37 protein-coding genes are annotated in these 55,255 nt (G+C 45.0%); 15 read left to right on the top strand and 22 right to left on the bottom strand.

Going from position 1 to position 55,255, the window contains the following annotated elements; translation table 11 throughout:
* Window positions 1-124: 124 nt before the first annotated feature.
* The 5 genes from QUB08_RS20350 to QUB08_RS20370 all read right to left on the bottom strand — a co-directional run bounded on the left by QUB08_RS20350 (window position 125) and on the right by QUB08_RS20370 (window position 6,200).
* On the bottom strand, window positions 125-568 hold the full coding sequence (locus QUB08_RS20350) for a DUF4079 domain-containing protein (protein WP_333067855.1): 444 nt from the start codon (window positions 566-568) through the stop codon (window positions 125-127).
* Window positions 569-762: 194 nt separating this feature from the next.
* Window positions 763-1,557, bottom strand: a complete 795-nt coding sequence (locus QUB08_RS20355; protein WP_333226536.1) for a WecB/TagA/CpsF family glycosyltransferase — start codon at window positions 1,555-1,557, stop codon at window positions 763-765.
* A gap of 440 nt (window positions 1,558-1,997) precedes the next feature.
* Window positions 1,998-3,368, bottom strand: coding sequence for an O-antigen ligase domain-containing protein (locus tag QUB08_RS20360; RefSeq protein WP_333226538.1), 1,371 nt, complete (start codon window positions 3,366-3,368; stop codon window positions 1,998-2,000).
* Window positions 3,369-3,473: 105 nt separating this feature from the next.
* Complete coding sequence (locus QUB08_RS20365) at window positions 3,474-4,595, bottom strand: glycosyltransferase family 4 protein (protein WP_333226540.1); 1,122 nt, start codon at window positions 4,593-4,595, stop codon at window positions 3,474-3,476.
* A 447-nt stretch (window positions 4,596-5,042) separates the two neighbouring features.
* On the bottom strand, window positions 5,043-6,200 hold the full coding sequence (locus QUB08_RS20370) for a glycosyltransferase family 4 protein (RefSeq protein ID WP_333226543.1): 1,158 nt from the start codon (window positions 6,198-6,200) through the stop codon (window positions 5,043-5,045).
* Between the two features lie 1,300 nt (window positions 6,201-7,500).
* Between QUB08_RS20370 and QUB08_RS20375 the strand changes: the two genes are divergently transcribed.
* Window positions 7,501-7,782 (top strand): ATP-binding protein, encoded by a 282-nt coding sequence (locus tag QUB08_RS20375; protein ID WP_333226545.1) that lies wholly within the window; start codon window positions 7,501-7,503, stop codon window positions 7,780-7,782.
* Between the two features lie 28 nt (window positions 7,783-7,810).
* On the opposite strand, the gene QUB08_RS20380 is transcribed toward QUB08_RS20375, so the two are convergent.
* The 3 genes from QUB08_RS20380 to QUB08_RS20390 all read right to left on the bottom strand — a co-directional run bounded on the left by QUB08_RS20380 (window position 7,811) and on the right by QUB08_RS20390 (window position 10,644).
* A complete protein-coding gene (locus QUB08_RS20380) occupies window positions 7,811-8,536 on the bottom strand; it encodes a type II CAAX endopeptidase family protein (RefSeq protein WP_333226546.1) in 726 nt (241 codons plus the stop codon).
* Window positions 8,537-8,771: 235 nt separating this feature from the next.
* Window positions 8,772-9,317, bottom strand: a complete 546-nt coding sequence (locus QUB08_RS20385; RefSeq protein ID WP_333226548.1) for a hypothetical protein — start codon at window positions 9,315-9,317, stop codon at window positions 8,772-8,774.
* Window position 9,318: 1 nt separating this feature from the next.
* On the bottom strand, window positions 9,319-10,644 hold the full coding sequence (locus QUB08_RS20390; RefSeq protein ID WP_333226550.1) for an AAA family ATPase: 1,326 nt from the start codon (window positions 10,642-10,644) through the stop codon (window positions 9,319-9,321).
* A 74-nt stretch (window positions 10,645-10,718) separates the two neighbouring features.
* Here QUB08_RS20390 and QUB08_RS20395 point away from each other — a divergent pair, with 74 nt between their 5' ends.
* Window positions 10,719-12,308 (top strand): Hsp70 family protein, encoded by a 1,590-nt coding sequence (locus QUB08_RS20395; RefSeq protein WP_333226551.1) that lies wholly within the window; start codon window positions 10,719-10,721, stop codon window positions 12,306-12,308.
* Window positions 12,309-12,381: 73 nt separating this feature from the next.
* Window positions 12,382-13,209 (top strand): DUF1963 domain-containing protein, encoded by an 828-nt coding sequence (locus QUB08_RS20400; protein WP_333226553.1) that lies wholly within the window; start codon window positions 12,382-12,384, stop codon window positions 13,207-13,209.
* A gap of 130 nt (window positions 13,210-13,339) precedes the next feature.
* On the opposite strand, the gene QUB08_RS20405 is transcribed toward QUB08_RS20400, so the two are convergent.
* The 3 genes from QUB08_RS20405 to ftsH3 all read right to left on the bottom strand — a co-directional run bounded on the left by QUB08_RS20405 (window position 13,340) and on the right by ftsH3 (window position 17,404).
* Window positions 13,340-13,861, bottom strand: a complete 522-nt coding sequence (locus QUB08_RS20405) for a L,D-transpeptidase (protein ID WP_333226555.1) — start codon at window positions 13,859-13,861, stop codon at window positions 13,340-13,342.
* A 94-nt stretch (window positions 13,862-13,955) separates the two neighbouring features.
* The gene (locus QUB08_RS20410) at window positions 13,956-14,594 is read right to left on the bottom strand and encodes a bifunctional 4-hydroxy-2-oxoglutarate aldolase/2-dehydro-3-deoxy-phosphogluconate aldolase (protein WP_333226557.1); all 639 of its coding nucleotides are present in this window, start codon (window positions 14,592-14,594) and stop codon (window positions 13,956-13,958) included.
* Window positions 14,595-15,565: 971 nt separating this feature from the next.
* Window positions 15,566-17,404: an ATP-dependent zinc metalloprotease FtsH3 gene (gene ftsH3 / locus QUB08_RS20415; protein ID WP_006633639.1), complete on the bottom strand. Its 1,839-nt coding sequence runs from the start codon at window positions 17,402-17,404 to the stop codon at window positions 15,566-15,568.
* 291 nt (window positions 17,405-17,695) lie between these two features.
* On the opposite strand from ftsH3, the gene QUB08_RS20420 reads away from it, so the two are divergent.
* The 4 genes from QUB08_RS20420 (at window position 17,696) to QUB08_RS20435 (ending at window position 28,621) form a co-directional block, all read left to right on the top strand.
* Window positions 17,696-17,989 carry a hypothetical protein gene (locus tag QUB08_RS20420; protein WP_333152570.1) on the top strand — a complete coding sequence of 98 codons (294 nt, stop codon included), beginning with the start codon at window positions 17,696-17,698 and terminating at the stop codon, window positions 17,987-17,989.
* Between the two features lie 184 nt (window positions 17,990-18,173).
* Window positions 18,174-18,815 carry an IS607 family transposase gene (locus tag QUB08_RS20425; protein WP_333226559.1) on the top strand — a complete coding sequence of 214 codons (642 nt, stop codon included), beginning with the start codon at window positions 18,174-18,176 and terminating at the stop codon, window positions 18,813-18,815.
* A complete protein-coding gene (locus QUB08_RS20430; protein WP_333226561.1) occupies window positions 18,778-20,007 on the top strand; it encodes a transposase in 1,230 nt (409 codons plus the stop codon). The genes QUB08_RS20425 and QUB08_RS20430 overlap by 38 nt, the downstream gene beginning before the upstream one ends.
* A 196-nt stretch (window positions 20,008-20,203) precedes the next feature.
* A complete protein-coding gene (locus tag QUB08_RS20435; protein ID WP_333226563.1) occupies window positions 20,204-28,621 on the top strand; it encodes a glycosyltransferase in 8,418 nt (2,805 codons plus the stop codon).
* 47 nt (window positions 28,622-28,668) lie between these two features.
* Here QUB08_RS20435 and QUB08_RS20440 read toward each other — a convergent pair whose 3' ends face one another.
* The 4 genes from QUB08_RS20440 to QUB08_RS20455 form a co-directional block, all read right to left on the bottom strand.
* Window positions 28,669-29,289 (bottom strand): hypothetical protein, encoded by a 621-nt coding sequence (locus QUB08_RS20440; protein WP_333226565.1) that lies wholly within the window; start codon window positions 29,287-29,289, stop codon window positions 28,669-28,671.
* Window positions 29,290-29,443: 154 nt separating this feature from the next.
* Window positions 29,444-29,641: a hypothetical protein gene (locus QUB08_RS20445; RefSeq protein WP_333226567.1), complete on the bottom strand. Its 198-nt coding sequence runs from the start codon at window positions 29,639-29,641 to the stop codon at window positions 29,444-29,446.
* A 118-nt stretch (window positions 29,642-29,759) separates the two neighbouring features.
* Window positions 29,760-30,653, bottom strand: a complete 894-nt coding sequence (locus QUB08_RS20450; RefSeq protein WP_333226569.1) for a CNNM domain-containing protein — start codon at window positions 30,651-30,653, stop codon at window positions 29,760-29,762.
* A 396-nt stretch (window positions 30,654-31,049) separates the two neighbouring features.
* Window positions 31,050-32,135: a hypothetical protein gene (locus QUB08_RS20455; RefSeq protein WP_333226571.1), complete on the bottom strand. Its 1,086-nt coding sequence runs from the start codon at window positions 32,133-32,135 to the stop codon at window positions 31,050-31,052.
* A 114-nt stretch (window positions 32,136-32,249) separates the two neighbouring features.
* On the opposite strand from QUB08_RS20455, the gene QUB08_RS20460 reads away from it, so the two are divergent.
* From QUB08_RS20460 to QUB08_RS20470, 3 genes are all read left to right on the top strand, one after another.
* Entirely contained in the window at window positions 32,250-33,167 is a 918-nt protein-coding gene (locus QUB08_RS20460; RefSeq protein WP_333226573.1) for a YihY/virulence factor BrkB family protein, read from the top strand.
* A gap of 576 nt (window positions 33,168-33,743) precedes the next feature.
* A complete protein-coding gene (locus QUB08_RS20465) occupies window positions 33,744-35,009 on the top strand; it encodes a glycosyltransferase family 1 protein (protein ID WP_333226575.1) in 1,266 nt (421 codons plus the stop codon).
* A gap of 102 nt (window positions 35,010-35,111) precedes the next feature.
* Window positions 35,112-36,167, top strand: a complete 1,056-nt coding sequence (locus QUB08_RS20470) for a glycoside hydrolase family 104 protein (RefSeq protein WP_333226577.1) — start codon at window positions 35,112-35,114, stop codon at window positions 36,165-36,167.
* Between the two features lie 116 nt (window positions 36,168-36,283).
* On the opposite strand, the gene QUB08_RS20475 is transcribed toward QUB08_RS20470, so the two are convergent.
* The 3 genes from QUB08_RS20475 to QUB08_RS20485 form a co-directional block, all read right to left on the bottom strand.
* Window positions 36,284-37,000 (bottom strand): DevA family ABC transporter ATP-binding protein, encoded by a 717-nt coding sequence (locus QUB08_RS20475; protein WP_333226578.1) that lies wholly within the window; start codon window positions 36,998-37,000, stop codon window positions 36,284-36,286.
* A 326-nt stretch (window positions 37,001-37,326) separates the two neighbouring features.
* Complete coding sequence (gene devC / locus QUB08_RS20480) at window positions 37,327-38,511, bottom strand: ABC transporter permease DevC (RefSeq protein WP_333226580.1); 1,185 nt, start codon at window positions 38,509-38,511, stop codon at window positions 37,327-37,329.
* Between the two features lie 64 nt (window positions 38,512-38,575).
* A complete protein-coding gene (locus QUB08_RS20485) occupies window positions 38,576-40,003 on the bottom strand; it encodes an HlyD family efflux transporter periplasmic adaptor subunit (RefSeq protein WP_333226582.1) in 1,428 nt (475 codons plus the stop codon).
* Window positions 40,004-40,118: 115 nt separating this feature from the next.
* On the opposite strand from QUB08_RS20485, the gene QUB08_RS20490 reads away from it, so the two are divergent.
* Window positions 40,119-40,727 (top strand): TetR/AcrR family transcriptional regulator, encoded by a 609-nt coding sequence (locus tag QUB08_RS20490; protein WP_333226584.1) that lies wholly within the window; start codon window positions 40,119-40,121, stop codon window positions 40,725-40,727.
* A gap of 88 nt (window positions 40,728-40,815) precedes the next feature.
* Here QUB08_RS20490 and QUB08_RS20495 read toward each other — a convergent pair whose 3' ends face one another.
* Genes QUB08_RS20495 through QUB08_RS20505 form a run of 3 tightly spaced genes read right to left on the bottom strand, consistent with a single transcriptional unit; the run spans window position 40,816 to window position 43,462 of the window.
* Window positions 40,816-41,595: a hypothetical protein gene (locus tag QUB08_RS20495; RefSeq protein ID WP_333226587.1), complete on the bottom strand. Its 780-nt coding sequence runs from the start codon at window positions 41,593-41,595 to the stop codon at window positions 40,816-40,818.
* A gap of 45 nt (window positions 41,596-41,640) precedes the next feature.
* Window positions 41,641-41,940 (bottom strand): hypothetical protein, encoded by a 300-nt coding sequence (locus tag QUB08_RS20500; RefSeq protein WP_333226589.1) that lies wholly within the window; start codon window positions 41,938-41,940, stop codon window positions 41,641-41,643.
* Between the two features lie 10 nt (window positions 41,941-41,950).
* Window positions 41,951-43,462, bottom strand: a complete 1,512-nt coding sequence (locus tag QUB08_RS20505; protein ID WP_333226591.1) for a mechanosensitive ion channel domain-containing protein — start codon at window positions 43,460-43,462, stop codon at window positions 41,951-41,953.
* A gap of 1,089 nt (window positions 43,463-44,551) precedes the next feature.
* On the opposite strand from QUB08_RS20505, the gene QUB08_RS20510 reads away from it, so the two are divergent.
* Complete coding sequence (locus tag QUB08_RS20510) at window positions 44,552-49,423, top strand: PAS domain S-box protein (RefSeq protein ID WP_333226593.1); 4,872 nt, start codon at window positions 44,552-44,554, stop codon at window positions 49,421-49,423.
* A 5-nt stretch (window positions 49,424-49,428) separates the two neighbouring features.
* Window positions 49,429-50,757, top strand: a complete 1,329-nt coding sequence (locus QUB08_RS20515) for a response regulator (protein WP_333226595.1) — start codon at window positions 49,429-49,431, stop codon at window positions 50,755-50,757.
* A 244-nt stretch (window positions 50,758-51,001) separates the two neighbouring features.
* Here QUB08_RS20515 and hpsU read toward each other — a convergent pair whose 3' ends face one another.
* Window positions 51,002-51,679, bottom strand: a complete 678-nt coding sequence (gene hpsU / locus QUB08_RS20520; protein ID WP_333226596.1) for a hormogonium polysaccharide biosynthesis acetyltransferase HpsU — start codon at window positions 51,677-51,679, stop codon at window positions 51,002-51,004.
* Between the two features lie 55 nt (window positions 51,680-51,734).
* Between hpsU and QUB08_RS20525 the strand changes: the two genes are divergently transcribed.
* The gene (locus QUB08_RS20525) at window positions 51,735-52,601 is read left to right on the top strand and encodes a cation diffusion facilitator family transporter (protein WP_333226598.1); all 867 of its coding nucleotides are present in this window, start codon (window positions 51,735-51,737) and stop codon (window positions 52,599-52,601) included.
* Window positions 52,602-53,799: 1,198 nt separating this feature from the next.
* On the top strand, window positions 53,800-55,255 hold a 1,456-nt coding region (locus tag QUB08_RS20530), incomplete at its 3' end, for a DUF4347 domain-containing protein (RefSeq protein WP_333226600.1).

Raw genomic sequence — 55,255 nt, forward strand, 5'->3', positions numbered from 1 at the left:
ATTAATCCGAAACATCTCAAAAACTGGTTTACTAATTGCTGCTACTGTACCTCATAACATCCGGAAGTGCTGTATATGTTTTCCCTGGCACATTTGGTATAGTTTGAGGTCAAATAGACAGGTTTCAAACTTTCGGCAAATACTTTTGTACGATCGTCCATCCTGTGAGCAACACAGTCACAAATCCCCCAAACAAAGCTAAATTAGTGCCGATGTGGAGGGGACGCGCCCAAGGATGTTTAGGGCCAATTTGCAGCCCGCTTCCAACAGAAACCAACACCAAAGCCACAACAGCTAACCCCGCCGGTAAATGAGCCGAGTGACCCAAATTGCCGTAGTATCCTAGCGTACCGACTACACCAATTCCCAGCAGTAAAATTACCAAAGTCGCCATCCCCGCACCAGTGGCTAAATGAAAGGGACGCAGCCATTTTGGGCGCGGTTGTTTCGTACTCCTAGCGGCAAACATCCACGTTCCAGTAACGGCTAGCAACAGGTAAGCCAACAGCGAAACACCCATTGACCAAGCCGCTATTTTCCACAACCACAAGAAAGAAGGCAGATTCATCGGTTGCATCCCTAATTAGGATTTTCCACAAAAGGTTTCTTTCCGATTTTACCTGGACTTGAAAGCAAAAAGGAATTATTTTGAGAGAAAGTGCGATCGGACTCTCCAGAGATTGCATCAGTCTTACCTTGAAGTCAAACCCACTTTCTCCGATACTCAGCTTAATTTACGCTAGAGATTTGTGGCTCACCATTTTAGGAGCCACCTTTCCATTCGAGCTGGCTGGTTTTGCTCTCCATGAAAGGCATTTTATAAAACCCTAATTTTTGTTCTAAGATTAATCGGAAAAAAGGCAGACCTTCAATCAAATATCTTTTCCACAACCTTCTCGGTTCACTTAACAGTCTGTACGCCCATTCTATGCCGACTTCGCTCATCCATTTGGGAGCTCTGGCTTTGCAACCAGCTTCAAAATCAATGGTTGCACCTACGGCTAAGAAAATTTTGACGTGTGTTAATTTGCTCCTGTATTTAACCAGCCACTTCTCTTGCTTGGGCGCTCCCACTCCGATAGCCAGAACAGTCGCTCCTGATTTATTGATCGCGTCAATTATTGTTTCACATTCTTCCTCATTTTTTTCAAAGCCAAAAGAAGGAGAAAGTGCTTCAACCACTATTTCTCTACCAATTTTTTGGTTAATTTTTTCCTGAGCTTTCCTAGCAATACCTTCAGCAGCTCCTAGCAAAAATATTTTAATCTTCTCGTTATCTTTGTGATACATATAAAATGCCGGAAACAAATCCGAACCAGAAATCTTTTCTTTGAGAGGAGTACCCAAAAAGTTGGAGGCATACATCAATATTTGACTGTCGCAGACTCTATAAGTAGATGTATTGTAAGCTTCATAGAAGTCGCGGTCATACTGCAACTTAATCAAGTGGTCTACATTGGGTGTAAATACGACCCCACCTTCGCAGTCGAGTTTTTCAAACAACTCTGTTATTGACAAGTTATCTATCGATACATTCAATAAATTAACTGTTTTCATGTATTATTCCCTTCCAGCTTTATATTAAACTACAACTCAAACTATTATAACCCACAAGACAGTTTCGTGTTTTAGCTACTTGGGCGCTTCAGTGAACATACTTTTCTAAGTATATCCTTGTACACCCTACCTGTGCAGTCAGGATTTTTAAAGATTGTGTAAAGAATCAGCTCGTTTTAGCAAAAAGTGTATGAAGCCCATTTTTGCTGACAAATCGCAACACAGTTTCAATAAAAAGCCATCCCGTGCTCATACTTGTTGAAGCACGGCCAATGAAGGTAAAAAATAGTTTATGAGATTAAAATTTTAGCCGAGTGAGAAATATCTCGCAACTTCCGAACTTGATTGGATACAAAAAGGGTAGATTTTTTAGTTTTTGTATTCAGCGAATGCAAGATATTTTCAAGCTTTGAGCGAAGCCGCGATCGCATTCCTGAAAATCATCCTGATTTTTGGTGAACCAGCGACTGTCTTCTTGGTGGCGAACTGGTTTTTTTGGTCTTAAGACTTTCTGGAGCTTTTAAGACCAGACCGGATATTCCTCCAGCAATCATCGCAAAAATCGGGTTAGTCATAGCGTTCAAAACACAGTCAAACACGTACATAGTTAAGGCTACTCCCAGGGCGGCAGCGGGGGCTACTTTGGGATTAGACCAGGTTCTGGCGGGATACTTGAACACGCAAAAGACGATAACAGGAAGTAACAATGAAGAAAATAAACTAACTAAACCGACTGCACCGTTGACGCCAAATGCAATAATCCATAAGCTGTCGGTGACCGAGATATCTTTACCGTACCCGTCGTACACGCGGTTTCCGCCGGCATCCCCCCAGCCAAAAAGAAATCTTTGCCGCGCTTTTTCCCCCAATATCTCTTCCATGTCAAATCTAAACTTCAGAGATCCGGCTCGTTCTTCGCCAAATATTTGAGTGATGAACTCAACTACCTCTTTGCTCGAAAATTGGCCGGATGCAGCTATGTACAGATAAAACACTATATATCCAATTATGAATAGCAAGGGCAAAGAGGTGCGAAACCACTTGGCCGAGAATAATATGAGCAACGCTATTCCAAATAAACTGTAGGCGCCAGTAGAACGGCACAGGAAAAAAGCGATAGTTAATATAATTGCCAAAGTCTTGATGTTGCGACCCTGAAACTTTTTGAGCGTCCCAGTTTGCCAGAGCCAAACAGCAATTAAGGCTGCTGTCATCATCCACAGACCCACCATCAAACCGTGCTGCATAAATACTACCGGTCTCCACCCCCCCATACGCCTTGCTTGACCCCAGTCGTTAAAGGCATTGACGCCGTAAACGAGTTGGTGCGTCGTTGGGCCCATAACCCCTTCAAATAAAGTAAAAGGAATGTAGGCCAACCCACCCGCAAAAATCCCGATCGCCAATTGTCGCAGCCCCTCTAAATTACCCACATACAAACGTCCTAAAAAATAAGGCAGACCCCAAGTAACGATTTGGTTGACAGTCGGAGAAATCGGGCTGCCACCATTACTAACTTGTGAAACAATTGGACACAAACAGTAAATTACCATTGGCACGTCCAGCCAACCCGGCTTAAAAGAGGTGATGCGCGTAGTATCGTAGATAAGAGTCCCCAGCAAAATGCCGTAGCAAGCTGCGGAGATTTTAGTATACGCTGGCAATAAGGGGATAGGATAAGAAGCTTGCGGCAAAAACAGCCACCCTACCACAAAACTTATAATTACCGCCCGCAGAGGCGGAAACCTCAAAAACAGGTAAAAAACGACTGGAATAAAGCCGAACATAGCAAGTGGGATTAATGCAACCATAGGTATTTTTTGGCAGTAAAATTGTAGAAAGACAACTCAAATTGCCGGATCAAAATTCTCGCTTAAACGATCGCCCAATCCCAATCTTTTAAATCAACCTCAGTTTTACGTCTTGTTCGTTAATTGTGCTTGACGTTCCAAAGCAGTGTATAGTGCCGCCTCGAAGAGATTAGTTGCATCTTCCCAAGTATAATTTATCACAGTTTCCAAAGCAGTCTCGGACATGGCGCGCCATTCGGCATCAGGCAACTGACAAATCTGCTCGATCGCTTTTGCCATATCCTCTGGGTCTTCTGGCTTGACAAGTATGCCACCCCCGCCAGCAAGTAGTTCCGGAGCCGCACCAGCAGGAGTGCCGATGACTGGAGTGCCGCAAGCCATCGCTTCTAAAATTGGCAAGCCGAAGCCTTCGGAGCTGCTGGAAAACAGCCAAGCATCGCATTTGCTGTAAAATTCTTTTAGTTGGTCTTGACTAGGTTCTTTATTATACTCAGTACCCGGAGGCAGAAAATTGGGAGGAGGAGTATGGCCGGAACCAAAGGCAACTAAACGAAGGTTAGGAATTTTTTCAGCAGCTATAGAGAAAGCTTTCAGGGCCAGAACGCAGCCTTTCCAAGGAGTTGTAGTATAGTACATCCCGACTGTGGGAACTAATTGCTTGCCTCGCGGCTGCTTCGCTCGCGAGTGGGGGTCGTAAAACTGTTTGGTGTCCACCGTAGGAGGGACGAGAGATACAGACAAATCGCCGTATTCATTCCGAGCTATGTCGGCCAGCCACTGGGCCACAGCGATTTTGTGCATCGGCAGCCGCCAAGTTGCCTCTACTCGACCTTTTGGTATGTAGTCAAAAGCCTCGTAGTGTTGGAGAAAATATACTTTCGTTCCTTTGCTGGGAGAGAATTTTGCCACCCACTCGGCAGTTTCCCACCAAGTAGCCATGACAATATCGGCATCAGGTACGTCCAGGTCGGTAATTGGACGGTTGGTTTCGAGAACTCGACTTTCGACCTCCACTTTATCAAAGTGAGACTTTGGTGTCTTGGGAGGGGACTCCCAACCCCTACCCCTCAGCAACGAGCGCAATTGTTGGATCAAAGCCGGTTGCCACGGGGGTTGAGAGACGATAAATATTTTGTGTCCTCGCTTTTGCAGCAGTTCTGTGTAAATAGATAACACCCTCATGCCACCTGTAAGACCAAGGGTAGGAAGGACAAAAGTAATTTTCATGAGTAGATGCTGAAGATTGATACTGGTTAAAACTCCTCCATAACAAAAACTTCGCACTTACCAGCCTCTGTTTGGCTTTTGTGGGGGGTGCGGATCTCTGCAGGAGGGATCGTAACTCGAGAGTCAAGCCGATCTTACTTTGTCGTCAGGGACTTTTCCAAATTACAAATGGGCAGATGTTTGACGACAAGACAAGTTTAACCTGTAACGGAGCCAGCCTTAAAACCTCCGTTGCCCTCTGGTTTAGATTTTGGCAGATCAATTTATAACCAGTATTCCCTCCCTCGTCGCTGCGGTCAGAACTCGTGTCGAGACTGCTGCGTAGAAAATAGGACACAGGGGATTTTAGTTGTGGCAAAAGCACCCCACCAAACGATATTGAGTTTCTCCCCAGAATCCGGCGCCGAAAACGCCCGTAGCGCCGAATTTCAAATGGCCGCGCGGCACTTAGCATCCAACCGGAATTTTTCCTTGGGTTACATCGTAGTAGGGAGAACAGGAAACTATGTTAACCTCGCGCTGCTTAGATTTGTCTACAGCAACTTTCAATGCCGCTTCAAAATGATCCGTGGCATCTTCCCAAGTATAATTGTTCACCTTGGCATAGGCGGCGTCCGACATGGCTTGCCACTTGGAATTTGGCAACTGACAGATAGACTCTATGGCTTTGGCCATTTCTTCGGGATCTTCTGGTCTTACAAGTATGCCAGTACCGCCGCTCAAAATTTCAGGAGCAGCACCTGCTGGGGTACTGATGACGGGAGTGCGGCACGCCATCGCTTCGATAATTGGCAAGCCGAAGCCTTCTGAGCGGCTCGCCAGCAGCCAAGCATCGCATTTGCTGTAATAGTCTTTGATTTTGTCTTGGTCGGGTTGAATTACATACTCGGCATTGGCCGGTAAGGGCAATTCCGAGGATGGGGCCCCTGTACCGAAGGCAACCAGACGCAGGTTGGGGATGTTTTCGGCCGCTAGGGAAAAAGCTTTGAGGGCGATGTCGGTTCCTTTCCAGTAGATTGTAGAGTACATTAGGCCAACTGTAGGAACCGATTGTTTGTTGCGAGGACAGGCGTAAAATTGCTTGGTGTCCACGGTAGGAGGAGCTAAGGAAACTTTGCTATCGCCGTATTTAGTCCGAGCTAGCTCAACTAACCACTCTGAGATCGTAATTTTGTGCAGGGGCAGCATCCAAGTTGCTTCTACTCTTCCTTGAGGTAGATAGTCAAAAACTTCGTGGTGCTGGATAAAATAAGCTTTTGCTCCTTTGCTGGGAGAGAGTTTGGCTACCCACTCGGCGGTTTCCCACCAGGTGGCAACTACTACGTCAGCGTCAGGTACATCTTTGTCTTCTACCGGGCGGTAGCGATCGGTAATTTTGTGTTCTACACCTAAGTTATCGAAAAATGAGGGTTCGTTTTCAGGTGGGGAAATCCAACCCCCTCCCCGCAACAGCGACTTGACTTGCTGGCGCATACTCGGCTGGGGACGGGGTACAGAGATAACGAACACGGAGTGTCCTCGCTTTCTCAAAAGTTCGGCGAAAATAGATATTACTCGTATTCCACCAGTCAGAGACAGAGTAGGAAGAACAAAGGTGATTTTCATTTTTAAGTCCCGCTGACGACTTTAACTCGCTTTCGGCGCTGCTACCAGCGCTGATGTTAGAGCCCAAAAGGAAAGGGGGGCGGGTGAATATTAATTACCGCTTTCCTGGTGTTTACATAGAATCCAACCGATCGACTGTTCGCAACACCCCAACATCTATCTGCCAAAACTTCACTGTCATTGCATTGATAATAACGATTGATGTGATCGCCAAACAGTTCCTATAGGGATAAGTTGCCGAGCAGCGAAATTTCCTTCTGAAGATAGATCCCTCATCAAATAGGAGCTTTGTTCGCGACAAACACCAAGCTAGACAACACCCTCTGTTAAAGATAACATCATTTACTATCCAACAGACAGGGATGTACGGGAAACCGAATATCAGCCAACTTTTAATGTGGGGAATAAAGGTAGCATTAACAACAATATGCAGTAGATTGACATCGCCTTTGGCAAAATTTTATACTCGATTCAAGAGGGGAATTCTTACCTTGAGAATGTTGATTGCCCCATTGAACTAAGAAATCTAAATACCAATCAGTGGCTGTGATTTTTTGGTAACTGTGCAGTCGGCATTGCGTGACACAATATCCTATTTTGTCAAGATTCAGAGATGGTGGTTTTCTCAGATCCCTGCAGGGGCGCGATCGCGCGAATCACCGTCGTGGACGTGCGAATGAGGGGAGAAACCCTGTTTTTCAAGCGATATCCCTCGCCCTCACTTGTCGTATGTTCCTGAAAAAACCTGCTTGAGGCGTCCACTGTTTGAAAAAATAGGTTGCCCAATCGTGCTACAGAACATAGAGTTTCACCGATATAAATTTAATTAGCTGGCTGAGTTTTAAATTTGTTAATAAAAGGCGAGCGCCTGAAAAAATTCCCAAAAGAGACTGCCACTGCGGGGCAGAGTATATGTAGCGTTCCTGCCCAATTCCTGTCTAAGTAATTACCGTAACAAAACTTGAGCAGCAAATTATCCAATGACCCTATAAAGATCAAAGGAATATTCAAGGGGGATCGGCCTATATCGTGCAAACCTTGACTCCTAAGCAGTAGCAGCAGCTTCGTGGTATGTATCAAACGATTTCGCCTACAAAAAATTTCATGTTATGAAAGCATCATTTTTCCTAAGTTTACAATTCCAGATGACAATCGGTGTGCTTTTGGGGTCCCGGCCGCCGATGCTGGTAGCGATAGGTTGGCCTGTTTTTATGCAGCTAAAATTATGCGATCGCAAGCAAAACCAAATCTAGAATTAAAAGCAGATGCCTGAACGCAAAGCATCTTCCTTTGGGAAGATATGAAGGTTAGATTATTGCACAGCATCAGTCAAGAACCCAGTTCGGATATTCCGGCTGCTGAAGAATGGATTAGTTTCACAGTCAGCGATACTGGAATTGGAATGAATACAGAGCAAATTGAGAGAGTATTTCAAGCTTTTAGGCAAGCGGACGAGTCTACTACTCGCCGATACGGCGGTACGGGTTTGGGATGGGCAATCGCCCAGAAATTCTGTCAGATGATGGGGAGAGATATTAGTCGGGAGAACGAGTTGGGAAAAGTGTCAATTTTTACTGTATAATTGCCGACGATAGTCGCTGAAAAAGCAGCTAGTTAAAGAGGATTTGCCAACCAATAATTGCCAAGGCCAAATCTGCGATCGCGTGGCTGATATAACTCGACCACAGCGAGCGGTAAGTTAGATAAGAGTGCGACCAAATTATCCCGGCTGTGAAGACAGCTAAGGAACCTAAGAGAACAGCCGGCCAGTCGCTGTAAGCTGCTATTACAAAAATGTGGTGGAGCGTGAAAAATAGCGAGCTCAGAAATATTGCTTTTGTTCCCGGTATGAGAATCTGGCACTTGTTGCACACAAACCACCGCCAAGTAAATTCTTCTATCAGTGAGTTAACTAGCACAAAATATGCTTCTACAATCAAGTAAATAGTAGGGCTGCTAATACCTAATTGATCCGATTTTTCTTTAGCAACTACAGGATCGATCCAGTGCTGGCCAAAAAGGCTATAGATACCCAGAATTACCGCAAACATGAATATTCCCCAAATAGATCCAGCCAGCAATTCTTGGGGCTTGGGCAGGGATAAACTGAGCTTTTTGCGATCGACAAAAACAGACCACGCGATCGGACAAACTAGCAACCAAACTTGACAAAAGACTGACAGTGTTTGTCCCCAGCTTCCAAGGGCAATATACAAGGCTGCTATGATACCAATACTAGCCGCAGGGACAAGTAGTGTTAGAGCCAATAGTGCTGTTTTGCGATCGCCCATATCCAGCATTTTGCACGCTTCCTTAAAAAATTGGATTGAGAGCAAAGGAAAAAGCTTGGTGGCGGCGGACAGATTATACCACTTTCAAGAAACAATGCAACTGTATGCCCAAATTCCAAACCCTTATGCCGTCAGCCATTCCCAAGTGTTTAATCTAAAATCTAAAATGGTATGAGTTTTGTGCCGCTTATAAAAGTGGCGCTTATTTGTTGCAACTAAAAATTGGTAAAATGGCGATCGCACGGGCGATCCTACTAACCCAGAATTACTCTAAATCTACTCAGTTGTGTGCTTTCTGAAATCCGAGCGATCGTTCTATTTCAGGTTCAGCACCATTTTGCAGCCAATCAAGGGTTTTTTCTCCTATTTCGGCGGGGTTTACCCATATAATATCTTTAAGCTCATCAACCTGTAATGCTGCGTTAGCAAAACATTTTCTGACTTTGTTATCGAGTGAAATTACTGTTATATCGGTAGCGATTGCAGCTTCCACTAACCGCCAATCTTTAGCCATCATATCCCGCTTTCTTTGGCTCTCGGCGGTCGCTTCAACTTGACACCACAAATCATCATCTACCGCTATATCGCAGATACATAGTTTGTTCTTTTCCACCATCCGGCGCAGCCATATACTAGCAGATTTTGATTGATGTTTGTTCCACTCGTCTTTAATATCTGGAGTCATCACAACTCGGTGAGAAATATCCAAGACAGCTTTGAGAAAATTGCGACAGTTAACCGATGTGAGATCCGTAGCATCTTCTCCACCAGCAGCACGCGCAACACAAGCATCTATTACCAGGCGTTTAGAAACTTTATCTGCCATATTAACGCTTCCACAAAGCTGCATCCAAATAGCGGTTTTCTAGATGCAAAGAAACATCGCCCAAATCTTCAGGCCAATCTCCAAAAGATCCCTTCTCGTCTAAATCGGCACTGGTGACTTCTGTAACACCATCGTCGCGCCGTTTAAACCAGTGAAGTTTTACTAAATCCGGTAATATTTTACCCTCGGCAACTAACGATTGAACTGCTAAAAGCAGCAATTCGCTGTGAGTTTCTAGAACTACTCGCACACCTCTATTTGCAGAATCCACTAAGATTTCTGCTAAAGCAACTTGAGCGCGAGGATGCAAGTGAATTTCCGGCTGTTCTAGATAAACTAATTGTCCTGGTTCTGCTACAAGCAATGCAACTAAAACAGGCAAGGTTTGCGATACTCCCAAGCCAACATCAGCAATACTAACAGTATCGCTTGCACTCCCGCTGCGGGATAAACGACCTACTAGCAGTTCAATTTGTACGTCATTAATCTGTCTGGCTTCAACTTTCCAGTTAAGTCCTAAGAACTCTAAAGCTTGACTCAATTTTATTAGTCGATCGTCTTTTTTTTCTTGCCAGTAATTAACTATACTAGCAACATAATTTTCAAAAAATCCCGGAAATTCACTGCCAACTCCTGCGGTATTGTAGGTGCGTTCTGGATTGCCTCTCAACCCCGGAACGTGGACTATGCGGCGAATATGTTTGGGGAAATTCATTGCCAAATAGGATGAATCAAACTGACTGTCGCCAAGTTGCAGGTCTAGAAAACATCGGACATTACTCACACTCCATAGTGGCGGTTTTCCCTCGATATTATCTAAGAATAAATTGTAATTTTCCGCCAAATATTCAGGAATAATTTTTACCAAATCTTGATGCTGCATTCCGGGCCGAATAGTAATAATTTCACCCCCGTCATAAGGAATACAGTAAGTCGCTCTAACAACTTTAATTCCGTGCTTTGGCTGCTTTCTAAATAAGTTGAGCAAAAAATTATCTTTATCTATATTCAGCCTGAGAGAAAACTCATCCCTGTATTTTTCGGGAGAGAGTTTAGACAATACCTGTTCTGCTGATGTAAATTTAACATTAGGCCCGTCAAGTTTCAAACCACCGGGGTCGTAAGGGGCTTCTAGCGTTTGCTTCATCAGCAATAGTGGCTGCATGATGCTAGACTTACCAGAACTGTTGGCACCGGCTAGAATTGTCAGCGATCGCACTTCAATCTGGCACTCTTCGTAAATAGACTTGTAGCCGCATACTGCAATTTCAGTAATTCCCTGTACAGGCTCTTTGTTCTCGGTTTCAAAGAAAGTGGATTGAGTCATGATATTATGTTTGTATTTGCGGCTATAAATACCATAATATAATCTAATCCCTAGTAGCTGTGTATTTTGGCTGAATGACGATCGCAATTGACTTTGGAACTAGCAACACCGTCGTCGCTCGCTGGAATCAAGTCCTCCAGCAGCCCGAAACTTTGAAATTACCGGGATTGTCGGCAATCTCGGCTCAAAATCCGCCCCTAATTCCCAGTTTACTCTACGTTGAGGACGCTGCTCAAAGTAAAGTCATACTCGGTCAGCAAGTCCGCGACAAAGGCCTGGATTTGAGTGGAGATTCTCGGTTTTTTCGCAATTTTAAGCGGGGGATTGGCACTTCTGTTCAGGGTTTTGTGCCGGAACTTGACGGGCAACTTATTACTTTTGAACAAGTAGGTGAGTGGTATTTGAGTCAAATAGTGAGTTCAATTCGCCAACTGCCCTTGCCCGTAGATTCTTTGATTTTTACTGTGCCGGTAGATAGTTTTGAAGCTTACCGCCATTGGTTGGGCAAAGTGTCACAATCTCTGCAAGTAGAACAGGTGCGGATGTTGGACGAACCTACGGCGGCTGCTTTGGGTTACGGTTTAGCCGATCGCGAAAATCTGTTAGTCATTGATTTCGGCGGCGGAACTCTCGATCTTTCTTTAGTACGTTTGGACGCTTCCTCCAACAAAAAGCCCCTCGGTTTTATTCTCAAATGGGGCGAAAAGTTATTAGCTGAATCTTCAGCGCAAAAAACAAAAGTTGCGCGGGTTTTGGCTAAAGCCGGACAAAATTTAGGCGGTTCTGATATTGATAATTGGCTGGTTGACTATTTTGTTCAAACAAAAGGGCTGGCAAAATCTCCGATAACAACGAGATTGGCAGAACGGTTAAAGATTCAGTTGTCTTTAGTCAATCAGGCGGTTGAGGTTTATTTTGATGATGAAAATTTTGAGAGTTACGAATTAGAATTAGACCGAACTCGTTTTGAATCTATCCTCGCTGAACATCAGTTTTTTGACAAACTCGACGAGTGCATGAATCAAGTATTGCAGCAAGCGCGGCGCCAAGGCTTAGAAATTGGGGATATCGACGCAGTTTTGCTAGTTGGCGGTACTGTCCAAATTCCCGCTGTCGGGCGTTGGGTGCAGCAATATTTTGAGCCGGCAAAAATTCGCTGCGACAAACCCTTTGAGGCGATCGCCCAAGGTGCTCTGCAACTGAGTCAAGGCATAGAAATCAAAGATTTTCTCTATCACAGTTACGGAATTCGCTACTGGAACCGCCGCGAAAATTGCCACAGTTGGCACAGTTTAATCAAATCCGGCCAGTCCTATCCGATGAGCGAACCGGTAGAATTAGTCTTGGGAGCTTCTTTAGAAAGTCAGCCAAGTATAGAATTAATTATCGGCGAATTGGGAGCGGAAACTGGCGGCACGGAAATATATTTTGACGGCGACAGGCTAATTACTCGCCAACTCGCAGGCCAAACATCGGTACAGCCCTTAAATGATAAAGAAGGAGCCCGCAGCATCGCGCAATTGATGCCGCCTGGGTATCCGGGGAGCGATCGCATAAAAGTTTTGTTCCGCGTTGACGAACAGCGCTTTTTGCGTATTACTGTTGAAGATTTGTTGACCAATGAAACTTTGTTAGAGGATAAACCCGTGGTGCAGCTAAGTTAAGGATAGACTTTACAGGTAAAGTGCGCTTCGGCGCACCCTACGGATTACCTTCAAAACAAATTGTTAAAAGCAGATGAATTATAAACTAGAATTTCGACTCTCTCCCGAACTAGAAAAGTATCGCGAGAGAATTGAAGCTACCATTAAACCTTACATTGAAATTCAAATCCAGAATAATGATGACGTTAATTGGTGGCAGAGTAAATTTGGGGGATTGCCCTATTTACCTAAAGGCTTTGAGTACCCAAAAGCTGCTGACGGTAAATATTTATTCTTGCTAGCACAAATCAACTTTTCTGAAGTACCCTCTTTAGATGGTTTTCCCGATCGGGGAATTTTGCAGTTTTATATAGCTGACGATGACCTATATGGTTTAAATTTGGGCAATGGGACCGAGGTAGATAATCCCACAGCCGAAGACAGATTCAAAATAATCTATTTTCCTCAGCCAGACCTCCAAGTTGAAAACATCATTACCAATTATGATTTTTTGCCGGAACCCGAATATTTTCCTGTTCAGGGCTGTTGCAGCTTGCAATTTACTAAAAAATATGCGCCGATTAGTACCATTGACTACCAATTTACCGAACTTTTAGGCTCGGAAATCCATGAGTTATTTAGGAACCCTGAAATTGAGGATGAGTACCTAGAAATATCGCATTCCTTTGGTCATAAAATAGGTGGTTATCCTTATTTTACACAAGACGACGTAAGAAAATATAGTAGTAACTCCGATCAAAAACAAAAGCCAGACCTTCTTCTATTCCAAATGGATAGCGATTGCAATGAGACAGTAAATATCATGTGGGGAGACAGTGGTGTAGGTAACTTTTTTATTGATGAATCAGCACTCAGAGAATTAGATTTTAGTAAGGTTTTATATAATTGGGATTGTTCTTGAAAACAGCAGTAAAGTAAGCACACCTAAAAAAATGTAATACGCAGATGCCCGACTTTTTTAAGAAGTCGGGCATCTAACAGATTGAATAATGTTCGACTATGCCCCAGCCCCATACCCAATTCCCAATTCCCTAAACCTGAGATTTGTGCACCACCACGGGTGTTCCCACCGAGGCCCATTCAAATAGCCATTTAGCGTGATTGACAGCTACATTTGTGCAGCCGTGAGTGACGGGATTGCCAAACAAATTGTGCCAGTAAGCGCCGTGAATTGCCATGCCTCCGTCGTAATACATTGTATAGGGAACGTCGGGCACGTCGTAGTCCGGCCCAGTCATTCTAGCAACGCGGTATTTGGTTTCAACGGCAAAGGTTCCCGTGCGGGTAGGAGTGGATGATTTGCCGCTGGAAATAATCACCGCGTAAACGGGTGTATTTCCTTCCCAAGCTATTAACCTTTGTCTTGACAAATCTATTTCAATCCAGCGTTCGCTAGATTGCTGCAACAGCATAATTTTATTGGCAATTATGTTGTGCTGTTCGCTGGCAAATGCGGTCATTGAACCGCCGCAGAATGCAGCAACTGTTAGGGCGCAGCCGGCACAGAAAGTTCCAGCGCGGCGGAAGTAAATTGAGTTGATAATGCTGTTCATTTCTCACACCTCGTACTATTTTAGATTTTAGATTTTAGATTTGCTTGTCCTATTTTAGATTGTAGATTTGAAATGTTGGATTGGGAAAGAGGGCTTAACAAGTTGTTAAGTTTTGGGTGAGAGTTCGGGCAATTTGGACGATCGCACGCCAATCGCGATTTTCCACTAAGTGTTTAGGAAATAAGTCTCCGGCTAAACCAACCGCGATCGCCCCGGCGTCAATAAATACTTTCGCATTTTCCAGCGTCACCCCGCCAGTGGGAATTAAAGGAATGTTTCCCAGGGGGCCTTGCAGGCTTTTCAGGTAGGCGGCGCCTCCCAAAGCCGATATCGGAAACACTTTAACGCAGGTAGCGCCTGCTTGCCAGGCGGTCACAATTTCCGTGGGAGAAAAAGCACCGGGGACGATCGGCACTCCGGCGTCAACTGCTGTTTTAATCATAGCTAAATCGGTGTGGGGAGTAAACAGAAACTGAGCGCCGCAGTCTATTGCTTGCTGCAACTGTTCTAAGTTTAATAAAGTGCCAGTACCAATACTAAAAGTAGGGAATTCGGAGCGGAGTTCGGCAATTAATTCAGCGGCTTTGTGGGTATTCCAAGTAATTTCAATAAACTGGATTCCTCCTGCTGCTACCGCTTTGGCCATCTGCCGAGCGAGTTCTTTTTCGGAGGAGCGGATAACTGCGATTGCACGGTGTTTTTTTAGTTGTGTCAACCAAGATTGATGATTCATACAATTTTAGATTTTAGATTTTAGATTTTAGATTTTAGACTTCGGCGTGATCAGTCGAAGGATTTTAAATTGGGAACGATCCCAAATTTGAAACTCATATCATTCTGACTCGCCTATAATTTTAATACAGCTTACTAACTTCGATATATGGCAATTTACAATATGCACGGCGTTCAATTTTTAACGGACAATCTAGGCAACAAAACCGCTGCAATTGTTGACCTCAAAAACCACAGAGATTTTTGAGCTGACGTGCTGGCTGAATGCGGCGAACCGACAGACTTTCAGTTTTTATATCAATTCCTGTTGTATCGGAATGATGAAACCGCTCTTGACACAGAGGATACAGAGAAAGGGAAGAGAGAGATGAATAATTCCGATGCCAACGGATTTGATATTAGTTGAGTCTCAAGGCTAAAAAGTCGTGGTGCTGCTTGACTTCCAGTACCCAGACGATAAGCTGTTGTGCATTTTAATTGAATGTCAAAAAATAATCTAAGCTTTGTGGGGAGTAGGGGTTGGGCGTCTCGCCCGCCCTGAATATGCAATTTAAATGCGTGACAGCTTATCTGGGAGGATGTTTACGACTGTCTGATTATTGAATCTAGAAAAGATGAACCAAGAGTTCCCTGGGAAGAAGTTAAGCGCTAGCTGCTGGAAAAAGGTATGCTGAATGTCTGATATCATGTCCGATCGATTGACCATAATATCCCGGCCGGGCGGGTTTTTGAGATTGTCAATTATTGGCTGATATTATTGGTGAACCCGCCCCTACCTGATTTCGGGCGAAGCGACCGGAAATAATATCATTCTTTAGATTAAATCTAAAATCCCAAATTTAAAATCTAAAATCGATCGCACTTAACCCACAAAAAAATCGGGGAGATTCCAGACAATCCCAGAATCACCCCAATTATTGATTTCAAATTTTAGATTTAATCTAAAATCCAAAATCTAAATTGTAAAATTGATTAGGCGATCGTCGCCATTTTCACATCGCTATTAGCTAACAAATTTTGCAATTCATCCGCATCCACAGTTTCCTTTTCAACTAGCATATCTGCCAAAGCATTAAGGACGTGGCGGTTGCCGACGAGTACATCTTTAGCGCGACGGTAAGCTTGTTCTACCAACAAACGCACTTCATCGTCGATCGTCGCTGCGGTTTCTTCAGAGAAATCCCGTTCAGCCATGATATCGCGACCCATGAACATATTGCCTTGTTGGCGACCGAGAGCTACAGGGCCTAGCCGATCGCTCATTCCAAAGCGAGTCACCATTTGCCGCGCTACTCTTGCCACTTGCTGCAAGTCGTTCGACGCGCCAGTGGTTACTTCTTCTTCGCCGAACACAATTTCTTCAGCAATGCGGCCGCCCAAAGCTACCGCCATTTGATTTTGCAAGTAAGACCGAGAATACAAGCCAGAATCCATCCGATCTTCGCTGGGTGTGAACCAAGTCAAACCGCCAGCGCGGCCGCGGGGGATAATGCTAATTTTCTGCACGGGGTCATAATCGGGCATCAGCGCGCCGACTAAAGCGTGACCGGCTTCGTGGTAAGCTACCAAAGTTTTGCGCTTTTCGCTCATCACGCGGTCTTTCTTTTCTGGGCCAGCGAGCACGCGGTCGATCGCGTCGTTGACTTCATCCATCGAGACTTCGGTCAAGTTGCGACGGGCGGCTAAAATTGCTGCTTCGTTGAGTAGGTTGGACAAATCCGCACCTGTGAAACCGGGTGTCCGGCGGGCGATTTTTTCCAGATCCACGTCTTTCGACAAAGTTTTGCCGCGGGCGTGAACGTTGAGAATTTCTAGGCGGCCTCCGAAGTCGGGGCGATCGACTACAACTTGGCGATCGAAGCGACCCGGACGCAGCAGCGCCGCATCGAGCACATCGGGGCGGTTCGTGGCAGCAATCAGAATGATGCCAGTATTGCCCTCAAAGCCGTCCATTTCGGTCAGCAACTGGTTCAGGGTTTGTTCCCGTTCGTCGTTACCACCGCCCAAACCAGCGCCCCGCTGGCGACCTACCGCGTCAATTTCATCGATAAATACGATACAAGGAGCGTTAGATTTAGCTTGTTCAAACAAGTCGCGGACGCGGGAAGCACCGACACCCACGAACATTTCCACAAATTCTGAACCGGAAATCGAGAAGAAGGGAACGCCTGCTTCTCCAGCCACTGCTTTTGCCAGCAGGGTTTTGCCAGTTCCGGGAGGGCCTACCAGCAGCACGCCTTTGGGGATTTTTGCTCCGACTGCGGTGAAGCGGTCTGCATTTTTCAGGAAGTCCACGACTTCTGCGAGCTCTAGCTTGGCTTGTTCGATGCCTGCCACGTCGCCGAAAGTCACCTGAGTTTGCGGCTCCATTTGGACTCTAGCTTTGGATTTGCCGAAGTTCATGGCTTGGTTGCCGGGCCCGTTTTGGGCGCGCCGCACCAGGAAAAACAGTCCCACCAAGAGCAAGATCGGGAAGAACAGGCTGCTGAGGGCTTTTACCCAGAAGCCTTCGTCGCTTTGGGGCAGAACTGAAATATCTACGTTATTTTTGGTCAGGATGTTGATCAGTTCGGGGTCGTTCGGCAGGTTAACGAGTACCTTGTTGCCGTCCTGGGCTGTGACCAGGGCTTTGCTGCGATCGGAACTGATATTTATTTTGTCTACTCTCTTGCCTTCGACTTCCTGAATGAATTGACTGTACTTCCAAACTTCGCGGCTTGGGGGCTGTTTGTCAAAAAAAGCCGTTGCTAAGGCAATGACTACAATAGCCAGCAGTGCGTACAGGCCAGCGTTTCTCCACCGTTTATTCACCGAGGTCGATCCTCCTAATTTTTAGTCCCTGTGATTTGGGAATTTTTATTTATGTTCATCAATCTTAACGTAATTGTAACTTGTTTTTGTGTGGTGAGGAATCCCGGCCATGCTGTGGCGGTCTGAGGTGAGGTCGTGGGAACGGAACTTGTCATCTGTCTGTGAATTTGCTGTTATCCTTACAATATTAAATGATTTTTGTCAAGACCTGGCGCCCCCTAGCCCACAAGGTTTTCGGCGATCGGCGGGCAATTTTCAGTTAATCTAGTAGAAACCAAGAAGTGAGCAGCGATGGGAATTACCTACACTACCTTAAAAATTAGAAATTTTTTGACTGACAGCGAGATAGTGGAACTGGAGGCAAAAGTAGATACAGGAGCAACGATGTTGGTTTTGCCCGAATCAACTGCTGCACAGTTTAACTTCCCTAAGATTAGGAAGCAGATAGTTAAGTATGCTAACGAGGAGACGGCCCAAAGAGATATTGTTGGTGGGGTGGAAGTGGAAGTCTGCGGTAGGAAAGGTTGGTTTGAAGGGATCTCGTCCAACCTGGGAAAAAGTATGCTTTACTCGGTGCTATTGTGATGGAGACGCTCGATTTGATTGTCGATCCCAGAGGGTTGCAAATATATCCAAATCCTCGCTCTCCGAATATGCCGATGACTGAGATAGAGTAGAGTAATCCCTAGGACGATATTTTCTTAGACATTTCCCTAATAAGTCAGATAATCGGTGTAGGAGAGAGTGGTTCACGTAAAATAAACCTAATATGGCCAAATATGTACCACCAAGAATTGCTATTCAACGACTTGGAGTATGTTCAAAAACCCTTGAGCGGTGGGAAAAAGAAGGGAAAATCAAAGCGTACAGCACACCATCAGGACAGCGACGATACGACTGTGACTCAGTTGTCAATATTCCATCTACTAAACCAACCATCCTCTACGCCAGAGTTAGCAGTCGAAGTCAAAAAGCCGACCTTCTACGACAGACTGACTTTCTTCTGTCTCGCTACCCCGGATGTGAAATTATCCAAGACATCGGGAGCGGCCTCAATTTCAAACGGAAAGGTCTTATCGCCCTACTGGAACACATTTACACAGGCGACATCGGAATGGTTGTCATTGCCTCAAAAGATAAATTGTGTCGATTCGGGTTCGATCTTATCTCATGGTTTGCGGAGCGGGGCGGATGTAAAATTCTGGTTCTCAACAATTGCACACTTAGTCCAGAAAGAGAAAGGGTTCAAGACATACTCGCAATCATCCATGTCTTCAGTTGTCGATTGTACGGACTCAGAAAGTACAAAAAGCAAATCATTGAAGACTCTGACCTACCGAGTGTACCCAAAGGGGGAAACCAAGAAAATCTGGATGTTGAGAATTCATGCCAATCGCAAAGTTTACAATAACGCAATTTATTACCTCAACCAACATCAAGGAAAGTTTACCTATTACACTGTTGACAAAAAGACTAATCAGCCAGTTTTGAAAACTTCTGGGAAGCAAGCATTTCGGAGTTTCTGTAAAACTTTGGGTTACGAGATAATCCCTGAATGGTGCAAAGAGCTAGGAATAGCTCATGGCTTAGATAACGCCCTCTTCGAGGCTTATACAGCTTGGAAGAAAACTGACAAACAACCAACTCACATAGGTAAAGGGAAAAAGGCGAAAATCAATCCTTTAGCTGGACTAAGACTAGCCAAATTCAGGTCGATTCGAGCCCAAAAACAGACCATTCAGTTTGACCCGGGTGATTATAAGAACGGTCATCTCATGGCTAACGCTAGCAATGGTTTAGAAAAACCTCTTTGGACTGGGCAAGATTTTTGCTTAATCAATTACGACAAAGCTGTAGAAGTCACTTACAATAAAGGACGTTGGTTTGTGAATATGCCTGTAGAGATGGACGTTCCAGCATCGAGAAATGGTGGCAAGACCATCGCACTCGCTCCAGGACTGCGCTGTTTTTTGACCGGGTTTGATGGCAATTATTTCACTGAATTTGGGAAACATGACTTGGGACGAATTGCTAGATTGTGTCAGCATTTAGATAAAATTCAATCCAAGCGTGACCAATTGAAAGGTTCGGTATTTTCCCGATTGCGTTACCGACTAAAGCAAGCAATGGAGAAAATAAGAACTAAAATCAAAAACTTGCGCTCAGAAGCTCACAAACAAGTAGGAAGTTACTTGGCGCGTAATTACGATGTCATTTACTTGCCACACTTTGAGACTTCTGAGATGGTGGCAAGAGGAAGTCGCCAACTTAATTCTAAGTCGGCAAGAGCAATGATGACTTGGGCTTTCTATCAGTTCTCACAAACCTTAGAGCATCTCTGTAATCGTTACGGTTCGAGATTGGTTAGAGTAACTGAGGAATATACCTCCAAAACTTGTACAAAATGTGGTCATATTCATAAAAAGTTGGGTGGCTCTAAAACTTTTAAATGCCCCAATTGTGTTCGTGAAATACCCCGTGATTTTAATGGCGCTTTAGGGATTTTCCTTAAAGCTTTGTGGGATACCACCCTACTCTCAGACGTGTCTGATGAGTGTGCTATATTTGGATTCTCTCAGGTTGTCGGAGATTGTCTGGATTAAAAGTATCAGCAATATGATATTAATTGTGCTATTTGCTGAAAAAAACTAGCTTAGGAGTAAATTCAGCTCCAAATATTTCTGTTTGGCGGCTAGCTCCGACGTATAAATCGAGTAAGCTCATTCCTCGCCTGAAGTCCAAGGGCGATATCCCATTTTTTCCAATAACTCCTTGAACCACACAGTAGAGTAACTAAGCATGGTTGACAACAAACCCCTAGTGAGCATTGGGATGCCAGTTTACAATGGCGAGCGTTACATAAGGCTTGCCCTAGATTCCCTTTTAGCACAGGATTATGAAAATTTTAAGATTATTATATCAGATAATGCCTCTACCGATAGAACCCCTCAGATTTGTCAGGAGTATGCAGCTATATATCAAAATATTCACTATTACAGAAATGCTACTAACTTAGGTTCAGCAAAGAACTTTAACCGCACCTTTCAACAGTCATTGGGCAAATACTTTATGTGGGCAGCCCACGATGATTTGTGGGAGAAAACCTATATCAGCAGGTGCGTAGCCCAGCTAGAGGATAATCCTTCCGCAGTCCTTTGTTGCAGCGAAATTACGTTCCTTAATGAAGAGGGTAGCGTCAGATATGATTGGACTCTATCGTTTCGGAATTTAGAAACTTTAGGGATGACTCTTTCAGAGCGAGTGCATCAGCTCATCTCGCGTGTTGGTTGGTTCGCAATTTACGGTGTCATTCGCTCAGAGAGTTTAAAAAAAACAAACTTATTCCTTGAAAAATATGGTACTGATGTAATTTTATTATTGGAATTATTGCTGTTGGGCGAATTTGTTAAAGTTCCCGAAAGGTTATTTTCTTACCGCATCCCAGAAAAGCCCAAGGAAGCTCAGGAATACATGAAGGATATCGATCCGCTTCAATGCGATCGAGAACCAGAACAGCCTTATACCTTTTTAGCACGGGAGCTACTAAAAGTTGTACTTGAGTCAAAGCTGGAGGAAGTAACCAAGTGTAGGATTCGGAAGGAATTTATTGAGACTTTATGTTTTAAAAACTTGGACTGGCGATCGCGCATTTTTAAAGAACATCAGTCACCACCTGAAATCCCGGCCTCGCCTCAACAACTGCGCGAGTTCATCGAAGGCGTGTTCGCGCTGGAACTCCGCAAAGAAATAGAGCCTAAAATTTACCATGAAATAACTATGATACCTACACAAGTTTCTCTGCTAAATTCAGAGTTTGATGCCTATTCTGCTCGGATTCGAGAACCGAAGAAAAGAACAGCTATATCCTATGATGTCGGGACAGAAGAGAATATTTATCAACGGCTCCGCCAGTTAGGAATTCAGTTAGAAGATTACGAGATTGATGTAGCAGAATATCAGCGATATTTTCAAGCTGCACGTTATCGAGAAGATTTCCCGCACTACTATCTTTCAAATATCCATGAAAAATCTTTAGAACACTACATAGCAGCGCAGCTATTGCAATTGAATAGCGATGACATATACATTGATATTGCTAGCCAGCGCAGCCCAGTCCCAGCAATATATAATCGACTTTTTGGAACAAAGGTGTATCGGCAAGACCTTGATTACCCACCTGGATTGAATGGAGAAACAATTGGGGGGGATGCGGCCAATATACCCGTACCCAATGAATTTGCTACAAAAATGGCCCTCCACTGCTCGTTTGAGCATTTTGAAGGCGATTCAGACATCAGCTTTGTGCAGGAAGCTGCTCGCATCCTCAAGCCAGGAGGTGCTGTTTGTATTTTGCCTCTTTATCTTGCTGAAGAGTACGCGATTCAGACCGATCCTGTGATTTCAGTACCGCAAGGAGTTAAATTTGAAGACGATGCTGTAATTTACTGTGCATCAGGCTGGCAAAATCGTCACGGTCGATTCTACGATCCCGAACATTTGATTGCGAGAATTGCTAATAATTTAAATGGTATTAGCCTCAAAATTTACAGAATTAAAAATGCTCAACAAGTCGATGAATCTTGTTATGTTCGGTTTGTAGCAATGCTCACCAAGCCCAAGAGCGATCCCAGAGAGAGGAATTTATCTCTATTGCAAGAAGTCAGTGCGGGCAACGCTGCTGAGGAAAGCAAAGATAAAAAAGCTCTGGTCTTTTTCCCGCACAATCCTTATCCTCCCCAAACAGGCGCTCACAAAAGATGTATGGAAATGCTGGAGGCGCTCAAAGAATTGGGGTACGACATTACCCTGTTGAGTTATCCCGCGTTTGCAGATAATCCTTGGGAAGCTAGCAGCATTAACGACTTGCAAAATAAATTTGGCGTGAAAGTTATGGTTGCTCCCTGCAGCCAAGCCGATCGACAATATATGGCGCAAATCAACGCTCGCAGTCGAGGTGCTTTCAACTGGGAAATTTATACTCCGCCGGGATTGCGCGACAGTTTTCGCCAGGTTTTTGCCGCTTTGTTGCCACAGGTTGTTGTAACCAATTACTCGCTTTGGGGAAAACTGGCAATTGGTGATGAGTTTAAGTCAGCAGTCACGATTATAGATACGATCGATTTGTTTACTCTCAATTTTAAAATGCGGCAAGCTGTAGGGCGCTATATTGGCAATAGTCCGATCGCTCCACACCAAATAAATCCGAAAGTATTAGAAGAGGATTTTTATTCTCAGCTACAGCTTGATGCTGATGCTGACGAGTATGCGATTTTTGACGAATATGATTGCGCGATCGCCATTGCTCCCCGCGAAGCACAGGCTATGCGAAAACACGCGCATCGAACTCAAGTTGAGTACATTCCGATGACGTTTGCGGCGGAGTCACTGAACAATAGTTATACAGGTGTTCCGCTGTTTGCAATTGGAGACAACCCTTTTAACGTGCAAGGGTACTTGTATTTTGCCGCCAAGGTGTTGCCTCTGGTGCGATCGCAACTTCCAGAATTTAGCCTACAAGTGGTAGGCACTGGTTGCAAGCGTTTGGTTGCACTGGAAGGAGTTCAGTTACTAGGCTTCGTTCCCGATCTCAAGCCATTGTATACAGAAAGCCGATTCGCCTTGTGTCCGCTGATTGGCGGTACAGGACAGCAGGTGAAAATTGTAGAAGCAATGGCGCACGGCTTACCAGTTATTGTCTTGCGAAATGTGGCGCACAGCTCTCCCATTGAACACGGCGTCAATGGCTTGATTGCTAACAATGCGGCAGAATTTGCTGAGTATACAATTCAACTATTTCGCAATCCGCAGCTCTGCCGCCAATTGGGACAGGCGGCGCGGGAGACTATTGCTAAAAATTTTTCGAGACAGGTGTTAGTGGAACGCCTGAAACAGATGATTGAAACTGCTCAGCGCCTCCCATCGGTTGTCAAACCAATTTTTATTGTAGACGGCGTATTTTTCCAGTTAAATAATACAGGAATTGCTAGCGTCTGGAAATCTGTGCTGGGAGAATGGGCTGCTAATGGTTTTGCTAAACATATCATAGTTCTCGATCGCGCTGGAACTGCTCCTAAAATTCCAGGCATTCAGTATCGAACTGTGCCGCCATACAACTACGCGAAAAGCGATGCAGAACGCCAAATGCTACAGCAAATCTGCGATGAAGAAAGGGCAGATTTGTTTATCTCCACCTATTACACTACGCCCGTATCAACGCCCTCTATTTTCATGGGATATGACATGATTCCAGAGGTAGTGGGACAGGATTTAGATAATCACCTGTGGATAGAAAAGCATACTGCCATCCGCCACGCATCGGCCTACATCACGATTTCCGAAAATACATCACGCGATTTAGTAAGGTTTTTTCCGCACATTACTCCCGCTTCCATAACGGTCGCTCACTGTGGAATTAAAAATAATTTTTCGCCTGCTAGTCCCGCAGAAATTGAGGTCTTTAAGTATGAGTTTGGTATAGCAAAGCCCTACTTTCTCTTAGTTGGGGAGCGAATTGGCTGGAAGGGCTATAAAAACGGACTATTGTTTTTTAAAGCATTTTCCCAATTTCACAGCAGCAGTGAATTTGAGATAGTTTGTACTGGGGGTGTTCCTACTTTAGAAGAGGAGTTGAAAGCGTACAGCAAAGAAACTAAGGTTCACCTCTTGAGGCTGAGCGACGAGCAGTTGAGGTGTGCTTATTCGGGCGCTGTAGCATTTGTTTATCCTTCCGCCTATGAAGGCTTTGGACTGCCCGTACTTGAGGCAATGGCCTGCGGGTGTCCAACTATTACTTGTCCAAATGCGTCTATTCCCGAAGTAGCTGGATCGGCCGCGCTATATGTCAATTACAATGACGTTGGCGGACTCGTGAAGGCTCTGGGCGAAGTCCAAAAGCCTGAAATTCGCTCAGCCTTGATTGTGGCCGGTTTAGAACGCTCCAAACAGTTTTCTTGGTCAAAAATGGCTAATACTATGGAAGCAGCCTTGATGCAAACTGCTACTGCACTCAGTTCAAAGCGATCGCCCGAAAAGAGTACCATCCCTGGTGCAGTTCAGACTCTATCCACAGGGTTTCCCGAAATTAACCCTGTCCCTACCAATATTTGCCGACCCTTTTGGTCTGTAATGATTCCGACATACAACCGGGTAAAATATTTAGAGCAAGCGTTAAAAAGCGTCTTGCAACAGGCTCCAAGTTCTGAGGAAATGCAGATTGAAGTTGTTAACGATTGCTCGAACCAATCTATCCAAGATGAAATGGAGGCAATTGTTAAAGCTGTCGGTGGTGGACGAGTTAATTTTTATCGACATCCAGAACAAGATATCGGCCAAACTGCTATCTTTAATCTCTGCATTCAACGATCGCAGGGTCAGTGGGTTCATATTTTGCACGACGACGATGTTGTATTACCTGGTTTTTACAGCCGCTTGCGAGAAGGTATAGAAAAAGAACCGAGCGTTGGTGCAGCTTTTTGCCGCCACATTTATACAGACGAAGCAGGAAATCAGCGTTGGGTATCTTGGTTAGAAAGAGAAACTCCAGGGATACTTAGTGATTGGTTAGAACAGATTATTGTTATGTGTCGGCTGCAAGCTTCTCCTATTGCAGTTAAACGCAGCGTTTACGAAAATCTGGGCGGTTTCTGCCCTCAAGCTGGTGCTGCTTCTGATTGGGAGATGTGGAAGCGAATTGCAGTGCATTATCCGATTTGGTACGAACCTGAACCGCTAGCTTGGTATCGCCAACATTCTTCGTCAGACAATACTCGCTTGCTCAAATCAGGCGGACTAATAGCTGACGTGCGAAGATCGATCGAGATTTCTCAATCCTACTTGCCAAGCGCGATCGCAGATAAGTTATCGAATCAAGCCAGAGAACATTATGCTTTGTATGCCTTAAATACAGCCAAGAAACTCCTGACAGACGGAGACTCGGAGGGTGCGATCGCTCAAATTCGAGAGGGACTAAAGTGCAGTCAATCTGCCCAACTAAAAGAGGCATTAGTTTCACTACTATTGCTTGGTGAATCTCATCAACCTTCTACCGGATTTTCAAGCTCAGTCAATCAGCAACAAAAAGACTCAAGTAACGAATCAGCTTCGGTCAACAGTCAACCTACCCGCAAACAAATTGCTGATATCTGGCTTAATTTACCAGCCGAACAAGTTGCAAGTGCCTTTGCAGGCGATGTCGGCAAACAGCACCAAGCGCTGCTGGCCAGCGACATTAGATATGAACCGCTAACGGATACAGAAGAGACTTTTGTGAGCGAATTAGTCGCAAATGTGGCGAAAGGATTTAACGAGCCAAAAGCCATCAATTACCTGCTCGCAGCCATGCTGTACCGACGCGCAGACCAATTGCCGCTCAAGTACGATCGCGCTACAGTGCCTAATTGGTTCGCCAACGAATATCTCAAATTCATGTTTACTTGTCCGAACGTATTTCAAACCAGAGGAGAAGCAGACACTTACTATCAATTCATCCAAGGCTGGATTGATTACTTACATACTAATTTGTTCAAAAATGCCGAGTCGCCACTGTGGCAGAATATTGCTTTGTTGTTCGCGCAAGTTGCGAACTTTATCCCGCTGTACTTTACCACGGCAAACCTACGCGATATTTACACCAAACGGGCGGAAATTATTGAGTTTTCGCTCAAAAATCGCGGCTGTTCAATTGATTGTATCTTCCCGTCGCGATCGCCAAATCGGACAAAAATCCGCGTCGGCATCATCAACGACCATTTCGCGCCGCAAACCGAAACCTTCGCTACCATCCCGGTTTTCGAGCATTTAAACCGCAACGAGTTCGAGATTTACCTGTACGCGCTCAACACCAGCGGCCACCGATTAGAACAATACTGCCAAAGTCGCGCCGACAAACTGGTTGCACTCCCCAAAGACTTTGCATCGCAAGTCCAAACAATCCGCGCCGACGACTTAGATATCCTGTTTTTCGGTACGAATTTAACAGCTATTAACAAACCGCTGACTTCACTAGCAATCCACCGTTTAGCGCGGGTACAAACTACATCTTTCTGTTCCCCGACTACCACGGGAATCCGGCACATGGATTACTACATCGCAGGTCAATTTACCGCGCCGGATGCTAGTTATCAAGAACAATATCGCGAACAGTTGGCTGTTCTCGAAGGCAGCGGTTTTTGTTTCACATACGCAACAGAATCGGAAGTTGCTACAGTTAAACCTACCCGCCAAAGTCTGGGGATTTCCGACAATACAACAGTTTTTATCTCCGGCGCCAACTTCTACAAAATTCTGCCGGAGTTGAGGGAGAGTTGGGTAAAGATTCTAGCTGCTGTACCCGATTCAATCTTGATTTTATATCCCTTCGGGCCGGCTTGGACTCGCACTTATCCGGCCACACCTTTTGTTAACAATCTGAACGCTGTCTGCGCTAAATACGGCGTCAATAACAACCGCTTGCGGTTCGTAAAACAACTGCCTAGTCGCGCGGATGTGAAAGAATTTTTGCAGCTAGCAGATGTTTATCTCGATTCCTATCCTTATGCTGGGGCAACATCCTTAATTGATCCTTTGCAAGTAGGATTGCCGGCGGTGGTTGTGGAAGGAAATGCTTTGCGGTTCCGCCAAGGTTCGGCGATGCTGCGGGAACTGCAAATGCCTGATTTAATTGCTTATGACGAAGCATCTTACATTCAGCTAGCCGTTACCCTCGGCACTAACCCGCAATTGCGACAGCAAAAACGGCAGGAAATTCAGCAGAAAATGCAAGGCAATCCGCGCTGTTTTGACAGTGTGGCATACTCTGGGGCGATCGGCAAATTATTCCAAGAACTCTTTGGCAAATGGCAAGCCAGCCACCTGGAAGCATCGCGCAACTTACAGGATAGCATTCCCAATCAGCCAGATTTTGACGAGATTCTCTCGAACACCGTTAACCTTTATCAGAGAAACTCATCAAACATCTCAGCAATATCCGAACTGCGTCAAATCCGCAAACAAATCGCTGATTTTTGGCTGAACCTTCCCGCCGAAAACCTCGAAACCGCCTACAAAAGCGCTTCAGGTAACAGCTATAAAATCCTGCTCAAGAGCGGTTTCCAACGTCAACCGATGATGGAAAGCGAACAAATGTTTTTGCAGCAATTAACCCAGATTAGCAAAGGATTAGTGCATCCCAAAGCTGTCAACGCCTTGCTGGCGGCGATGCTGTATTTCCCGCCGGAAACCATGCGAATTCCCGACGCTCGCAACCGTTTGCCACACTGGTTAATTGGGGATTACGAACAAGTTTTTGAAACGGAAGCCACCGTCAATTCTGAGTCAACTTCTGACTTGCTAGCTCAATACATTCAATCGCCACAATTTGCCAATCAACTGTTAGGATGCGTCAATCTTTACCGCATCGATCCGTCAGACGAATCCGTTGTTTTGGAACTTCGCCAAATCCGAAAACAAATGGCTGATTTTTGGCTGACTGTTCCTTCAGAGAAACTCGAAACTTTTTACCGAGGAGAGGTTCGCAAGGGATATCAAGCAATTCTTAACTCCGGCTTGCAAGCAGAATCGATGACGGAAGCCGAACAGCAGTTTTTGCAGAGATTGACAGAAATTAGCAAAGGGTTGGTGCAGCCTCAAGCTATCAATGCTCTGCTGGGGGCGATGCTGTATTTTGTACCCGGAAAAATGCGGGTTCCCGATGCTCGCACCCGCTTGCCGCAGTGGTTGGTTGAAGATTACGAAAAGGTGTTTGAAAGCGCATTTATGACAACAGAGCAACCACTTGTCAAACAAGATTATCTGCCGCAGTTTCTCAATCAATTAACTGCTGCAGTCAATCTTTATGAAATTGACCCGACGGCTGAATTAGTAATAGCAGATTTGCGGCCTATTCGCAAGCAAATTGCCGATTTGTGGCTGAGCGTTTCCGGCGAACAAGTAGAAGTTTTGTACCGGAGCGATTTTGGTAAGGGTTACAAAGCAATGTTGGGCAGCGGGTTTATTAACGAGCCATTGAATGAGAGCGATCGCGAGTTTTTCAACTCGTTGGTTGCTGAGTTGGGTAAAGGGTTTGGAACGCCTAAAGCTGTGAATAATTTGTTGGCGGCGATGCTGTATTGTCGCCCTGGACAGTTGCGGGTTCAGGATGCGAATACTTGTTTGCCTCCGTGGTTGTTGGCGGATTACGAGCAGTTTGTTGGGGGTGCGATCGAGCTTGCTGTGAAGTAAACGGATCTCGGTGGGCGGGCAGCGGCTCGCCCACCGAGATCGATTAGTTAGGGAATTGAATCTTGATTTGGATTAGAAAAGGCATTAGCAAGAGCTACGTATTCTTTAACAAGGTCTGCTAACTCTGTAAACGACATTGTGACTCCGCTTGCACAAATACCATTGTTGGAAATCCAAACATGGTGTAAATTTCCTTCAGGTATAGTTGACGGTTCAAGATGCTTGCTAATATTGTAAAGTCTATTAAGCTTTTCAAGAGAGCTACCGTCTCCTTTCTCAAACAAATTCGTTTCCTTTGACTCTATCTTTTTTCCTAGTTTTCTCCAAAATTCATAAGCCTGATATAAGAGGGTAACTGCTATTTCAAAATAAGAAAGCGCTTGGAAATATAAAGATGTGTTCTTTTTGCTCTCATTTAAATATGAAAGCAGTAAAGTACGACCATTTTGATACTCAACTAAAGCCATTTGTACGCGACGGATGATTCCAAAAATATAAGGTTTGTACTCGGTTTTAATAGGAGATGTGAATATAGAATTAAGGATAAAGTTATCAATCAAAGGTTCTACCTCAGCGAAGTGCTCAGCTAAATCGGGAGCATTACACTCAGACAATGCTGAAATTTCCTGAGCGAAGAACTTATCTAAGGCATAGTGTGTAAAAGGCATAATTTGTTACTCAATGACCACTTCTCAAGTCTAACGTCTGCTAAAAAGCTCAGCTTAGGGACAACCGAACCCATCGGCTAGTAAATACTACACTACTCTTACCTTAGAACTAGACCACTCTGAAAAGGGATATCTAACCAAAATTAGGTCATTTTTAGAGTAGCTGGGCATAGACATCATCCTCAGTATTATCCCAAACTGTATCTAGTGATGTTTGACTGGCTTCAAGCCAAAACTCAGCTTCTTCATCAGGTAAAACTGTTACTAATACTTTGGCCCCTTCGGGTAATTCTGATAACTCCAGCAGTTCAATTTTCCCTTGTCTAACAGTAGCCCAAAGTGTTTTTAGCATATCCACCTCATAAACTGTGCTTTATGCAATTTGCCGATTTCTGGTAGGTTGTCGCACTGAGCGACTAATTACAAGCTAACACAGATAGATCGAGGAAGTATTTAAGCCTGATTTAGGATTAATTCAATACGAGTTCTGGATGTTGCGGCTCAAACAAAGGGCGAGTTACCTGACGCACTAGCACGGTTTCTAAACTGCCTTCTACTACATTTGCTGCTTCTATTTCCAACTCGCCCCACACTAGCCGATCGCCTTGATTGGGCATTTTACCTAAATTGTGGATTACGAATCCGGCGATTGTTTGGTAAGCTTGGTTAGTCGGCAGGTTTAACCCGAGTTTTTCGTTAACTGCTGTCACTTCCCAATTGCCAGAAATTAGTGCCGAATGAGCATCTTTTTGAACTAGAGTTGCCTGGGAAGGTGGCAGCAGCGGTTGAGACTCTTTACTGGTAATCCAACCAGTCAGCAGCCGCACGGTACCGTTGAGAATTGCTAGCAGCGGCCACAGTAATTTTGAGCAGAGTTCCAGGGCCGGCATCAACAGCAAAGCGGTGCGTTCTGGGGCGTGGGTTGCTAATACTTTGGGGATTAGTTCTCCTAATACTATCTCGACGTAAGTTACTAAGATGAATGCTGCGGGAACTGCGATCGAATGAGCAGTCAGCACGGCCGACAAATGACCGATCGGCAATTTGTCGATCCACGGTTCGATCCAGTGTACAGTTGCTCCCTCACCCAACCAACCCAACAGCAAACTCCCTGCTGTTGTGCCAGTTTGAGTCACAGACAGGTAATGCGGTATGTTGTTCTGAGCTTGGTGGACGAGTTCAGCGGTTTTAGCGGTTGGGCGATCGTCCAACTGAGCAAGTTGGCGGATTTGATGGCGATCGGCTGATACTAATGCTAGTTCTGACGCCACAAAAAAGGCGATTAAAAGTGTTAAGCCCACCAACATTGCTAATCTCAGCGTTGTTTGAGCGACTTCTATTTCCAGGCAAGTAAGGTTGTTCAAGATAGATATCTAATATGATAGAGGTTTTAGGTTAATTCTTTTATTTTAGCTTGGGATTCAGCTAGCTTTATCCCCCGACATTTCGGATATCCCCAATACCCTGATTCGTAGGTGCGCCGAGGCGCACCTTACCCGTAGAACTTGTAAACTCTTTCTCTTCTCTTCCTACCCTTCGGGAACGGCTTCGCCGAACGCGCCCTTGGCGTCTTCGCGGTTCGTTTTAAGTGAGATATTGCACCATTCTCAATTAATTGTTTAGGAACAGGCAAGATGCCTGTTCCACAAGAGATGAATTTTATTGTGGAACAGGCAAGATGCCTGTTCTTGACAATGATGCAAGCAAGATGTGAGTAAAAAAAAATAATCTAATTCACAACACCGGAACTCATTGCTGTATCAACTCTCCCTTACTCCCCGGAGCGAATTAATTTCCGTAAAAGTCTGCACCGGATCGGACTTCAACCCGCCTTGAATGTAATTCAACTTCACTTCTTCCAACAAATCCGACAGCAGCGACTGCAATTCTCCGAGAGTTTTCTCATCTTGCAATTCCCGCCGCAAACTTTGATTAAATTCTTGGCTGAAATTATCGAGAATTTTTCTACCTTTATCGTCTTCATAAGTAGTAGATACCACATCAACAGCAGTTTGAGCCAAATAATTTGCTAGCTGTTCCGTCATCTCAGTAGGTAAAATGTTAATCGGAGAGAAAGTTTGCAGGATTTGATAGAAATCAGACTGTTTGATTGTTGTTTCCAAATTGTGGTGCAGCAATTCTTCCAAATCCGGTTGCACCTGGGGCAAAACTTTGTAAATTGTCAGATCCAAAATCCGCTTGGTAATTTGTTCGATCGTATTTTCCTGATTGACGTGAAGGTACGGCTGCTGCGCCAGCAACATCTGCGCCGCGTCGCCCTGTTTGATCGAACTTTTAGCTTGATTGATAAACCGCACCATCATGTATTCCGACATGGTATTGGCTAAATAAGCCACCGGTTCGTAGGTAACTTGAGCAACTACGCGATCGAGATTCACCAAACCCGACTTGTGCAGCCGCACCAATACCGGCAGAATCCGCCACCCCTGCCAAATCGGGAGCACCAGAAACACCTCATACCAGCGCCTCAGCACAAAATCAAACCAAGTTACCCCCGGTTTACGGCGGGTGTGGAACAGACTTTTAATCAAAAACTCCGCCCCAAAAAAACCGATAAAAAACGTATCAATTCGCCAAAACTGGTCAGCGCTTTTCAAATATTCGGGATTTGGCAAACTCGAATCAATGCCTTTAATCGGGTCATAAATTTTAACTAAACCCGGAAAATAGCTCTGATAAACAGGGCGCAACTGAAGGTAACTGAAATGGAAAAGCACCAGCAAGAAATTAACTAGCGCTACTAAGGCGCTCAATTTAGCCCAAGAAATTGTTTTTTTGGACGATTTTACATGGGTGCTGTTAACAGTTCTGTTGGAATCTAACATAAAAGTAATTTTCCGAATTTGCTAATCGATAAATCTATCTTCTGGCCGACGCTAAAAAACTCCTAACCTGTTAAAATCCCTTGATGGACGATAAGTATAAGGAAACCAAATGCCGTGAAATTAAAAACAGTCATATCGCTGCTCAAACAAACTTTTACTGAATGGCAAGAAGATAAAGCGCCAACCTTAGCCGCCGCCCTAGCCTATTACACAGTGTTCTCCCTCGCCCCGCTGCTAATTATCGTAATTGCGATCGCCGGTTTAGTATTTGGTGCAGACGCAGCCCAAGGTCAAATCGTCGGCCAACTCCAAAGTTTAATCGGCAAAGAAGGCGCCCAAACCGTCCAAGAACTCATCCTCAAAGCCTCCGAACCAAAGTCGGGAATGATTGCTACTTTAGTAGGTATCGCTACACTTTTGTGGGGCGCTTCCAACGTATTTACTAATCTCAAAGAAGCCCTCAATACTATTTGGAATGTTTCACCGCCCCCCGGACGAGGAATCTGGGGATTCCTGCAAGACCGCGTATTGTCTTTTGCAATGATTTTAGGCATAGGCTTTCTACTGCTAGTATCTTTAGTAATTAGTGCCATTTTAGCCGCCGTCAGCTATTGGTTGAACGGCTTGCTGCAATTACCAATCAACATTTGGCAGATTGTGGACTTTGCTATCTCCTTTGGCGTAGTTACGCTGCTTTTTGCCTTAATTTACAAACTCTTGCCCGATGTCCATCTTGCCTGGAATGATGTTTGGATCGGCGCCGCCATCACCTCAGTCCTGTTTACGATCGGCAAATCCATAATTGGAGTTTACCTCGGAGGTAGCGGTATCGCCTCTACCTACGGTGCTGCGGGCTCGTTCGTGATTATCCTGCTTTGGATTAATTATTCCGCTCAAATTCTCTTCTTAGGTGCCGAGTTTACCCAAGTTTGGACTAACCGATACGGTTCCAGAATGCCCGGTTCGCGAAACAATATCCTAAACAGTGAAAACGGGGAATCCTCCGCACGCAAACCTCGGAAGAACTCTTAACATTAGACAAACCGGAAATTTGAGGTTAAACTCGCACTCCGGGTTTGACAGAAGAAGCAACAAGGAAGAGGGAAAAAGGCAGAAGGTGCAAGGCGGAACGAAAGAAAAATTTTGAATGCAATAACTTTGCTTTTTTTTTCGCTTGCCATGTAACATTCGGTCTTCGGAACGACCGACTTCTGCTTTCTTCTGCTTTCTCGAAAGCCCGAGTTATTTATTCAGAGGGGTAATATTCTACCTTCTGCTGACCTCGCATCTCTAGCAGCAAGCTGAAAGCAGGCTCGACTTAGATATGGCTAGGAGGTGCGAGTTTGACAGCGGCCAGAATACGGAAAATTCCCTTCACCCTCGTTCATTTATATTTTGATTATCTAAAGTTTGAGCTGCTGCACGTCTCTGTCAGCAGAAGGAAGTCGTCTGTCAATTTTTCCCTGTAACTTATCCCTGAAGGATGATTGATCGATCCCCCATTTTCACTTTAATACAAATTAGCTAGAAGATTCCAGTCCCGGCGCATCAGCAAAAATTGCATTTTAAATTTTCTTCGGAATTATTTTTAAATTTTGGTAAACAATTATGATTTCATTAACTAAAAAAAGCATCGCTCTTATCTCCGTACACAGTGATCCCTATGTGGAAATTGGCAAAGAAGAAGCGGGCGGGGAAAATGTTTACGTGCGTCAAGTAGGAGAAGCTCTGGCTAAACAGGGCTGGCAAGTTGATATGTTCACCCGCTCATCCGATCGCCAACAAGCAAGAATTGTACAGCACAGTCCGAATTGCCGGACAATTCGGCTAGTAGCAGGGCCGCAAGAATTTATTCCCCGCGACGAACTCTACGGATATTTACCAATCTTTGTTCAAGAATTTCAGAAGTTTCAGTTAGAGTCAGGCTTTCAATATCCCTTAGTTCACACAAATTACTGGCTGTCTTCTTGGGTGGGAATGGAGTTGAAAAAATCGCAACCTCTGCAGCAAGTTCACACTTACCATTCTTTGGCTGCTGTTAAATACAAGTCGGTTTCGACAATTCCGATGATTGCCAAAACCAGGCTGCAAGTAGAAAAAACAGTTTTGGAAACAGCCGATCGCGTGGTGGCTACCAGCCCTCAAGAAAAAGAACACATGAGGTCTCTGGTTTCCTCAAAAGGCAATATTGACATCATTCCCTGCGGTACCGACCTTGAAAGGTTCGGCTCGATCGCCCGATCGACCGCCCGTCGCTACTTGGGCATAGCCCCCGAAACCAAAGTCGTGTTGTACGTCGGCCGTTTTGACCCCCGCAAGGGCATCGAAACCTTAGTCCGCGCAGTCAGTCTGTCGGCGGTGCCCAAAGCCGATTTAAAACTCATAATTGGCGGCGGATGGCGTGCGGGGGAAAGCGACGGCAAAGAGCGCGATCGTATCGGCAGCATCGTTGAAGAACTCGGGCTGAGCGAGATTACCAGTTTTCCTGGCGCCTTGAGCAGCGACATTCTCCCCGCTTACTACGCCGCCGCCGATGTCTGCGTGGTTCCCAGCCACTACGAACCCTTCGGTTTAGTCGCCATTGAAGCGATGGCCAGTGGCACACCCGTAGTTGCCTCCGACGTGGGAGGGCTCAAATATACTGTATTGCCACAAGAAACAGGTTTGCTCGCGTCGCCGAAAAATGAAGCAGTCTTTGCCGATGCGATCGATCGCTTGTTAGCTGACTCAGTATGGCGCCAGCAACTCGGACACACAGCCCGCAAGCGCGTCGAAACCTATTTCAGTTGGGACGGTATCGCCTCCCAACTCAGTCAACTTTACACTCAACTGCTCGAACAATCGGCCCTTGAGCTTGACCCGGTGAGCGCTTAGTAGTATCACTTAGTATGGTTGAAGCCAGTTTCCCTTGATCCCTGTTTCACTCATCCTTTCTAACTGGCAACCTTCAACTAGAAGTGATATCAGGAGGTACTCTTGTACGCGCCAGAACATCTGGGAAGCCATCTGCAACCCATTTCAGACATCGAGCTAATTCGCCTCTGGGTGGAGCGCAAATCCCCCCGCAGCAAGCGCTTTAGCTGGCAGGCTGCCAACCATTTTCGGCTGTTTGTAGAAAAACCGCTGGCAGAAGTGACTCTGACTGATGTCGAGACTTTCGCAGCAGCAATGAGAGCTCGGAAACTTGCACCCGGTTTCTACAAGCAAACCTTGCTAGCGCTGAAATCGCTGTTCGCCTTCGGCCAGCAAACGGGAATCTTGCCCGCAGCCCTCCCTCTGCACGGGTGGCCGGTGCGGCAGCGCAGGCAACTGTCCAAACGCCTCCGTTTTAAACTTTCGTGCACTTTATTAATCTGTTTGTGCTTTTTCTTAGGTCGAATGACGCCGAGACTGTGGGGGCAATCGGTCTCGGCAGAAAGCTCACCCACCCCGAAACGCCTGCCGCAAGTTGCGGCCCTCAATTCACCAGACAAAGGAGAGGATAACATTGATCGCGATCGATCGCCCGAAACTCCAACCCTGAATTCACCAGAGCCCATACAGGATAGCAGACTCGATAGCATCGCGCCCGAACTTCGAGTCAAAGCCTTTCTCGACACCATAGCCGCCGCCGAAGGAACCGCTAGCCCCGACGGCTACCGCATCCAGTACACCGGCACGAAATTTGTCAGCTTTCAAGATCATCCCAGGGAAATGAAATGCGGCCGTCGCTACGGCAAAAAACTCTGTTCCGACGCAGCGGGGCGATATCAGTTTCTCAGCACCACTTGGGACAGATTTGCCAAAAAATTTGGCGTCCGCGATTTCAGCCCAGGAAATCAAGATTTGATGGCTATAGAGTTAATCCGAGAAAAAGGTGCATTAGAAGATATAGAAGCGGGGAGATTGGAGTCAGCAGTCAGAAAACTCGCTTACATCTGGCCTTCTTTTCGCCGTTATGGCGGTTCTGTAGAATCGTCGATGCCCAAACTCGAAGCAATGTACCTGCAAAATTTGGGGATTTACCGGCAAGGATTGGTGGTTAGCAATTAGTCAAAAGTTCAACGACGAGTTTAGATTCGAGTTTGGCAATTTTGGATTAAATTTTGACATCCAAAATTGAAAATGGGGTAGTTATGGGTGATGTCTATTCTTCGGAAATTTAAAAATTAGGCTAATTTTCCATCTTCCATGTGAACGATGCGATCGGCAATATCCAAAATTCGGTTATCGTGGGTTACTAACAAAATAGTACAACCCTGCTCTTTGGCAAGTTGCTGCATCAAATTCACCACTTCGCGACCGGATTTGCTGTCCAGGGCGGCTGTTGGTTCGTCAGCTAAAACAATTTGCGGTTGACTAACCAAAGCGCGGGCGATCGCAACTCTTTGTTTCTGTCCTCCAGACAAATCATCTGGATAATAGTTAATCCGCTGTTCCAGCCCTACTAACTCTAGCATTTTTGCAGAGCGATCGCGCATTTGAGAACGCGACAAATTCCCGTGAACTTCCAAACCCATTTGCACGTTTTGCAGCGCCGTCAAACTGCGGTGCAAGTTGTGCGCCTGAAAAATATAGCCAATTTTCCGCCGCGCCTTTACCAATTGGTCTGCACTCGCTTTGCACATTTCTTGACCGATAATTTTGAGACTTCCCGATTGACCCGATCTCAGCCCGCCAATCAAAGTTAAAAGCGTAGTTTTTCCCGAACCGGAAGGCCCCGTCATCAGCACAATTTCACCTGCATTAATGTCGAGATTAATGTCAAAAAGTACCTGTTTTCGCAGTTGACCTTGACCGAAGTAGTGGTCGAGTTGGTGCGCGGAAATTATAGGTGCAGGAATCTGTAATGGGTTGGTTTTTGGAGAGAGAGTAGTAGAATTCATAACTTATTGGTTTGAGGTTTGAGGTTTAAGAATAAACAGCTTTATTCGCCGAAAATGCAGATAAAAAACCAGAGAATGATTACAAAAAATATGTGTGTAGTCAGGACTTTATACAAAATCTGGCTTTAATACCCCCTTGATTCTTTAGTCCGCTTGGAGTGGACTTCGTTTGACAAGGAGCGGTTTCAACCGCCGAATCTTCTACTATCAGGTAAGGTGCGTCGCTTTGAGATGGTCGCTCTTTTTTAGGATTTAAGGGTGGCGACGCACCCTACAGCTACTGTTGCATGACTTTTGAGAATTAGTATTATCTTATTCATTTTCCCTTAAAACATATCTGCTGGATCGGCTGCTTGCAGCTTGCGAGTAGCAATTGCTCCCGAAATAGTGCACATAATCACGTTCAAAAGTAATACTATAAATGCTCTCAGCAGCGTCATATAAAGCGGTAAATTTGTAGCTTGGCGAGTTAAAGAGTAGAGTCCGAAAGAGACTCCTACTCCGGGCAAAAAACCAAGGAGGGAAAGAATTAGAGCTTCTTCAAAAACGATGCCGAGTAAATAAACATTGCGGTAGCCCATCGCTTTAAAAGTAGCGTATTCTCCCATGTGGTCGCTGACATCGGTTGAGAGAACTTGATAAACAATAATCACCCCAACTACAAAACCCATCGCGACGCCTAAATTAAACACAAAGCCGATCGCAGTATTCTTAGCCCAATAGTTTTTCTCAAAATCGATAAATTCTTGTTTGGTTAATACCTTGACATCCGGCGGTAAGTATGCTTTCAAAACTTGTTGAACTTCCACGGGGTCAGCACCCGGTTGCAGTTGAATTAATCCGGCATTAACACTCGCGGCGTTTTGTCTCGCAAACAGGCGCAGGTAATTTTGATCGCTAGTCATCAAAATACCGTCGGCGGCAAAAGATGCTCCAACTGTGAATAAACCGCTGACGTTAATCGTGCGTCGCTCTACCTCAGCTTTAACGACTTTGCCCTCAGCGATTTGCGCGATCGTCCCTTGGTAATCTCCCCTAGAAGCTCGATCGAACAAGACGGTATCCGGCAATTTAATCGCGCTCAAATTTTGGTTGACTTCTGGAAGCGCAAACGCCGGGTGATTCGGATTGAAACCCACCACCATCAGCGACGTTTCGCGCCGAGTTTCGGGATTTTTCCAGTTAGCAATTTTCACGTAAAGCGGCTCGGCTGATTTCACCCCCGGTACGTTCATTGCTTGATACAATCTACGTCTGGGGAAGGAAGACAAATTAATCAAATTTCGCGCTTGGGGGTGAATCAAAACTAAGTCTGTTTCCAAGCTTTGGTGCAGCCGCGTATTGCTGGTGTAAAGCGCATTTTGAAAGCCTAGCTGCATGAACATCAAAACGTCAGCAAAGGCAATTCCTGCTACTGCAACGAGCATTCGCCCTTTGTCGTGACTCAGTTGCAGCCATCCGAGGGAAGTTCTGCGTCTTAACTGTTGTAAGGGTTGGATGAGTCCAAGCATATGATTTTAGATTTTAGATTGGTGATTTTGGATTGAAGAAAGCGACCCGGCGGTTTAAGTCTTCTTAATCTTTAATTTCGCCGATCGCCACTTTGACTTGCAAATTGGTGAATCCCGCTACTTTCTGGCTGGAAGCTTCATCTAAGCGCACTTTTACTTCGACAATTCGACTATCAATATTCGCCGAAGGATCGGTGTTAACAATGTTTTGCCGCTGCACTTGCAAACCAATATGTTCGACAGTTCCCCGCAATTCGCCGGTCAAAGCATCGCTAGTAATTTTGGCGGTTTGTCCGAGGCGTACTTTGTCCACATCGCTTTCGTAGATTTCCGCAACAGCTAGCATCTCGCGAGTTTGTCCCAGTTCGACAATGCCGTCGTTTCCCACTTTTTCCCCCGGATGCGTATGAATTTTCAGGACTTGCGCGTCTCTGGGAGCACGGATGTAAGCTAGATCCAGATTGGCTTTGGCGCCTTTGGCGGCTGAAGCGGCGGAACTGACTTCGGCGGCGGCTGCTGCTATGTCAACGGGACGCACTTCGGCGATGCGATCGAGATTTGCTTTGGCTTCGTCGATTTGCTGTTGTCGAGATTGCTCAACTTGGCTGAGTTTGGCTTGGGCTTCGTTAATCTGCTGTTGGCGGGATTGTTGAATTTGATTTAGTTTGGCTTGGGCTTCGTTAATTTGTTGTTGGCGGGATTGGCGAATTTGATTCAGTTTTGCTTTTCCTTCGTTGATTTGCTGTTGGGCTGTTTCGGCGGCGAGGCTTTTGCTTTCGCTAGTTGAGGCGGAAATTGCTCCCTGTTCATACAGTTGGGAGTAGCGCTGATCCTCGCTTCTGGCGTTGCGGAGTTCGGCTTGTAGACGGGCAATTGTGGCTTGTTGGGTTTGAATTTCTCCTTGTTGTTCGGCCCTCAACCGCGCAATTGTGGCTTGTTGCGCTGCTATTTCGGTGCTGCGATCGATTTCTAGACGCGCCACGATCGCCTGTTGCGCTGTGATTTCGTTGCTGCGATCGGCTCTGATGCGGGCAATAGTGGCTTTCTGGGCTTGAATTTCGCCGTTTTTGGCTCCAGCTTTGACTTTTGCTAGGTTTGCTTCGGCGACGCGCACTTGTTCTTGAGCTTGGTCGAGGGCAGCTTGCTGGCGATCGCGACTGTCCAAAATTGCGATCACCTGACCTGTTTTCACCATGTCTCCCTCTTTTACCAGGAGTCGATCGATCCGGTTTCCTTCCGCGGCACCGGAGGCTGAGACTTTAATTACTTCTCCTCTGGGTTCCAGTCGCCCCAAGGCTGTAACTGTCGTTAATTGCGATGCTGTGACGGCTGCTGCTGCGGCTACTGCGTTCGGATCAGGTATGCGCGATCGCCAGATCGTGTAGCCTGTGGTTCCCGCTGCCCCCAGGGTTGCTACTGCTGCCACAACTAGGAGTTTTTTAACTAGGGATGGAGTTGAGGATAAGCCGTCTGCTGTTGGTTGGTGTACCATGACATACCTCTTTGTGAGAAAATAAAACTAAACGGTTTAGTTACGATATCTTTTAATACTAAACCGTTCAGTATAATAATGTCAAGCTCCCAAATAAAAATTACAGAAGCAAGGTATGGCAAGGACAAAACCGATCGAACCAGACGCAGCAGGAGGTGACAAGAGCGAGCAAATCCTGCAAGGTGCGATGCAAGAATTTTTAGCCCACGGCTACGCGGGCACGAGTATGGACAAGGTAGCGAAGACGGGGGGAGTTTCCAAAGCCACGGTTTACAGCTATTTTCAAGATAAAGAAGGATTATTCGCGGCTTTGGTACAGCGGCTGGCGCGAGAAAAAGTCCATTTTACAGTTCTGGATGAAGAACCCGCCGTAGCGCTGCGATTCGCTGCCACAACTATATTGGATCAGGTGACGCAGGAACCTGAATTTCTCAATTTTGTGAGGTTAGTGATTGCGGAATCGGGGCGTTTTCCCCAGCTAGCGCAGACTTTTGTGAAAAACTTAGCTAAACCGGGTATCGAGCGGCTAGCGGAATATTTGGCATCGCATCCAGAGTTAAAATTGCCCGATGCGGAGGCAACGGCGCGGATTTTTATTGGATCGCTGGTATATTTCCAGTTAACGCAGCATATGATGCACGGTAAAGATATTATCCCAATGGAGCGCGATCGACTGATCGACGGTCTACTGCACTTGATTTTATCGCCGCAGTCCAATTCCTAAGTGCGATCGACAAAATCTAAGAATTTTCTTTGAGAATCATTTAAATGCCATAAAGAGCGAGATCCCTTTATGGCTGCGATCGCAGGTTCTATTCAGGTGTTTTCCCTAACCTCTCCCTCAATTCCTGAGCCGATAACTGTGGCAGTTGTTCTACAAACAATGTCAATTCTGCCACAGGCAATGCCAATAAATTAGTAACGGCTGTAGGCAGAATATCCCCCAATTCAGGCGATCGTATTTGCAATGCACTTTCAGCTAACAATTTAACCGCTGCTTCCCGCCCCGATTCATCGACGGTCAGCATCGATATTGCCAGCAACAGCACTGTAAATTCCGCCGCAGCCAACCTTGATATTGGAGATAGAAAAGCCGTCATTTTCGGGCTTAATTCTCCAAATCGAACTCGCAGAAAGTTTTCTAATATTAAGCGCTGTTGTTCTTGTCGGCCTCGTTCTAGTCCTTCTTCTAGTCCCTGTTCTAGTCCTTCTTCTCTAGCTTGTTGCTGTGCGGCTTGTATTTGTTGTTGAAAAAGTGGTGCAATGGCCATAATTAACTCCCGCTCTTCTGGCTCTAATTCTTGTGGCGCATCGGTTACTAAATTTGACTGTAACCGATACAGCAATTCTAGCGCGATAATCCGCAACGGATCGTCGGCAGCTAAAGCGCTTAATTGGGAAATAGCCCTTTGCTGCACTCCCCCTTTGCCCAAAATCCTCAACCACAGCGTGTCTGGAGTTTCTGGCAACTGGTGAATCGCCACAATTGCAGTCCGCAAAGATTCCCCCAAAAAATAGATTCCCTGCATCCAATTCTCTGTGTCTGGTATCGCATTAAAGCTATCTACCAATACTTTCGATGCTGTGGGCATCAAAATCTACAGTTTGGGTAACTGAGCGTCATCATAGCGAGTATTTTATCTCCTAAATTTTCGCTCCAATTCACCTCGCACGTCCAATAACTTGCCCAGACAGCTACAAATTTCGCTGACATTTGCCGGATTGCGAAACGGTTCAAAAATTGCAGTTGTGTTGGCCATTTTTCCCAACAATCCCAACGTTTCTGAGTATTCGGGAATTGCGGTGCTGGGAGTGAAGTAAACATCGATTTCTCGGACTTCTGAAGTCACATCGCGGCCGATATTAACCGTTCCGAGCGGCGACAGCAATTCCTCCAGGTATTCTTTGGCAAAGAGATCGTGAATAAATCGCGTCATAGAAATTATTTCAAACACTAAATAGATTTTTTAGCCGTTTTCTCACCCATTCTACTGGATTTTCATCCTCTTCTGCTGCATCTACCAATTCCATTTCTCGCAATAATTTCTGTCTCTCGCGGAGTTCTTCTTTGTGTTTGACTATTTCTTTAATGATCTGTTCAGATAAATCCGGTCGTTCAGTTAAAACTTTCTGGAAACCTTCTTTATTGATGGCAAACAAAATTGTTTCTTCCAAAGCTCTCACCGAAGCAGTTCTGGGGATTCCCAACATCAAAGAAAGTTCTCCGAAAAACTGACCACTACCGAGGTAATTCAGATGTTTGTCAATAGCTTCTACAAAAACTTCTACTGAACCTGAAAGAATCATGTAAAAAGCATCTCCTGGGTCGTTTTCGTGAAACAAATATTCTTGCGATCGCAGCCGTTTGCGGTATCCAACTTCAATCAATTGCCGCAATTCAAGGTCAGTCAGGTTTTCAAAGTATTCCACCTCTCGTAGCAAACAGCTAAGGGACGATGGATTTTTCAGTTTCTCGGCAAAAATTGGCGGTTTTTCCTCATTTTTCGAGTAACTGTTCGGGAGGTCAATTGCAGTTTCTTTTTTGTTGAACATTGACAACAGAACTTCGGGGTTTTGCAAATAAATTTCTCTGTCATTGAACGGAAATTCGATTTCCTGCTGGCGAAAATTGTATTCAATTGCAAAATTCAAAGAACTTTTAATTAATTCTCTTTCAGTCGGCTTGTCCGTCCAAACTAAAAGTTCAAATTTAAAACTATCATCACCAAACTCGACAAACAATACTTTCGGAGTCGGTTCGTACAAAACTCCTGCTTCCGCGTAAGCAATATTTAACAGAGTTTCTGTCACTAACAGCGGGTTACTATTCTCGGCTACTTCTACGGGAACTCGCAGACAGAGTAGGGAGTTTTCATAACTCCAGTTAACAATTTTGTTGCTAATCATTTTGCTGTTGGGAACTATGACGCTAGAGTCCTCAGTGGTTTGGATGATGGTCGATCGAATCGAGATTTTTTTGACGATTCCCATTAATCCTTCTAATTCCACAAAGTCTCCGACTTTCACAGGTCTGTCTAAAAGCAGCGTTAAGCCACTGACAAAATTAGTTGTTAAATCCTGGATTCCGAAGCCAATTCCGACTCCCAATCCCCCCGCAACTACTGCAAAAGAAGCGAGGTTGAAGCCGATGCTTTGGATGGCGACTATCACCCCCAAAGCTACTATTAAATACCCAATAATTACTGCGATAGCTTCCCGGTTGCCCTCGTCAATTCCCAGTTTGACGAGCAAGCGTTCCTTAAGAAAATTTGTAAAAGAGCGTGCTATGACAAGGATAGCCATAAACAACACTATTAGTTCCACCAGTGACTGCAAGGATACAGGATTTTCACCTATTTTAAATAGGGTAGCGGTAAATATTTGCGATATCTGTGTTAATACTTCTTCGGGTATTGTATTCACTTTAAATTCAGGCAATAAGGTTTTTTGTGTGGTCATTTTTTAATGGTAGTAGTAAAAAATAAAGTTCTCAGTGCCCAATGTAAAAATAAACTACTGAGCTCGTTATCATAAATTTTAACCTGTTTTTAGAGTAAAAAAAGTGAAGTCGTTACATAGATATGTATTTTCTGATACTAAGCTGTTCTACATTTAAACTGTGTGTCAAAAATCAATAAAACTCTTGTGGGACGGGCTTCTAGCCTGTCCCGAATTTCCAATTTAAATGCGTAACAGCTTACGCAGTTATCCTTATTGCCAATTTTTCGGATACCTGGTCTTCGCAGGCCTGCGGTTAGTGTGCCACTTTTTCGCGATAGGAGAGCCGACTCATCTATTATTAAAGTTATCACTCTAGTAACTTTAGTCAACATTAACTCGATTCTAGTTTATCATACTCTCCACTAATTTTTTTTGAAGTCCCGTTATCAACTTAATCAGGGATTATTCAATGACTCTTTAAGTGGACAAGTCAAATATCCAAGTATTACAATGACTTTAACTGGTGGGAGAGATATTGCTATTACTCTGCCAGTTGCGTCCGTTTTGTGTATATCTAAGTGAAAATTTAACCAATCTAGCTAAAATTGATAACGTTCCAAGAATACTTGGCATTCTAGCGACATGGGGGATTGGAATATAATAACTTAATTGCATTTGTCAATCCGTAATTTTACTTAAAATACTGCTTGTTTAGGAGTGGAAAATTAGCGATTTGGGGGTAGGTGGGCATAAATATGGTGCTAGAGATGATTCCTCGATCGCGCAAATCTAAGTTCTCCACCCAAAACCTGAGTAAATGCTGAGCATAATTGCTGATTGACCAATGCTTCCCGAGCTTAAGTTGTCAGCAATGTTCTACCGATAGGATGGATTAGCAATAGAATTGATGAGAAATAGAAATACTTGGCGATAGATCCGAAAAATTAACGAAAATAGTGTCGCAAGGGCTACATATATCGCAGATTAAAAGCCTAATGGTCACGCTACTGAACGTTTCTTCAGTACCAAAATTGGAGTAAACGAAAACCTTGCGATCGCGTAATTAGAAAGAAGTTCTAGAATTATAGCTGAAATGCACGAGCCAACATGACCAAATTCCCAACAGAGAAAACCCAACCGCCACAGCAAGAGAGCACAACAGCACAGGCATTGCGACAGGCTCACTTCGAGGCTTTTTTTGCAGGTGCCAACGCCGGAATGCTGATTTTTGACCGCCAACTCCGGTATGTCCAAATTAACGAAGTTCTGGCCCAGACCAATGGCGTTTGTGTGGCAGACCATATTGGTAGGTCAGTGCGTGAAGTGCTGCCAGAATTGGCTCCGACTGTGGAACCGATGCTGCAAGGCATTCTGGATACAGGCAAGCCCATTCTCGACTATGAATTAGTGGGTGAAACGCCGAAAGAACCGGGCATCCTGCGCTACTGGCAAGCATCTTACTATCCTTTGTTGGATGAAAATGGCATCGTTTTTGGTCTTGGTGGGATTGTAATTGAAATTACCGATCGCAAGCGGGCAGAACAAAAGCAGGCACGACTGACGGCAATTTTGGAAGCAACTTCCGACTTAGTAGGAGTTGTGGATGTGACTGGGCATAGTGTCTATCTCAACAAAGCCGGACAGGAAATGCTGGGGATGTCCCCAGAGGAAGCACGATCTCCGTTTAGTATAGATTCTGTATTAGCTCCCTCGGCAAAAGCAAACTTCCACAACGAAATAATTCCAACCGCCTTCCGAGATGGTAGGTGGGCTGGTGAAATCCTATTTTTGTCACGCGATGGGGAAGAAATTCCAGTCTCCCAGGTTTTGATCGTTCACAAAACCGAAGCGGGTGAAGTAGAGTTTATCTCCACTATTGTGCGGGATATTCGCGATCGCAAAAAAGCAGAGGAAGAACGGCAATTACTTGCTACCACGATCGAGAACAGCCGTGACTTTATTGGCGTTTCCTCAATGGATGGTCGCCCGATGCTACTGAATCAGGCTGGTCTGGATTTGGTGGGACTCAGTAGTTTGGACGAAGCCAGAACCAAACACATTAACGACTTCTTCATGGCAGAAGATTTGGACTTCGTACAGCAGCGTGTTCTGCCTACTCTAATGCAAGAGGGAAGTTGGCGGAGTGATTTCCGCTTCAGACATTTCGTCACAGGTCAACCCATCCTGGTAGATTACACCCTATTTCTGGTCAAACATCCAGAGACTAATGAACCTTTAGGGATTGCCACTATTACGCGGGATATTCGCGATCGCAAAACCGCAGAAGATGTCCTCAAACAAAGTGAAGAACGGTTTCGTTCTTTGATGGAAGCCAGTGCTCAAATTATTTGGAACTGCAATGCCGACGGCGAAATGGCGATCGAGCAACCTACTTGGAGTGCATTTACAGGACAGACATTTGATGATTACAAGGGAGGGGGTGGGATCAACGCTATCCATCCAGACGATCGCTCGTCTATGGCCACTGCCTGGTTAACTGCTTTTGCCAATCGATCGTTCTATGAAGTTGAATTTCGTATGCGTCGCTATGACGGCGAATATCGCTACATGAGTTGTCGTGGTGTACCAATTCTGAACGCGGATGGTTCAATTCGGGAATGGGTTGGGGCTAATACAGATATTACCGATCGCTTCCAAGCTGAAGAAGCTCTGCGTGATCGCAACGTCTTGCTGAGCTCTATTTTGGAAAGTACGCCAGACATAATTGTGGTTAAAGACCGGGAAGGCCGATATGTTGCCCTTAATTCTTTTGTGGCAAACTCCTTCTTTGACGGTAAACCCATAGAGGAGATTGTGGGTAAAGATGATTCGGAACTGATGCCCCCGGAGGCCGCCGTTCCAATAATGGCAAAAGACCGCGAGATTATGGAAGCAGGCACTACTGAAACCTACGAAGAAGAAATTTCTAATGGTGAGACCAGCAATCATTTTTTAACCACAAAAGCCACTTGGCGGGACGCTCAGGGCAATATTCTCGGTATTATCGCCATAGCACGAAACATTAACGATCGCAAACAAGCTGAAGCAGATCTGCGCCAACAGCAAGCTGCGCTGCGCGATCGCAACGTCTTGCTGAGCTCTATTTTGGAAAGTACGCCAGACATAATTGTGGTTAAAGACCGGGAAGGCCGATATGTTGCCCTTAATTCCGAGGTGGCAAAATCCTTTTACGGTAGATCCATTGAGGAAATTATCGGTAAAGATGATTCGGAACTCCTTCCCCCTGCAGCCGCCGTTGCAATAATGGCAAAAGACCGCCAGATCATGGAAGCAGGCATTACTGAAACCTACGAAGAAGAGGTTTTCAATGGAAAAGAGAATACTTCTTTTTTAACCACAAAAGCCCCTTGGCGGGACGCTCAGGGCAATATTCTCGGCCTGATCGCCATAGCACGAAACATTAACGATCGCAAACAAATGGAAGCAGAGTTGCGCGATCGTAATGCACTGCTAAACTCTATTTTGGAAAGTACACCAGACTTCATTGTCGTTAAAGATCGGGAAGGGCGTTATGTTGCCGTTAACTCCAATGTGGCAAACTTCATGGGTAAGCCCATTGAGGAAATCATCGGCAAAGATGATTGGGAATTCCTACCGCATGAGAGTGAGAGTGTCCGTGCAATTATGGCAAAAGATCGCCAAGTGATGACAACAGGAATCGCTGAGACTTACGAGGAAGAGGTCTCTCAGGGTGAGACCACCGCGACCTTTTTCACTACCAAGACTCCTTGGCGGGATGCTAAGGGCAATATCCTCGGCATTATCGCCATATCACGAGATATTAGCGATCGCAAACAAGCCGAAGATGCTATAAAACAAAGCGAAGAACGCTATCGATCGCTAATCCTGGCTACGTCCCAACTTGTCTGGATAACGGATGCTGAAGGGCGATGTCCAGATTTACCCACTTTCAGAGCTTACACCGGACAAACCGTAGACGAAGTGGTTGGTTATGGCTGGTTAGATGCAATCCACCCGGACGATCGCGAAGGAACCAATCAGGTCTGGATGGAAGCAGTGCAAACGAAAAGCCTGTATGACATGGAATATCGCATCCGAGCAGCAGATGGAAACTATCGTTATTTTCAAGCTAGAGCGGTGCCAATTCTGAATGAAGATGGCAGCATCCGGGAGTGGGTTGGCGCTTCCAGCGATATCCACGATCGAAAAATTGCCGAAGATGCAATCAAACAAAGCGAAGAACGCTATCGATCGCTAACCCTTGCCATCTCCCAAATTGTCTGGACAACCGATCCTGAAGGAAGATGCCAGGATTCACCGAGTATGAGAGCTTACACCGGACAAACGGAAGCTGAGGGGGTTGGTTTTGGCTGGTTAGATACAATCCACCCGGACGATCGCGAACGAACAGTTCAGGTGTGGATGGAAGCAGTGCAAACGAGAAGCCTGTTTGAGATGGAATATCGAATGCGCGGAACGGATGGAAACTATCGTTATTTCCAAGCTAGAGGGGTGCCAATTCTAAATGAAGATGGCAGCATCCGGGAGTGGGTTGGCACTTGCATCGATATCCAGGATCGCAAACAAACAGAAATCGTACAGGCAAAAGCCAGGGAAGCCGCAGAAGCAGCTAGTCGGGCTAAAAGTGAATTCCTTGCTAACATGAGCCACGAATTGCGGACTCCGCTTAATGGCATCATGGGATACGCGCAGATTCTTCAGCGTTCCAAAGTCTTGAATGAAGAAGAGCGATCGCGCATTGATGTTATTTATCAGTGCGGTTCGCATTTACTGACCTTAATCAATGATATTCTCGATTTGTCGAAGATTGAAGCACAGAAAGTCGAACTAATGCCCACGGATTTTCATTTTCCGGCGTTCCTGCAAGGTGTCGCAGAAATGTGTCGCATCCGAGCTGAACTCAAGGGAATTCACTTTCATTTTCCATCCAGCCCCGAACTCCCGATCGGTATTCGTGCGGATGAAAAACGCTTGCGACAAGTGTTATTTAATCTTTTGAGCAACGCTATTAAATTTACGGATGAGGGCAGTGTTACTTTTATAGTCAGTTTTGCAACAGAAGGAAAAATTCGCTTTGAAATACGCGATACAGGCACCGGCCTTGCACCCGATCAACTCCAAGCTATCTTTCAGCCATTCGAGCAGGTAGGAGATCGCAAACGGCAGACGGAAGGCACGGGATTAGGACTGGCAATTAGCCAAAGAATTGTAGAACTAATGGGCAGTACCATTCAGGTTCAAAGTGAGATGAATGTTGGCAGTATTTTCTGGTTTGATGTTAGTCTGCCTCAAGCCGATGAATGGGTGAAAATGTCTCAAATCGACCATCATGGGCAGATTATCGGCATCAAAGACCGCCAACCTAAGATTGTGGTTATTGATGACAAATGGGCTAACCGTTCGGTAATTAACAACTTGCTCAGTCCGATCGGCTTTGAGGTGTTTGAAGCCAACGATGGGCACGAAGGCTGGGAAAAAATTCTAGAGGTGCAGCCCGATTTAATCGTTACCGACTTAGTAATGCCCGAACTAGATGGCTTCGAGCTAATTAAGCGGGTTCGAGAATCGGAAAATTTCAAAGACATCATCATTATTGTCTCTTCTGCCAGCGTATTTGAAACAGATCAATACAGAAGTTTAGAGGCAGGAGGCAACGCCTTTATTCCCAAACCTGTTCAGGCAACGGAGCTCCTGCAAAAATTGCAACAGTATCTTCAGTTAGAATGGCTTTACGAAGCCAATGAAGCTCAACTGGCGATCGGCTCAGACACCAATGAGCTAATTGCACCGCCTGCTACAGAAATGGAAATCCTATACGAGCTGGCTATGAAAGGAAATTTCCTAGAAATAGTTAAGCAGGCGGTATTACTTGAAGAACTAGATCCCCAATACATTCCCTTTGCTAAAAGATTGCATCAAATGGCAAAGGACTTTCAAGACGAAGAGATTTTAACGTTTATTCAGTCCTACAAGTAAGGTTTATGACTTCAGAAATTCAAGCAAATGGTACGATTCTTATAGTTGATGACAATTCAGCTAACTTAGGTGTCTTATCTGATGCCTTAAGCCAAGAAGGATTTGAAGTTCGGGTTGCGAAATCTGGCAAAATGGCACTAGAGCGAGTCAAATATGCTCTACCGGATCTAATCTTGCTAGATGTCATGATGCCAGAAATTGATGGATTTGAAACCTGTCGTCGATTACAGGCTAATCCAGAAACTAAACAGATTCCCATTATATTTATGACTGCTCTCTCGGATACGGCTAATAAAGTTGAGGGGTTTAAGCTTGGGGCTGTAGATTATATTACCAAACCCTTCCAACAGGAGGAAGTATTAGCTCGCGTCAAGCTGCATTTAAAGCTTCATGTTTTAACTGAGAATTTAGAAGAAAAAAATACATTATTGGAGCAAAAAGTTTTAGAGGTTAGCCAAGCCTATGAAGATTTAAAACAACTGCAACTTAAGTTAATTCAAAGCGAGAAAATGTCCGGCTTAGGGCAAATGGCGGCTGGAATTGCTCATGAAATAAACAACCCTATAAATTTTATCTCTGGCAATCTGGGTTATGCCCAAGAGTACGCTCATAACTTACTAAAAATAATACATCTCTATCAAGAAGATTATGTAAATCCCACCCCTCGGATTCAAGCAGCAATGGATGAAATAGAACTGGAATTTGTGGAGGAAGATTTTATCAAAGTTCTTAACTCAATCAACTTAGGAACGCAGCGCATCCAGGAGATTGTCAAGTCTATGCGAATCTTTTCTCGCCTAGATGAGGCAGAGGTGAAATCTGTAAATATTCATGAAGGAATTGATAGTACACTCACCATCCTGCATCATCGTTTAAAAGCAAAACCAGAGCATCCTGAGATTGAATTAATAAAAAAGTACGGTCAGCTTCCACCAGTAGAATGCCATGCCGGACAATTAAATCAAGTGTTCATGAATATTATTTCCAATGCCATTGATGCTTTAGAGGAATCGAATCAGCAGCGTTCCTTTGCAGAAATTAAACAACACAAGAACCGCATTCAAATTTTTACAAAAGTAATTGACGAGAATTGGGTTGCTATTCATATTAGTGACAACGGTCGGGGAGTTTGCGAAAGTTTACAACCGAAACTATTTGACCCTTTTTTTACCACCAAACCTATCGGTAAAGGAACTGGGTTGGGGTTATCTATCAGTTACCAAATTATCGTTGAAAAGCATGGGGGCAGATTATACTGCCAGCCTGGATTAGGAAAGGGAATAGAATTTGTCATTGAAATTCCTATTCGGCAGCAAGCTTGTAAAGCTGCTTAGTTTCCCGGTGCAATGTCTCTTAATCTGTCGCGCATTTAAATTGTATATTCAGGGCGGGCGGGACGCCCAACCCCTACTCCCCACAAGACTTTAGCAAGCTTGTAAAGCTGCTTAGTTTCCTGGTACAATGTCTCTTAATCTGTCGCGCATTTAAATTGTATATTCAGGGCGGGCGGGACGCCCAACCCCTACTCCCCACAAGACTTTGATTTTTTTTGAAATACAATTTAAAGGCCGCAACAGCTTACGAACTTTGGTTAATTTCTCGCTGACAGCGGGGACGACAAGGTGTTCCTGTGCAAATAAAGCCTGCAGGCATATTTTTAAAGACGCTGCTGCGAGATCCGATTAAGGCGTTAGCACCGATTTCGACACCAGGGCCAATGAAGCAGTCGGCGGCAATCCAAACGCCGTTATTAATGATAATAGATGCTGTTATTAAGCCAAAGGCTGGGTCTTGAGGGTCATGAGTGCCGGTGCAGAGGTAGCTTTTTTGAGAAATGACGCAGTGTTTGCCGATCGCAATTCGATCGAGACTGTACAATACAACATCATCTCCGATCCAACTGTAATCGCCGATTGCAATTTTCCAAGGATAGGTAAAACGAGCCGTAGGGCGAATGATCACACCCCGACCTATTTTCGCTCCAAATAACCGCAACAACCAGCTTCTGATGCGATTAAAAGGGTGTGGAGTGAGGGGAAATGCGATCGCCTGCACGAACCACCAAACCAAAATTAGCCAAGTAGGCTTTCCTCGATCGAACTTTGATTGATCGTACTTCCGCAAATCAACCAAAGATTCGCCTGTTAAAATATTTGGCTGATTGTCGCTAATTGGACGATCGTTTATTTGAGAATTTGGGGAATTTGCGATCGAATTTTCCGGATCTTGGTGCGGATTTGGTATATAATCGGTCATTGATAGTTAATTTAATGTTTAATTTAAAATCGAGTTTAACCTTAAGGACTGCTGCATGACATTTCTAGTTAGGGACAATTTTGACTCGGAAAACGCCAAGGATATCGCACAATGCGAGAATACAAATCCCAGAATTGGCAAAGTGCGACTTTTACAAACAGCATTGGTACTGCTTAGCAGCTTTTTTGTAGCAGAGTTAATCGCCGCACTTAATTCTCATAGTTTGTCCCTATTAGCAGATGCGGGTCACGTTTTTTCAGATGTAGCAGCTTTAGCAATAACTTTGACAGCGACTTGGTACTCGTCACTTAAAAACAGAAGTAAATCCGTAGATTGTGCGATCGAATTGAGTTCGGGTACTATTCTTAAGAACAGGCAAGATGCCTGTTCCACAAACAGTGAATTTGATTGTGGGGTGGGCATCCTGCCCGCCCGTGGAGAAATCATTGCTGCTTTAATTAATAGTATCAGTTTAGTGGCGATCGCCCTTTGGATTGCCGCCGAGTCGATCGGCCGTTTGCAGTCCCCAACTCCCGAAGTAGAAGGGCTCCCGATGTTAATTACCGCCATAGTCGGTTTAAGCATCAACTCGATTAATGCTTGTTGCTTGCATTCCTGCTGTCACGGCGACTTGAACCTCAAAAGCGCGTTTCTGCACGCAGTCGCCGATATTTTTTCGTCGGTTGGAGTAATTTTAGCTGCGATCGCCGTAGCGTGGCTGCACTGGAATTGGGCTGATGGCTTGATTAGCTTGCTGGTGTCCGGGGCGATCGTTATATTGACTCTCCCGCTATTAATTGAAAGTATGCGTTTGCTGCTAGGTAATGTCTCCGCTATTTCCGCTATTCAACAGCCTTGTGATTGCCAGAAAATCAACGATGAAAAATTGCTTTTTCCCTCGCTAGAAGAACTTATTAAATAACATCTCTTCATCTGCGTATATCCGCGTATATCCCTTGATATCTGCGGTTAAAATACCTAAGTAATTAACCCAGCGATGTCTAGATTGTAAAGATATCGTAAACCTTATTATCTACTCATGGCAAATATCCGACTTTTCCGACTTTACGATCCGACTTTTCCGACTTATAAAGGCAGAGGCCGGAAGCAATGATAGAGATAGGGAAAGTTAAGCCACTATAGCAATCCTAATTGATGTGCTAGATATGGAAATCCTGAAATTTTTGTTAAACAAGGACTCTAGCAAGACAAGGAGGTCGTTATTTTTTGCGAATCAGATCGGATTGCTATATGTCTAGGTTGTAATGATATCGTAAACCTGCAGGTTGTGTTGCGAAATGCTAAATAAAAATATGCTATAAAAGATATGTCTTTAGTATGATATATTTAAGTTGCATCTAAGTTTAAGACACCCATTCCCACGCCAGACCAGTGAAAGCCCACTTCATATCAGGACTACCCCGCTCAGGCTCTACTTTACTGGCTGCACTACTACGACAAAATCGCCGGTTTCACAGCCCTATGACTTCCCCTGTTGGGGGTGCAAGTCGATCGAATGCTGTCAGCCGTGAGCGAAGACAATGAGTTTTCCGCCTTCATTTCCCCTGAACAAAAACGGACACAGCTTATTACCACCCGCCAACTGATCCAGAAGTGATCTCCGACCCCAATCGCCTGTGATGCAGCAAATTGCCATTAATTCGGGAACTATTTCCCGAAGCCAAAGTTATCTGCTGTGTCAGAAACCTCGCTTGGATTATGGATCAATACTTCGGACAGTTTTATATCTAATCGAGTGTCCGAAACCCATACTAGCTATATGGTGGACTATTATTTCAAGGTTTAAGTCCAGCGCTAAGTTTCCTAAAATGCGTTAAAAAGGGCAGGGCTTGCTCTGTAAGGCTTACGGGGCCGTTAAAAAACTGTCCGAAGTATTGATGGATAGCATCGAGCTACTAATTCGGCGCAACGCCTTTGATGTTTCCAGATTATTTATTTAATGCTCCAGCGGAACGGGCTAATAATTTTACAGCCAGATTTATTAGATCAATAGGACTAATAAATTATTCAGTCCTCATAGCGAGGACTTAAGCGAGACCCGGGTTTCAACCCCGACCAGACTTGGATGTAAACCATAGATATCAAGGATGTCAGTAATTATGAACGTACCAACCGCGAACAAGCAAATTATTTTCGTTGACTCCTCTGTACAAGATTATCAAAGCCTGATCCAAGGCATCGATCCCGCTCAAATTGTGATTTTAAATGAAAATTCCAGCGCGATCGACCAAATTACTAACGCATTGGCAGATCAAAAAGATATTGAAGCAGTTCATATAGTTTCTCACGGCAGCGAAGGCAGTTTAAAACTAGGTGCTGACATACTCAATGACAATAACCTAGAAAATTTTAGCGCTCAGATAAAACAGTGGGGAAGTGCGCTGACAGCAAATGGGGATATTCTACTTTATGGATGCGATGTAGCAGCCGGAGAAGTTGGAGCAACCTTCGTAAAACGCCTCAGCGAAATCACAGGGGCAGATGTGGCAGCATCCACCAACAAGACCGGTAATGCAGCACTCGGTGGGGATTGGGAATTGGAAAAAACCACCGGTTCAATTGAAGCTTCCCTTGCCTTGTCCAGCGAAGCGATGGCAACCTATGACGGTGTTTTTGCTCCGAAAGACACGGCCCTTAATCTCAACGGAGGTTACGTCGGTCTTCCGAGTCACCCAAATTTCAACATTGCCACCAATCGCCTAACCGTTGAAGCCTGGATAAAACCTAATTTTACCTCTGCTTGGGAAGCGATTATTGCTAAAGGAAATTCGGCGTGGCGGCTGGCGAGATCATCAACCTCAAACAGTCTGGAGTTCGCTTTCAACTCCTCTACAGGAGTTAAGTACGTTAATGGAACTGCAAACGTCAACGACGGTCAATGGCATCATGTAGGAGCCGTTTACGATGGTACTAACGTACTCCTATATATTGATGGTGTTCTGAACGCCCAATCAAACGTCGGCAGTGCCATTTTTTCTACCAATATTTACAATGTCCGAATTGGTAGCAATGAGGAGGTAAGTGGAACCAATTATAATGGTCAAATAGACGAAGTTCGAGTGTGGAACCTTGCCCGTACTCAAGCTGAAATTCAAGCCAACAAGGATATATCTATCAGTCCCTCTGCTGGGTTGATAGGTTATTGGAAGTTGGATGAAGGAACGGGTACTGTTGCAGCCGATACCAGTGGCAATAGCAACAATGCTACACTGACGGGTAGCGTCAACTGGACAGTAGCTGACACCACAGCCCCGACAGCCACCTTCACCCCCGCAGACAACGCCACCAGTGTTGCAGTTGCTGCTAACTTAGTCGTCACCTTGAGTGAAGCTGTACAAAAAGGCACTGGCAATATTGTCATCAAGAAAGTCTCCGACAACTCAGTGGTGGAAACTATCAACGTTACCTCCACTAATGTCACCGTTAGCGGTAGTAGCGTCACAGTTAATCCAACTATTGACTTAGTTAACGGCACTGGTTACTACGTTGAAATTGCTGCCGGTGCAATTAAAGACTTAGCAGGTAACAATTATGCCGGCACTACAGGCGCCACAG

The sequence above is a fragment of the Microcoleus sp. BR0-C5 genome (genome assembly GCF_036705045.1).
GTDB lineage: Bacteria > Cyanobacteriota > Cyanobacteriia > Cyanobacteriales > Microcoleaceae > Microcoleus.

Excerpts from the sequence above, each read along its gene's own strand:
- QUB08_RS20495 (WP_333226587.1), bottom strand. The coding sequence starts at position 41,595 with ATGCCCACAGCATCGAAAGTATTGGTAGATAGCTTTAATGCGATACCA.
- QUB08_RS20435 (WP_333226563.1), top strand. The coding sequence starts at position 20,204 with ATGGTTGACAACAAACCCCTAGTGAGCATTGGGATGCCAGTTTACAAT.
- hpsU (WP_333226596.1), bottom strand. The coding sequence starts at position 51,679 with ATGACCGATTATATACCAAATCCGCACCAAGATCCGGAAAATTCGATC.
- QUB08_RS20425 (WP_333226559.1), top strand. The coding sequence starts at position 18,174 with ATGGCCAAATATGTACCACCAAGAATTGCTATTCAACGACTTGGAGTA.
- QUB08_RS20510 (WP_333226593.1), top strand. The coding sequence starts at position 44,552 with ATGACCAAATTCCCAACAGAGAAAACCCAACCGCCACAGCAAGAGAGC.
- QUB08_RS20500 (WP_333226589.1), bottom strand. The coding sequence starts at position 41,940 with ATGACGCGATTTATTCACGATCTCTTTGCCAAAGAATACCTGGAGGAA.
- QUB08_RS20355 (WP_333226536.1), bottom strand. The coding sequence starts at position 1,557 with ATGAAAACAGTTAATTTATTGAATGTATCGATAGATAACTTGTCAATA.
- QUB08_RS20400 (WP_333226553.1), top strand. The coding sequence starts at position 12,382 with ATGAATTATAAACTAGAATTTCGACTCTCTCCCGAACTAGAAAAGTAT.
- QUB08_RS20440 (WP_333226565.1), bottom strand. The coding sequence starts at position 29,289 with ATGCCTTTTACACACTATGCCTTAGATAAGTTCTTCGCTCAGGAAATT.
- QUB08_RS20365 (WP_333226540.1), bottom strand. The coding sequence starts at position 4,595 with ATGAAAATTACTTTTGTCCTTCCTACCCTTGGTCTTACAGGTGGCATG.
- QUB08_RS20420 (WP_333152570.1), top strand. The coding sequence starts at position 17,696 with ATGGGAATTACCTACACTACCTTAAAAATTAGAAATTTTTTGACTGAC.
- QUB08_RS20445 (WP_333226567.1), bottom strand. The coding sequence starts at position 29,641 with ATGCTAAAAACACTTTGGGCTACTGTTAGACAAGGGAAAATTGAACTG.
- QUB08_RS20360 (WP_333226538.1), bottom strand. The coding sequence starts at position 3,368 with ATGGTTGCATTAATCCCACTTGCTATGTTCGGCTTTATTCCAGTCGTT.
- QUB08_RS20405 (WP_333226555.1), bottom strand. The coding sequence starts at position 13,861 with ATGAACAGCATTATCAACTCAATTTACTTCCGCCGCGCTGGAACTTTC.
- devC (WP_333226580.1), bottom strand. The coding sequence starts at position 38,511 with ATGCTTGGACTCATCCAACCCTTACAACAGTTAAGACGCAGAACTTCC.
- QUB08_RS20410 (WP_333226557.1), bottom strand. The coding sequence starts at position 14,594 with ATGAATCATCAATCTTGGTTGACACAACTAAAAAAACACCGTGCAATC.
- QUB08_RS20475 (WP_333226578.1), bottom strand. The coding sequence starts at position 37,000 with ATGAATTCTACTACTCTCTCTCCAAAAACCAACCCATTACAGATTCCT.
- QUB08_RS20375 (WP_333226545.1), top strand. The coding sequence starts at position 7,501 with ATGAAGGTTAGATTATTGCACAGCATCAGTCAAGAACCCAGTTCGGAT.
- QUB08_RS20350 (WP_333067855.1), bottom strand. The coding sequence starts at position 568 with ATGAATCTGCCTTCTTTCTTGTGGTTGTGGAAAATAGCGGCTTGGTCA.
- QUB08_RS20525 (WP_333226598.1), top strand. The coding sequence starts at position 51,735 with ATGACATTTCTAGTTAGGGACAATTTTGACTCGGAAAACGCCAAGGAT.
- QUB08_RS20430 (WP_333226561.1), top strand. The coding sequence starts at position 18,778 with ATGTTGAGAATTCATGCCAATCGCAAAGTTTACAATAACGCAATTTAT.
- QUB08_RS20390 (WP_333226550.1), bottom strand. The coding sequence starts at position 10,644 with ATGACTCAATCCACTTTCTTTGAAACCGAGAACAAAGAGCCTGTACAG.
- QUB08_RS20515 (WP_333226595.1), top strand. The coding sequence starts at position 49,429 with ATGACTTCAGAAATTCAAGCAAATGGTACGATTCTTATAGTTGATGAC.
- QUB08_RS20505 (WP_333226591.1), bottom strand. The coding sequence starts at position 43,462 with ATGACCACACAAAAAACCTTATTGCCTGAATTTAAAGTGAATACAATA.
- QUB08_RS20465 (WP_333226575.1), top strand. The coding sequence starts at position 33,744 with ATGATTTCATTAACTAAAAAAAGCATCGCTCTTATCTCCGTACACAGT.
- QUB08_RS20395 (WP_333226551.1), top strand. The coding sequence starts at position 10,719 with ATGACGATCGCAATTGACTTTGGAACTAGCAACACCGTCGTCGCTCGC.
- QUB08_RS20485 (WP_333226582.1), bottom strand. The coding sequence starts at position 40,003 with ATGGTACACCAACCAACAGCAGACGGCTTATCCTCAACTCCATCCCTA.
- QUB08_RS20490 (WP_333226584.1), top strand. The coding sequence starts at position 40,119 with ATGGCAAGGACAAAACCGATCGAACCAGACGCAGCAGGAGGTGACAAG.
- QUB08_RS20455 (WP_333226571.1), bottom strand. The coding sequence starts at position 32,135 with ATGTTAGATTCCAACAGAACTGTTAACAGCACCCATGTAAAATCGTCC.
- QUB08_RS20370 (WP_333226543.1), bottom strand. The coding sequence starts at position 6,200 with ATGAAAATCACCTTTGTTCTTCCTACTCTGTCTCTGACTGGTGGAATA.
- QUB08_RS20385 (WP_333226548.1), bottom strand. The coding sequence starts at position 9,317 with ATGGCAGATAAAGTTTCTAAACGCCTGGTAATAGATGCTTGTGTTGCG.